Origin of the sequence: Shewanella sp. 6_MG-2023 (assembly GCF_030547195.1) — a bacterium.
In the GTDB taxonomy this organism is placed as follows: domain Bacteria; phylum Pseudomonadota; class Gammaproteobacteria; order Enterobacterales; family Shewanellaceae; genus Shewanella.
Window position 1 is genome coordinate 1 of record NZ_JAUOQU010000019.1, and the last position, 57671, is coordinate 57671.

The following is a 57671-nucleotide window of genomic DNA, read 5'->3' on the forward strand; positions in this document are numbered from 1 at the left end:
ATTATTGAGTTCGAAGACAGAATTGTGAAGCATATTAACTAAATTGCAGTTACACAGAATCTGTTACACCCTCACTAAAATAAGCTTTATCTTTATCGCTTTGATTGGCGGCTAGCATTTGCTAGCCGTAATTTTTTAACCATAATGACGGTATATCAATGAACATGCATTCTATTTCTAAGTGCCTAACTGTACTTAGCTTTATTATTGTTACCATAGTGGTGACTGGCTGCGCAACGTCTTACCCTGAGGTTGAGGACGGTTTTCAAACGGATTGGGACTCGAAAAAATACCATGCTGATTTGTACTTAATCCCTACTGCACCAGAAGCCTTAGCGAGGCGTATTGAGCTAGTGCGTCAAGCCAAAAGCTTTATTGATATGACTTACTTCTCATGGAATAAAGATACGTCGGGATTAATGCTTTTTGCCGAAATTAAGCAAGCTGCCGATCGCGGTGTAAAAGTCAGAGTAACCCTTGATGACTTGTTGGTGTTTAATGAAAAGTGGCTTGCAGAGCTCGCCCACCATCAAAATATCGATATTCGTATTTTTAACCCTTTCGACTCTCGAAAAATGGGTTGGATTGGCCGTGCGATGGACTTTCAAATTCATCAGCAACAGCTGGATAATCGCCTGCACGAAAAGTACTTTAACGTTGATGGTCACAATATGATTTTAGGTGGCAGAAACATTGGCGATGACTACTTTGGCTATAGCACTGAGGCAAACTTTTTTGATTTAGATGTCATTTTTAAAGGTGATGTCATTAAGGCTTTTGAAGCGAATTTTGATGGGCTGTGGGGCACTGATTATTTGATCCCAATCGAAATGCTTGTAGAAGTGAAGCAGGTGGGAGTATTTACCGAGTTTGAAAAAACTTATCGGCAACAAACTGAAAACCGCCAACAAGTGGTGAATGCGATTAATCAGCAAGTGCAGAGCTTAACAGAAGTGGGTTATACCGCAGCTGTTGTGAAACCTGTCTTTGATTCGCTTGAAAAGATGAAAGACAGTAAGCCATATTTTAGAAGTCGAGTTGAAAATCTAATGACTGATCCGGTGAATGATGCCAAGAAAGCCGTAATTTCAACGCCTTACTTAATTCCAACCGATAATAAATTTACCATTATTGAAAAGCTTAGTGCCAATAATGCACAGATCACTTTAATCACAAATTCATCGGCATCAAATGATTCGGGGTTTGTGCCGGCATACTTTGAAAAGCATCGCCCACTGTTATTAGATATGGGGGCGGATTTATATGAATATAAAGATCATGCTAAAAATAGTGATCATTTTTACCATAGTGATACTTATTACCATAATAAGACCTTTATCTTTGATGACTTATATTCCTACATTGGATCATCGAACTTTGATCCACGTTCAGATTTTTTAAATATTGAGTTTGGGGTGTTAATCAAGAGCCCAGAATTCGCCTTGACGTTAGAGCATTACTTACTGGCCAATAAAGAATTGCTTTATTGGCATGTAACTCAACAAGAAGACGGCAGTATTAACTGGCAATCAGGTGATGAAAGCTATGACGCTTCGCCTCATTATGGTGGTTGGCATGCTTTACCGGATTGGCTGATAAGGAAAATGAATGGCGAGTCAGAGCTTTAATTAAAGCCATATTTAGTGGTTAGTACGCTTTCTTTACGTAAGTCATTTAACGCCACAATATAAGAGCATGTTAGCTAAGAGTTTGTTAGGTAATAGATTACTGACTAAGAGATTATTTGCTAACAGATTATTTGCTAACAGATTATTAGCTGAGAGGATTAGTTGAGAGTTTGTTAGCTGAAAGGATTAGCTAGAAATAAACAATAATCCATTGTTTTTATATACGTCCAACCCCTTGCATGATAATGAGTTTGTAGGGTTTCATTGCAGTTTAAGCAACAAATACTCGTTAATGAGCTAAATTTAATCGCGGTTATTTTTAACTAATAATAGCTATAAAAAAGCACCCAAGTTCTTTATAAAAGGCAAGGGTGCTTGATAAACACTAATTAGTTGCTGGAAGCCGTTACTCCACCACCACCAGAGCCACCACCGAAACCTTGAGCACCAGGCGCTGGAGCTGCTCCAAATGTGCCACCACTGGCAGTGAGTGTCTCCTCAAAGACCTCTGCAACAATTGAAGGGTCTATACCATTTGCAATAGCGATAGCCAATGCATCATCAGCGTTCATTCCTGCAGTTTGTGCAGAACTAAGCACTTCTAATATAGTTGCGGTTTTGCCAAAAGTCGCCTGTAAAGCAAAAGCGAGGATATTGGTTTGTTCTGCAGGTGATGATTGCATTTGAGTGAGCGTGTAATAAGCTAAACTCGTCCCTGAATTAGCAGCTGTCTGAACGCCATTGGTAAAATCTGTTTGAGATACAGCATATGCTCCTGCTGACAACGCCGTTGAAGATATTGCAGCAATCAAAATGAGCGTTAATTTGTTAGGGTACATTTATTCTGCCTCATGGTTTGATGGGGGACAAAAGTCACTGAGTTGTAAAGTACAGCTCCATGAACTATCTAATGTCACTGGTATAAGAGTAGTCAAATTTTGAACAGCATACAAACAGTTGCCTTGAAGACCATCCACATGGATATTGGAAAAAATGCCTATCATGGCTGCTGTTTCCAATTGCGCAGCGATGACTTTTAATCCAATACCATGGCATATTTGGGTAACTGTCTGGACAAAAAAGCGTGTGTCAGCTTGATCTATATCATGTACAAAACAAGGATCAATCTTTGTAAAATCAACATTTAAGTTACGTATATAGTGAAATGAATTTAAATTGGCACCAAAATTCTCTATGGTGATACCAATATTTAATGCTTTAGCTGTGTTAATAAATGCGCTTGTAGAGTCTAACGAAAGAATTACACTCGACTCATTAATTTCATACAAAAGTGGTGGAAGATTTTTTTGTGATTTTTGATATAAATTGAATAGCCAATGGGTAAATATCGGGTTTTGTAATGCACTATTACTAATGTTAATAGCGATTCGCGTTTTTTTTATGTGTCTTAATTTGTAAAAAATGAAGCAAGTTACTGCCTGTTCAAGTTCGAGTAATATGCCTAATTTATCAGCCATTGCGTACACTTCAATTGTGGGAAGAGTTTCATCCTCGAGTTTAAAGCGAACAAAGGACTCCACGTAGATAATTGATTGATTATTACCAATGACAGGTTGAAGCATTAAATCAAAAATTTTATCTAAAGGGATGCACTTAAGCGCTAAATCCTCCGTTTTGCAGTGGTTAAGTTCGTTGATAAAATATTCGGTAAATTGCGTTAAAATGTGAGTCCATTCTTCACGAGAGTGATTGTTTTTAGGCTGAAGAGTGCTTAATTTTGTGGTTTTATCTAAATATGAATTTGCAATTAATTGCGTGTCTAACCGTTTGAGAGTATCGACAATCATTTCATGGGGCTCAATGCATGTAACTGCATACTTGGCAAAACCATACTCAAACTCTTCATTATCTTCAGTCGCTAAAATATCAGTTAAGTTCTTATCGACCAATTTTATAGCATCTTCTGTCATTGGTGATATCAAAGCAAATTCAGAACCTGAAATTCTATAAAGTTGTGCATCATGCATTGATTTAAGGTGTTTGCATATGACATCAGCTCCCAATTGAATATAGGCATCACCATGAGCATAGCCTTGCTTATCATTAACACTTTTTAATGATGACATTGATATTAAAGCTAAGTAAGACCGATTACCATGCTGTTCAAATTGAGACTGAATAGATTCGAATTTTTTTAATAATGAACGTCTATTGGGTAGTTCGGTTAGGGGGTCAATATAGGCTTGCTTAGCTAAGCTTTCGGCAAGAGTAGTCTGTTCATTAAAAGCCCGTTGAATATTTTCAACCATCCGGTTAACAACATTTACGACAACTTTAAGCTCTGTAGTGAAAGGGGTAATTGAGTTAGTTGTGAAGTGTTTTTTTGCCGCAAAATTGGCTTGTTGCTCTATGGCTTTTAGTGGTGTTAAAACTGCTTTTAAAATGAAATACGCAATTAGTAGGGCAATTAACAGTTGGACTAGTGTCGTGCTAAGTGAAGTTAATGCGTATTGCCATAAACTATTATAGGAAGTACCGACGTGTGATTGTACCTCTAAGGTTCCAGCTACACGCCAACCATCGTTAACTTCGCTGCTCATTGTCGGTGGATTTAACGGAAAAAGTGCAATAAACCAAGATGGAACTGATAAGGATACTGAAGGGTTCGTGCGCTGAAATTGTACTGCGTGGTCATTATCTGAAAATTGTATTACTTGGTAATAGCCCGAGTCAAAAATAGCATTAGTCATTGTTTCAGCAACAACAAGCCCTTTTTCATGCATGTAAGGTGAAATTGAAAGCCCTAAACTATGCGCAGCTCCCTGAGCATGAGAAGCAAGTTGATTGTTTAGGTAACCTTTCATACTGGAGATATTGTTATACAAACCAAAACCAAAATTGAGAATAGACAAGCAACTGATAAGTAGAAATAACTGTAATTTTAACGACATTCCATTCTTAACCATTTATTCGCTCCAAAACCATATGACCATAATTACTCACCATTTTCTATTCTAGTTATTAAATCGGTCCAATTTGCTGTACGGCTACTAGTTGGCCTGGTAGAACCTAACCCTTGGGCTTTTGTTAACCATAAGCCTTGACTGTTAAATGAGTAAATTGGTTTTAAATCAGTCCGTTGATTTGATTTTTTAATGCTTGTTGTCAAATTATCTAATACTAAGGGCATGGCCTTAGGGTTATCAAAATAAATAAGTACCATGTGTGGTTGGTCAATTAATAACGCTCTAACATACATTAAGCGCATTTTTTCTTCGCTGACTCCCATTGCTTTTAAAGTAAAGTACTTAAAAATTGCAAAGTCTTCGCAATCGCCACCTTTAGTGCCCAATGACTCTATCGGTGTCCCCCAGTAATCATTTTTATTCCAATGTTCGATATCGCTGACAAAATTAATATGTCGATTGGCAAATTGATTAACCAAGTGCAAGCGTTCACTGTCAGAAAACTCAGCTCCCTTTTCAATAATTGATTGCCACTTATGAAAGTCATCGATTCTGTTAAGTCCATATTTTAGTTCAATTTGAGTAAAAAACGCGCCAGAAAAAATATTGTGGTTCATTGTTGAAAAGCAAACAGCAGAAAACACTATTGGTATTAACAGCCAATAGCGTTGCCAATTCAAATCAACACGCAATGAATTAATTTTCTCACCCAACCTATCCATAGAGATGCTAAAACTGTAGCAAAAATGTGCAATAAGGGATCTGTAAATTTCATCATAGCGAAGTTGGCCTTAATGATCGTCAATATAATGACGTATTTAATTAGGTGCCTCATGCAGTGTTCTAAGTTTAAGCTCCGAGATTTCTAGGGACTAAACTATTGCAAAATTGTTACATTGTTTGTTAGTACTTACTAACTTGCTTTGTTTTTGGCACGGATCTTGATTGAATTATGTACAGCTATTTAGGGCGATTTAATGGCCTTATTTTATAATTATTACTTAACACGCTTAATTTTGATTTTTAGTTATTGTATTTAATCGTTTTTTGTTGTTGCTAGCTTTAGTTCCCCTAAGTGGTTGGTGTTTATTAAAGTTAACATTGCACCAAAATACAGCAGCCTCAGGCATAGATGGATGCGTTCTAAGCTCTGAGGATCCACCAAGTGCAAGGGTGACCTATACTAAAGTACTACTCTTGGCTCGCAGTAATAGTACTTAGTTTGATACCGAGGTGAGTAATTAGGCTACTTTAGGTTGATTTTTGAATTGAGGTTATAGGGTTTCAAAAAACTGACAGGGGTTTCATGTATGCTTCAATGTAACATCATTGTTAAGTGGGCTTGATGAAGCCGATTAACTTAGATGGCGTAGACTTTAATGAAGATCAATTTTGATTTTCATACTTTGTACCGAGATTCATGTGAGTGTCTATACTTTCATTTGTTGCTAAGTTTTCTGGTTGGATTTGAAAGTTGAAGCGTCCTAACAACCAATCAAATTTGTAAATTATTAGCTAAATTATTCATAACTTTTATAGCAATCTGGAAGCTAAAATTCAGTGCGGTAGCGTGGCTAAAGCCATCTAGAGATATGTGGAATTATAATTTTTTGCTCTTGAATTTACCGATAAAATTTACCACAAAACATTAACTTATATGTTAAAAAGGGTGTTTTTTTAAATGAAAATAGCAATTGCTGGTACAGGTTATGTTGGCTTATCGAACGCTATGTTACTTGCTCAACACAATGAGGTTGTTGCTGTAGATATTATTGAGTCCAAAATTAACCTCCTCAATGACAAGGTGTCGCCAATTACCGATACTGAAATTGAAGATTTTCTTGCAAATAAATCGTTAAACTTTACAGCGACCTTAGATAAAGTCAGCGCCTACCAAGGTGCTGATTTTGTGATTATAGCCACTCCTACGGATTATGATCCTCAAACAAATTATTTTAATACTTCTTCTGTAGAAATGGTTATTGAACAAGTGACTTCGATTAACCCTAGCGCTGTGATGATCTTAAAATCTACTGTGCCAGTTGGATATACCGAACGGATAAAGGCAAAGTTAAATTGCGATAACATTATTTTCTCACCGGAATTTTTACGTGAGGGAAAAGCACTGTACGACAATCTATATCCTTCAAGAATAATTGTGGGAGAGAAGAGTAAACGCGCTGAAATATTTGCTGAGTTAATGGTTCAAGGGGCATTAAAGCAAGATATCAAAGTCTTGTTTACCGAGTCGACAGAGGCTGAGGCGGTCAAACTATTCTCAAATACGTATTTAGCCTTAAGAGTGGCTTATTTTAATGAGTTAGACACCTATGCAGAATCCCTTGACCTAGATACCAAGCAGATAATCGATGGAGTAGGTTTAGACCCTCGTATTGGCAATCATTATAATAACCCCTCTTTTGGTTATGGCGGCTACTGTTTACCAAAAGATACTAAACAACTGCGAGCTAACTATGCTGATGTGCCAAATAATCTGATAACAGCAATTGTTGACTCTAATACCACTCGAAAAGACTTTATTGCTAATTCTATTCTAAAGCGAAACCCTAACACTGTAGGTATTTATCGATTAATCATGAAGTCAGGATCAGATAACTTCAGGGCCTCAAGTATTCAAGGCGTGATGAAGCGCCTTAAAAGTAAAGGCATAGAGGTGATTATTTATGAACCTGTTATGGAGCAAGATACGTTTTTTAACTCACCAGTGTACCGAGATTTAGCAGCATTTAAAGCTAGTGCGGATGTGATTGTATCTAATCGAATTACAGCCGATTTAAATGATGTATTAGAAAAAGTCTATACCCGAGATTTGTTTGGCAATGACTATTAGTAGCTTTGGAACTTTGTGAATATTTGAAACGAAAGAGCAACTAACCTCGGTACTGTTAAAGGACTAAAAGTGATTCATGCCTGAAATTTCAAATGGGAAAAAATTAGCTAGTTCAATGCTCTATAGCGTAACAGGTCGATACTTAGTGTATTTAGTGCAGTTACTATCAATGATGATACTAGCGCGAATATTTACACCTGAAACTTTTGGTATATTTGCTGTTATTCAAGTATTTGCTGTATTTTTTGCCCTATTAAGCGAGATGGGTTTTGGGCCTGCTTTAATTAATGAATCCAAAATATCAACGCAGATGCGCGATGGTATTTACAGTTTTACTTGGGTTTTGGGTGCTGCGGTTTCTGTAATTTTCTTTATCATATCTCCACTTATTGCTTGGTTTTATGGTGATGACATATATCAATATTTAGTTATTCCGGTTGGCATTAGTATTGTGTTTAACACCTCGGTTATAGTGCCGATGTCTGCACTAAACCGAGAGAAAAAATTTATTACCATAGCGCGATGTGAAGCAATAGCAGAGATCATTTCCGTTGTGTTTTTACTGCTCACTTTAGACTATTTTGAACCTATATGGGCGCTAGCGATAAAGCCTTTGGTCGTCTCAATTTTTCGATATATTTTGATACTGTTTGCCGCTAAGAATACAGAAGAAGGTATTCCGCACTTTGGCCGAGAATTAGGCCATGTTAAAAAAATATTGGCTTTTTCAAAGGATCAAGCCGGCTTTAATTTTTTAAACTACTTTTCAAAAAATTTAGATAATATCTTAGTGGGTAAGTACTTAGGTGCAACAAGCCTAGGGATATACGATAAAGCCTATCGATTGATGAGATACCCACTGTTAATATTAACATTTGCAATGGCGCCGGCAATACAACCTGTTATGAAGGAGCTTAGAGAAAACCCTCCTGAATTTGAACGGTTACATATAAAGTTTACTAAATATATGTCATTGCTTGGTGCTTTAGTCGGAATATTAATATGTATCTTTGCCGATGAAATCGTGTTCATTTTACTTGGTGATAAATGGGGGGATGTATCTATATTGCTTAGAATTCTTTCTATTTCAATTCCAACTCAAGTAGTTATTAGTTCAAGTGGTGGTTTCTATCAAGCTGCGGGTAGAGCAGATTTATTATTGAAATGCGGCTTTTACCATGCCATCACCAGCGTAAGTGCCATTGTTATCGGGGTATATTTAGGTGGTTTAGAAACGCTTTGTTGGTTAATAGTTATCAGTTTTACAATTAATTTTATTCAATGCTACCTGCTAATGAGTAAACATATTTTTCCTTCAGGCCTGTCAAGTGTATTTGGTACGATATCCTACGGGGTTATCAGCAGTGTAATTATTTTAGCTGCAAATTTTGTATTAGCGACTAATTTTTGATTATTAATATTTGGTGTCAGTCAGTGATTTATTTTAATTTTTCTCCGTTTTACTTTACATGTTCAATATGCATTTTATTTGAATGGGTTCTTAATGGTTTATTTAGCACTATTAAAGATAGGTAAAGGGCTTAGCAAATGAGTTATAAATATACAGTCATTATCCCTCACTATAACAATATCAATGGTTTGAATAAATTGTTATCAACAATACCTTCCAAAAACTATGTGGAAGTTATAATTGTAGATGATAATAGTCATTCGAAAGTGACTGGCTATATAGATGAGTTTATGGTTAAGCATTATGAAAACTTGACTGTGCTGACTAATGAATCAGGTTATAAAGGTGCTGGCGCGGCAAGAAATATTGGGATAAAGCATGCTAAAGGAGAATTTATCATATTTGCTGATTCCGATGATTATTTTGTAGATAATGCTTTTGATACTATCTGTTCTGGTCTTAAAAAAGATTGTGACATTTGCTACTTTAAACCAACCAGTTTTTGTTTGGTTGAAAAAGAAAAGTCAGACAGGCATGTTCGATATGCTAAATTGATTGATAACTATTTACAGTCTGAATGTGAAGATATCCGCTATAAATTTTATGTCCCCTGGAGCAAGGTGTTTAGACGTAAATTCTTAGTTGAGAATAATGTTCGCTTTGATGAGGTTTTAGCATCTAATGATGTGATGTTCTCTTTAGTGTCAGGGAGTAAAGCGAATAAAATTAGTGTGTTGGATGAAGTTTTTTATTGTGTGACCAGAGGTGTTGGTACCTTAACTGTTAACCGTTCAAAAGAGGTTGTTTCTTCTAGAGTTGAGGTGGCTTTGAGAGAGTCATCCTACATAATAAATGAAAAAATAAATACCGAAAATCATTCAGTTATCTCAGTATTTAAATTGGCAGGAGATAAAATAGATCCCCCTTTGGCTTTGTCGACCTTGTTTGCGTTTTCGAAAGGTCATTTACCTTTTTTTCCCCAGTCATATAAGAATTATATTAAGAATCCAAGATTGATTTTAAACAGGGTTTTATCTAAACCCGCTGTAGATTCTTCAAAGAGTAGCAAGTATAAAAAATATTCATTTTATTGCTCATTGTCTATTTTGTTTTTATATGAATGTGAAATGATAATTTTTAGTTGATAGCATTATTTTAATGAACAATATTTATCTTTTAAATGGATTTATAGGAAATTTGTTTTCGTAAGATGCTTTAACATAAGGATTTAATTATGTTGGCTAGTCGAAAGCTTGAAATTGACACGTTACGGGGGTTGGCATGTATATTGTTAGTTAGTTATCACGTAATTGGATCTTCATCTACGCAAGGAATGAGAATAGACTCAGGCGTATTACGTGATATTAATGATGTGTTTATTTATATTCGTATGCCGCTTTTCTCATTTTTATCAGGACTCATATATGGTATGAGACCCTTAAAAAGCAATTTTATTCCTTTTTTAAAAAAGAAAACGGCAAGATTGCTATACCCTATGCTAACGGTTGGAACTTTGTTTGCTTTGTTACAGTTTTATGTGCCAGGGACTAATCGAGAAACGATAAACTTTTGGCTTATGCATATTATTCCTGTCGACCATTATTGGTTTTTAGAGGCGATTTTTTTAGTTTTTTGTTTAGTTACTTTGTTTGAGTTTTTTAATCTGCTCAATAGTTATCTAACGTCTGTTTTTATTTTGGTTCTTTCTATCGTTATTTACCTTTTAGGCGTTGATGTTAACTATTTATCTTTAGATGGTTTTTTTTACTTATTACCATTCTTTTTATTTGGCATGATGAACTCAAGGTTCCCCTCTGCTGTGCAAAAAATGTTAACTGTTAGTTTAGCGATACTGGTGTCTTACGGGTTATCGTTATACTTTGACTTCGATGACAGAGCATTAAGAATTGGCATTGGATTTAGCTTTTGTTTTACTCTGTTTTTATTGAAAATAAAGATGAAATGGCTTTCGTACATTGGAGTTTATTCTTTTTCTATTTATTTGTTCCATGTGTTCTTTACGGCATCAAGCCGGATTTTTTTAAATTATTTTGATGTATTAAATACGAGTTTAGTTTTTATGGTTGGGCTTACAGCAGGCATCGCAGGCTCTATTGTTATTGATAAACTATTAAGTAGTAATAGTTGGATGACTCATTACGTGTTAGGTAGGTAGTATGTTGGATAAAGACAATGATGTTAACAAGTTGACCGTGGTGATCCCTACTTATGGCAGAGCTGAAAAGATTTTAAAATCAATACATTCTTGTCAGCATCCAGATATATCAATTGTGGTGATAGATGATAATGGACTAGATACACCTAACCAGGTTTCAACTAAAGCACTAATAGATAACGTAGCCCCTGAGTTTAATGGCCGCTTATTATATTATGCTTTAAATGATAATTCAGGCGCTTGTATAGCACGTAATAAAGGGATTGAATTAACCAAAAGCTCAATCGTCACTTTTTTAGATGATGACGATATGCTGCTTGTTGAAGCAACCTTAGCTAAACTTCAATTTTTTAATGAGCACAGCGAGTACGATATTTGTTGCAGTGATATGTACTCTAAGTTTAATGGGAAAAAATATCAGTTAGATTTCTGCCACTTCAAGGGAACCACTCCGATTGAATTACTCGAAGATGGTAACTGTTATACTCCTATGGTTATGGGCAGAAAAAAAGCATTGATGCAAATTGGTGGCTTTGATAATTGTAAAAAATACCAAGACCATGTGCTAATCCTTAAAATACATTTAAGCAAGCTAAGTGTGCTGTTTTTTAAGCAGCCAACATTTATCCATGTGGATCATGATGAGTATCGAATTTCAAATACACCGTGTTCTTATCAGACGGTTAAGCTTAGATTTGAATATGAAGAAAAGTTACTCAACAGTCTTAATTTAGACGATGCTGAGTATCAGAGATTGAAAGCGATTATATTATATAGGAAAAAATATCTTTGTTTTTATTATATAGTGATGCCAAGACTCAACTCCTTTAAAAAAAGGTTTATTGGTACCAAAAGATTTTTGTATTCGATAGAGCAAGATGGTAATGCTATTTTTATTAATGGTAAATCATTTTTTTATGCACTAAAAACCGTAACAGGCTTACCTTTATTGATAAAAAGAATGGCTTATAAAATAAAACATAGTAATTAACAAGGAGTACTTGTGGATAGTCACTTATCATATAGCGATGATGATAGTATTCTAAATGTTAAGTTTTCATTTGTTTTTGCTGTTTTAATATTGTTTTCTATATTTACTCCTTTTTTATCGTTTCTTTGTTGTGCTTTTTTGATTGTTTATACTCACAACTATAAATTGGTAAAGCTACTACCTATATCGCTTGTGTTTTTCTTTATTTTAATCAATTTTAATCGAGAGTTTTTCGTAAAGGGTAACGACCTAGAATGGTATTATACTTACTTTACTAATTTTTCAGATTATGAATTAGGTTTTTTTAATGCTTTTGAAGATGATCTGGCTAGCGTGTCATTGAAAGCAAGTGAGCCCCTGTATCATTTCTTTGTTTATATCTCGAGTAAAGCGACCAATGGATATTATCCAGCTTATATTCTCTGGGTACACTGTGTGATTTATCTGATTCCAACCTTTGTGATTATCGAGATCTGTAAGCGCGAAAAAGTAAATGTCTTGATATGTTGCTCTTTGGTTTTGTTTCAAATGTTGGTGTTTTATGATTTTGGTAATGCATATAATTTAATCAGACAACAGGTGGCCAGTTCGTTTCTTGTGCTGACTTTTTATTTTATGTATATAAAAAAGCCATGGTTTTGTTTGTTTTTCTCTATTGTTTCAGTGTTTACTCATAATTCAACGGTTTTGATGGCCGCACTAATATTATTGTTTTGTTTGTACAATATTAACTACATATCATACAAGCTATTACTAACGGCAACGGTGTTGTTATCTATTTTTTATGTTGCTGTATACTTTAACCTTAGTGGTCACTATGAAGATCTCGAAGATAAATCAAGAGGTCTAGTTGTTAAACTGATTGATTTTAGTATTTTTATTTTTAGTGGGATAATTGTATTTTTTTATGACTCAAAATATAGGAATGTTTACCGTTTTTTAGTGGTGTTATTCATTGCTCTGATGTTTTGTCATATTAGTTCTTTTTTACCTCTAAGATTTTTAACCTTTTATGATTCTTTTAAGTGGCTTAACTATTTTATCATCTTTAATTATTTCAGCACTAAGCTCTCATATTACAAAAATGCTAATTTAAGTATTTTTACTTCTTGTTTGATCTTAGGCTTTACCTATTTCAACCTGAAGCTTACTTATACAGCATATATATATAATGGTAGTTTTCTAGATTTTGTTATTGATTCACCCATTTATTATTTAGGTATTGATTTATGAAAGTGTTACTTATAACTACTTGCGTTTATAATGAAACTAACTACTCAGACTTTAAACGCCTAGTTAATAGCTTGCACTCGCAAAGTAGTGAGGCCGTCTTCTTTCATGCTGTTTTATTTCAAAACTACACTCAGACTGAAATGATTCAACCCGCTAATAATGATAATTATTGTGCCGAACACTTTTACATTAAAGATATCATTTCACTATCTAAAGCAAGAAATTTTATTATCGAGAGAGTTTTCGATCTTCTTAGTGATTATGATTACATTTCCTTTCCCGATGATGATTGCTGGTATCCTACGAGTTTTTGGCTCAATTTTGAAGGGTTAGTAAGTACCAATGATTGCGACCTTTTTTATACCAAGTTTTGTTCCAGCCCGATAGATGCTGTTGGTGGTATTGAAAAGCATTCTGCTTATAAATTGGTTCAAAACGCGTCTTCAAACACCACTATTTATAAAAGTCAGATTGTCGCTGAATTGAGATGTTTTAATGAGAGTTTCGGTGTTGGCAGTGAAAATAATGGTGGTGAAGATACTGATTTTGCCATTAGAGCAATGTTGTTATCTAAATATATATGGTTTAGCAACTCAAACCTAATTGGCCATCGCGATCCCATTGCTGAGTTCAGATATCGATACTTCAAAGGCTCTTTCGGCGTGTTAAAGAATCATTGCTTTAGCTCACTTGCATTGATGCTGATTACAGCAAGAAAAACCTGTGTAGGGTTAGTCTTTCTTTTTTCTAACAAAATTAAAGTTACTGACTTTTTCATAAGGTGAATAAAATGGATTTTACAAAAAAGAATAATTTTTTGGGTGTGAATTTTAATGACTTTACAGCCGATAATCTGGTTCATCATATTGTTAATTATAATGGTGAATATTCAATGCTAGTTACGCCTAATGTAGACCATGTCATCAGGTACAACTCTGATTCAAGCTTTAAAACTATATATGATAAAGCTGATATTACTGTCAATGATAGCCGAATTTTAAATCTCTTATCTAAGCTGGCTAGGGTTGATATCGGAGATGTTATTCCAGGTAGTGATTTAACCAAACGAATCATAGAGACTTTGCCAGAAAAAGATTTTGATATAACAGTTATTGGTTGCTCAGATGAAACTATATCCTTTGTAAAAGCTAAATATAAGTTACGCTCAGTTAATCATTATAATCCTCCGATGGGGTTTATTGATGATGATATTGAAGTAGGTAAGTGTGTTGATTTTGTATTAGCCAATCCTGCTAAATTAATATTTCTTTGCGTGGGCTCACCAAGACAGGAAATTCTATGCCAAAAACTTAAACAGGCAGGTGCTTCAGGTCTGGCTTTGTGTGTTGGTGCTTCCTTTTTATTTTTAAGTGGTGAGGAAAAAAGAGCGCCTGTGATATTTCAAAAACTATCACTAGAATGGTTTTTTAGATTAATGCAATCACCAAGAAGGTTATTTGGTCGGTATGTTATTAATGGCGTTAAAATTTTTCCGATATTCATAAAGTACATTCATCAAAAGCATTAATTAATCCTTATTAAAGTGATTGGTAACGCTCATCGCTCCTTTTTTAACGTTAAATTCCCTATTGGTCACTGTAAAAATAATTTTTATCGAGGTTGAATATGATTTTACCCGTAATTATGGCAGGTGGTTCAGGCTCTCGTTTGTGGCCATTGTCTCGCCAGCAATTTCCTAAGCAGTTTCTTACTTTGTTAGATAATCATTCAATGTTGCAAACAACAGCGAACCGACTAGATGGAATTATTCATTCAGCGCCCTTAGTTATTTGTAATGAAGAACATCGTTTTTCTGTTGCTGAGCAGTTTCGTTTAGGCAATATAGATAACAGCGGAATTATATTAGAACCCGAAGGGCGAAATACCGCCCCCGCAATTGCACTTGCTGCTATGTATGCGGTTCGCAATGGGCAAGACCCTTTATTATTAGTGCTAGCCGCAGATCATGTCATTAAGAATGAGACCGCATTTTGTGAGGCTGTCACCAAAGCGGTAACCCTAGCAGAACATAACCAATTAGTGACGTTTGGCATTGTGCCGACAGCGCCAGAAACAGGTTACGGCTATATTCAACGGGGTGAGTTACTCGCTGATGAGCTTGGGTTTGAGGTTTCTCAGTTTGTTGAGAAGCCGAATTTAGCAACTGCGAAAGATTATATTGCCACTGGGCATTATTATTGGAATAGCGGCATGTTTTTGTTTAAAGCCAGTGTTTATTTACAAGAACTTAAATTATATAGCCCTGATATTTTTGCCGCTTGTGAAGCCGCAATGGTCAACACTACTCATGATGTAGACTTTATTCGTGTCGATGAAGCGGCTTTTATTACAAGTCCCGAAGACTCAATTGATTATGCTGTTATGGAAAAGACCAAGCATGCAGTGGTTGTGCCTATGGATTGCGGTTGGAGCGATGTCGGCAGCTGGTCTGCATTATGGGATTTTGAAGATAAAGATCCCCATGGAAACGTCTTTAAAGGCGATGTTATTGGTATAGATACCAACAATAGTTATGTTAATGCCACTGAAAAACTGGTGGCAACTATCGGCTTAGATGATGTGGTTATTGTTGAAACTAAGGATGCGATTTTAGTTTCAAAACAAGCTGATGTTCAACAAGTTAAACATATTGTAGAACAACTGAAAACTCATGAACGCAGCGAGTGGCAACACCACCGCGAAGTTTATCGCCCTTGGGGGAAATATGACTCCATCGATCATGGCGGACGTTTTCAAGTCAAGCGAATTACTGTCAAGCCTGGGGCAAAGTTATCAGTGCAAATGCACTACCACCGAGCAGAGCATTGGATTGTGGTATCGGGAACTGCGAAAGTAACCAATGGCGAACAAGACATTTTATTAACTGAGAATCAATCTACTTATATCCCTGTTGGTGTTATCCATGCCTTAGAAAACCCAGGTAAAGTGCCTCTAGAATTAATTGAAGTGCAATCGGGATCCTATCTCAGCGAGGACGATATTGTCCGCTTTGAAGACAGATATGGCCGTGTAGCAACAAAAGGCGTATCAAATGCTTAATTCAAAACAAGTGATAGCTTCAAGTCATATCGGTTTTGGAACCAGCGGTGCCAGAGGTTTGGTATGTGATTTCACTGTTGATGTCTGCGCAGCTTTCACAGTGTCTTTTTTAAACACCATGCAAGACTCTTTTAATGTTCGCACAATCGCAATAGCGATAGATAATCGTCCAAGCAGTTTTACGATGGCACAAGCCTGTGCTGCAGCTCTAGAGCTGTGTGATGTAAAGGTTGTTTATTATGGTGTTATCCCAACGCCAGCATTAGCCTGTATTTCGATGATCCAAGAGGTTCCTTGTATCATGGTGACAGGAAGCCACATTCCCTTTGACCGAAATGGATTAAAGTTTTATCGGCCTGATGGTGAGATTACTAAAGCCGATGAAATAGCGATTTTAAATAGTGAATATTATTATCCTTGCGTAGAGCAACTACCCTTGCTTACCGTGGATAATGCTGCTGAAAATCATTACATAGATCGTTATGTGAGTTTATTTGATTCGCCATGGTTAACTGGTAAGCGCATTGGCATTTATCAACATTCAAGTGCTGGGCGCGATTTATATCCACTCATTTTTGAAAAGCTGGGTGCCGAGGTTATATCCATTGGTCGCAGTGATACCTTTGTGCCTATTGATACTGAAGCAGTTAGTGACGCAGATTGTCAAAAAGCGATCGAGTGGACGCACGAGTATCAGCTTGATGCGTTATTTTCCACTGATGGTGATGGTGACAGACCATTGCTCGCTGATGAGCAAGGTAACTGGCTGCGTGGTGACATTCTGGGGTTACTTTCCGCCAAGGCGTTAGATATCGATGGATTAGTTGTACCCGTTAGCTGTAATACCGCCATAGAACTAAGCCACTATTTTGATCTAGTCGTAAGAACTAAAATTGGCTCCCCCCATGTGATAGCCGCGTTTTCTGAGGTAGAAAGGCAAAGTAGTCGTATTGCTGGATTTGAAGCTAATGGGGGCTTCTTGCTGGGGTCTACTATCGAGGTTAATGGACATAGTTTGACTGCACTACCTACTCGCGATGCTGTATTGCCTGTTTTGATGGTACTTCATAGTGCTTTGAGTAAGACTGATTCTAACTCTATTGCAGGATTAGTAGCACAATTACCCCAACGCTTTACCCATAGCGACCGTTTGACAGATTTTAATACTGAACGCAGTAAACAAATTATTAAATTAGGTTTACAGCAGCCAGAGTATTTACTTGAGCAATTAAACCTATCTAAAAATAAATTATTAGAAGTTAATTCTACAGATGGACTACGCTTAAGTTTTACTAATGGCAATATTGTTCATTTACGACCATCGGGTAATGCTCCGGAATTTAGATGTTACGCCGAAAGTGATTCTATATCCAAAGCTAAACAATTAGTTGAACATACTTTGTATCAGTTATTGAACATCAATTTAAATGCATCGTTAGTTAATTAGGTGAGCTAAATGGAAAGTCCATCAACACTTCAATTTGTCGGTACCCGTTCTAGTTTCTTATTGCGTATCTTTGATATTGCCATTATTGCCGCCGCATTAATGATCATGATGCATAGCTATAATATTACTTTCAATAAGGACTACTTATTAGTGCTGATTGGGGTGCTGTTTTTTTATAGCTATATTGGTGAGTCTTTAGGGCTTTATCGCTCATGGCGTTCAGGGCGGTTTTCTACCATGTGTAGGATCGTCTCTTTGGATGTAACACTTGCCTTTGTGCTTATGACCCTATTGTTGTTTGTATTTAAATATAGTGAAGTTTACTCACGAGTAACGGTGGGAGGCTGGTATGTATTAAGTCTTTTATCGTTAGTGACTTGGCGATTGTGTGTTCGTGAGATTAAACGTTTTCGCCGTAAAAAGGGCTATAGCGTCCAAAAAATTGCAATTGTTGGCTTAACGGAGGCTGGGCAGCGTTTATATGAACAAATACAGAAACATGATGAGTTAGGTTTTGAGTGTGTTGGTTTTTACGATGATCGAGACCCTGAACGTATTGAAAACTTAGACTTATCTTGCCTAAAAGGCACTATTAACGATGCTGTCGATGTTGCACGTAAAGGTGAAATTCAGAAATTATATGTTTGCTTACCTATGATTGCGGAGCAGCGAACTGCCGATATTATTTTAGCGCTAGGCGACAGCACAGTTGATGTGCTCATTACCCCTGATTTTTTATTGAAAAACTTAATGCATGCACGCATAGGCAGTGTTGGCGAGGTTGATACCTTAAGTGTGTTTGAGTCACCCGTTAACGGGATGATGCGCTTTTATAAACGTAGTTTTGACCTTGCTTTTAGCGTTATGGCATTAATTGTTTTAAGTCCTGTCTTATTGGTTATTGCTTTCGCGGTTAAATTAAACTCCCAAGGTCCTATTATTTTTAAGCAAGATAGATATGGACTTGATGGGCGAAAAATTAAAGTGTGGAAATTTCGCTCAATGACAGTGACTGAAAACAGTAATGTGGTTATTCAAGCGAAGAAAGGAGATGCACGAATAACCAATGTTGGCGCATTTTTACGTAAAACCTCGCTAGATGAATTACCACAATTTTTTAATGTACTCATGGGGGATATGTCGGTGGTTGGCCCAAGACCACATGCGATTGCCCATAATGAAGAATATAGACATTTAGTTTCCTATTACATGCTTCGTCATAAAGTATTACCTGGTATTACGGGCTGGGCACAGATAAATGGCTGGCGTGGTGAAACCGATACCCTTGATAAAATGGAAAAAAGAATCGAATTCGACTTGGCTTATATAAGAAATTGGTCTATTTGGTTAGATGTGAAAATTGTCTTTATGACATGCTTTAAAGGTTTTGTCGGTAAACATGTTTACTAAAAATCACAATCAAAGGAATAGGTGATAACAATGAGAACAAAGCTAAATATATTTACACTATTAGTCATCTCAGCTGGGATAGCAAATGTGAGTGCTGAAGAAAAAGCTGGGGTAATTACCACTGAGTCCGGTGTTGATTTTATTCCAGCATTAAATGCAGGCTTAAAATATGACGATAATATTGCCAGTAGAAGTACAAATGAAGAAGAAAGTTGGATATTAACCGTAGCCCCTGCGGTGCAGGCAAAGATGCTCGATGGGAATAACATTTATACTATTGATGCCGGTATTGAGTACGGTGATTATTTCGATAGTAGCGACGATAACTACCTTGATGCACTATTAAAAGCTCGCGCTCAGGTAGAGTTAAATCAAAGCAATCGTTTCAATCTTGAAGCTAAGTATTTTTACGGTCACGAAGATCGTGGTACTGGTGTGTTCGATTTTGGCTTTGATGATGGACTGCCAACAGAACCTGCTACCTATGATATTTTTCAAGGTGGTGGTTATTATGAGTATGGCGCTAAATCAACGCCGGCAAGAGTTAGGATTAATGGTTTATATGATTCTAAGGAATATACAAACTTTAAAGAATTAACCCAGTTCCGTAATAAAGATAACGTTAAATTAGGGGCTACCGTTTTTTATGATACTCGAGCAGCCACTAGTATTTTTCTTGATTACCAATATATTCAAACCGCTTATGACGTCATGGATCCTGGCGGAGATAGAGACAGTGATACCCAAAATTTACAGTTAGGTATTGAGTGGGAAGCAACCAGTACCACTGAGGGTTCTATTAGGATCGGCTATCAGAAAAAAGCATTTGATAATCAAGAGCGGGAAGATTTTAGCGGTGTAGCTTGGGATGCCAAGTTAACTTGGAAACCATTGACCTATAGTCAGTTTGACTTCTATACCGGTCGCAGTAGTGAGGACCCTGATACATTTGGTGATTATGTTCGTGAGACCACTTACGGGGTTAAATGGAACCATGATTGGAGCGACTTGTTTGGTACCACTCTCGGGTACGATCGAATACAAGACGATTACACAGGCTTTGAGCGTGAAGATACCACCAATGTTTATCGCGTTTCGTTCAATTTTGAAGTGTTGCGCTGGATGACGCTAAGAGCAGGTGCAGATATTGCTGACAATACATCAATACAAGAACGCTTTGATTACGATCGTAATATCTATTTTATCACTGCCGAAATGACCTTGTAATTATTGGTGCAATCATGAGATTTCTATTTTTAAGTCTAGTTTTAGCTCTTGTATCCATGATGCTGACATCGACTGCAGAGGCGGTCGAGTCTGATGATAGTTACCTATTAGGGGCTGGTGATACCATTATTATTCAAGTGTATGGTGAGGACGCCTTAACCTTGGAAACTCAACTCACCAATAGTGGCACCATTAATTTTCCTTTTTTAGGCCCAATTAAACTTAACGGTTTGACCATAAAACAAGTGGAGCAAATTGTTTATAAGGGTCTTAAAGGGGATTATTTTGTTGAGCCTAGTGTCTATGTCGGAATGGTGGAATATCGACCTTTTTATATTCACGGCGAGGTTAAAAAACCGGGTGGCTATCCATATCAGCCAGGAATGACAGTTAACCAAGCCATCGCACTAGCCGGTGGGCTGACTGAGCGGGCTTCAGAAGACAAAATCAATATTTCCCGAGAAGGCGCAAAGGTAAACTCCAAGCGTGGCAACATTAACAGTAAGATTTTTGCTGGTGATACTATTACCATTGAACAGAGGTTCTTTTAAATGACTCAGCAGGAAAGGCGAGCCAACCCATTGCCTCAAATTCAAATGGATCAGCTAATTGATTTCAAAAAGCTAATAAAACCTGTTATGCGTTTTAAATGGCGCATATTAACCTTTGCGATGTTGATTACTGCTTTGGTTATTTTTGTCGTATTGAAAATGACGCCAATATACAGTGCAAAGTCTACCTTATTGATCGAATCAGAACAGGCTAATGCTATTAAAATAGATGAAGTTTATGGTATTAATTCAGGGCAGCAAGAATATTATTTAACTCAATTTGAAATTATAAAATCACGCTCAATTGCAGAGCGAGTATTTAACGAATTAGATTTAATAAATCACCCTGCATTTGTCTCAGAACCAAGTTTGCTTAGTCAACTAGCCTATTTACTCGATTTTATTCCAAAAGAATATATTCCCGAAGAGTACCTACCTGATGACTTATTGCCTGAAGGGAGTGCTACAGAAAATGTTGACCAAGAAATTGTTAAGCAACAATTAATCGATACCTTTGCCGAAGATATCAGTATTTCACCGGTTAGAAAAACGCAATTGGTCCATATTCGTTATGAAAGCTCAGATCCCGCCTTGGCCGCATTAGTGGCTAATGTGGTGGGAGATACCTATATTTTAAGTCAATTGGAAGCAAAGGTTGGCATGACACAAAAGGCCAATACTTGGTTAGGTGGAAGGCTAGAAGAGCTAAGATTAAAGCTAGATGAATCTGAAACACGCTTAGAATCTTTTAAGCGGGCGAATGGTCTGGTTGATGTTGAAGGGGTCACAGCGTTAGATGCTAAAGAGCTCGAACGATTAAGTGATGAAATTGCCATGGCACGCTCACGCAAAGCGCAGGCAGAGAGTTTTATTACCGTGGTCAGGCGCTACGGTGCTACTGATATCAGCCGTTTAGAAAGCTTACCTGAAGTAACCTCCCATCCCTCGATTCAAAATGTTAAGCGTGAAGTGGTGATTGTTGAAAGAAAAGTTTCTGAGCTTGAGCAAATTTATGGGCCAAAGCATCCAAAAATGATCGCGGCAAAAGCTGAGCTTAAATCAGTACAGAGTAATTTACATAGCCAAATAGCAAGATTAGTGAGAGGTATTGAAGAAGAAGCGCAAACAGCAGGACGTAAGCTGAAGGGGTTAGAAGCGCAGTTTAATAAATCAAAAGGCTCTTTTCAAAACCTGAGCACTATAGATACTGATTTCCGTCGCATGCTGCGTGAAGTTGATACTAATCAACAATTGTTTGATAGCTTTCTTGCTCGTCAAAAAGAAACCGAAGTGACCGGCAGTTTTGACTCGCCTATCGCCCGCTTTACTGACAGAGCGATTGTGCCAATCTATCCTACTAAACCCAATAAAAAGCTGATTGTAATATTGACCTTTTTTGCCAGCTTAGGCTTTGGGGTGGTCATGGTGTTAGTGCTTGATGGATTAAATGACACCATCAAAAATAGCGATGATGTAGAAAAAATATTATCGCAACGGGCACTTGGTTATATACCTAAAGCCAAGAAAAGAGCCAGCTATAAAGAGATTAATTTCGCCTTTTATGACAGTAACCAGCCTTTACATGCTGAAGCTGTGCGGACAATTAGAACCTCGATGTCTTTAATGGCGATGGGGACAGATTTCTCCACGATTGAGGTCACATCGTCGACGCCTAATGAAGGTAAAACCAGCGTGTCAATGAACTTAGGCTTTGCATTTTCTACTATGGAAAAAGTGCTGATAATCGATGCGGATTTACGTAAATCAAGTATGGGTGAGCGTTTTGGCTTGCCTTCTTACCAACCAGGGCTTGCAAATTTCTTATCTGGTACCGAAAGTCTCCCTCACTGTATCGTTGCCGATGTTAAACCGAACGTTGACTTTATGCCCGCAGGAGCCGTGCCACTTAACCCGCAGGAGCTTCTGTCTTCTAGCCAGTTTCCTAAATTGTTAACCTTACTTAAAACCCAATACACTAAAATCATTATTGATACACCTCCAATACATGCCGTCAGTGACGCATTGATTATTACTTCGTTATGTGATGCAACGGTATTAGTGGTAAAAGCCGATCATACCCGTAATGAAGTGATTAAATTAAGCTTAGCAAAATTAAATCAAGCGAGAAGTAAAGTCTTTGGTGTCGTTCTAAACCAGTTTAATACGAAAGATGCACAGCATTACCAAGGTGACTATGGCTACTATAAAGCTTACGGCGCAGATCAGACTCCTAAAGATAAACCTGTGCAGTTTGCAGATTATGCCGCCAAAGATAAGCCTAAGCCGTTTTCTGACTTGGACAATATAAAAGTATGATTGATTTACATTGCCATGTATTAGCCAATATCGACGATGGAGCTAAATCCGTTGATGAAGCACTGAGTTTAATGGCTTTGGCACAGGAGCAAGGGGTAACCCGCATGGTGGCAACCCCGCATATCCATCTAGGCATATATGACAATGATATCAACTCAATATCTGCAGCTTATAAGGCGCTTTCACAAGCCCTAGTTAGCTCTAACATTGCTATTGAATTGCGCGCGGCAGCGGAAGTGCGGATTTCACCAGAAATCGTCTTGTTTGTTGAGCAACATAAATTGCCTTTTATTGGTCATTATCAGCAAAAAGATGTCCTACTATTAGAGTTACCCAGTAGCCATATCCCAGCGGGAACAGATAGGTTAATTAGCTGGTTATTGAGTAAAAATGTATTACCGATGATTGCTCACCCTGAACGTAATAGAGAGCTGCAAAACCACCCCCATAGAATTAAGCCCTTTGTCCAAGCTGGCTGTTTATTTCAGTTAACAGCAGCGTCGCTAATTGGCGATTTTGGCTCGGCGCCGCAGCAATTGAGTGAGCAATTTTTAAAAGAGCGTTTTTATTCCATCATCGCTTCAGATTGCCATTCCTTAAAACGTCGCCCACCTAAAATTGCCCAAGCAAAGCAATTGGTTAGTAGCTTAGTTGATGAAGAGTACGCTTTTGCATTAACGACAGAGATGCCCAGAACTATTTCTAATTCGCTATTTCAATAATCATAAGGTGATGACATAAAATGTTGAAGTTTAAAATGATAAAAAACTTCACTTGGTCAAGGCAAAGGCTGATATATGTATTTTTACTCCTTTTGCTAGCGGCGATATTGCCGGTTATTGTGCAAAAAGGCATGGCCAGTGCGTATCATTTTAAATCCCGATTCTATATTGATCATTGGCAGAAAAATAACCCTCCTACCCAGCTTCAATACTCAGCGGCATTATTGGCCGCTGATAATGCTTATAACCTTGATAGTAAAAACCCTCACTATTTATTGACCTTGGCAAAAGTCATGGAGTGGGGCGTATATGCAAATTTTGCCGCTGCCAATAACGCACTATTTAACCAGTTATATACCAATGCCATTTCCCAAAGGCCGACATGGCCTAATGCTTATAGTGATTACGCATATAATTTAGCCTTCATTCAGCATGATGTGTCACAAGTATGGCCTTTATTAGATAAGGCTGTACTGTACGGTCCTTATACCCCTGAAGTATTGCATCAAATTCTAGCCATCGGTTTTGCATATTGGCCTCAGTTAACCCTAGTACAAAAGAAAAACGTTTTTGAAACGGCGCGGATTTCAGCTATGGCTAGCTGGGACGTGCGCACTGATTTGAAGCGCTTAGCCACGCAATATGACATGACGCCAATAGTATGTACCTACTTTAAATTTATCACCCCAGAGTTTACTCCCAAAGATAAAAACTGGGTTGAAAAGGAACTGTGTCGTTAATGGATACTCTTGCCAAACCAACGAAGGTTTTCAGCGGACGCTTTGATCATTTTATGATATTGGTTCTGTGTGTGGTGATTATTTGGATGCCAATCCCTTTAGGCAGTAATCGTATTTGGGCGTTGGCGATCCTTGAATTTACAACAATATCACTGGGGATAGTACATCTTGGCTATTGCCTGAAGCATGATAGTGCATTTTTTCGCTACCAGTGGCAAAAGCAATTATTGCTCCCCCCAGGGCTGTTATTGATATATTTATTTTTACAGTATCTTAATTGGCTTCCAGGTATTGATAGTGTCGACCCTTACCAGACTCAACAACAACTCCTTAAGACTCTGTGTTATTCAATTTTTATTTTCTTATTAAGCCAATATTGTCAGCATTCTAAAACCTTAAGGTGGCTGTTTATAGCAATTATCTTATCAGGGTGTTTGCAGGCTTTTTATGGGGTGATTCTGAATCTACTGCAGTTAGATGCCTCGCCCATTTTAGGTTTTAGTGATGGCGAAAAGGCCCGTGGATCCTTTGTGTATCAAAATCATTTTGCTAATTATTTAGCCTTATGTTTAAGCATTGCGTTTGGTTGGCTGTTATCAGAGCTTAAAACCACTAAGCACGATCAAGATAAGCGCGCCATGCTTATCGGGATGATATCAACACTATTAAGTCGAAAATTAATTTTACGTTTAGCAATCGTGTTGATGGTTATAGGACTAATAATGAGCCGTTCGCGGATGGGCAATGCGGGCTTTTTTGCTGCTTTAGGCCTGATGTCGGTTATTGCATTATTTATTTACCGCCGCCCGCCGACATTGTTTAAACCCTTAGTTATCAGTATTTTTATTTTAGATTTGATTATTGTTGGTTCGATTTTTGGGATTGAAAAAGTTAAGCAGCGCTTAGCTGAGACCAGCTTTGCTTCAGAAACCCGCGATAATGTGGTTATTGATAGCTTACCTATCATTCAAGATAATCTTTTTACAGGTACAGGAGGAGGCAGCTTTTATACGGTTTTTCCGCAATACCAACCCCAGTTTTACTCTGGTTTTTATGATCATGCCCATAATGAATATGTGCAATTTGTAATTGAGTATGGTGTTGTTATGACGGTGATATTAGGCGCTTGGGTGTTGTATTCGTTTTGGCTTGCTTGTCGAACAATGTATCTACGCAATAACAAGCTTTATAAGGGTATCGCATTTGGTTGTGCTATGGCTATCGTATATATGCTCTTGCATATCTCGGTTGATTTCCATCTACAAGCACCAGCCAATACGTTACTGTTTTTAACCATAATAACCCTGTGTTGGTCGGTTCGTTATTTACCTTCTGAGCCTCAGCGAAAGGCTCGAAAATCATTTTAGTTTTACTTTTACTATACAATTTAGCGCTAGTTAAATAAGGATATTTTATGAAAGTTGTCATTCCCGTTGCAGGTTTAGGCACGCGTATGTTGCCAGCTACCAAAGCCATACCTAAAGAAATGTTACCCATTGTTGATAAACCCTTAATTCAATATATTGTTGATGAATGTGTCAGTGCGGGAATTAAAGAAATTGTATTGGTGACTCATGCCAGTAAAAATGCAATTGAAAACCACTTTGATAAATCTTACGAGTTAGAGTCAACCTTAGAAAAACGGGTTAAACGTCAGTTATTACATGAAGTGCAGTCTATTTGCCCTAAAAATGTCACCATTATGCATGTGCGTCAGGGTGAGGCTAAGGGCTTAGGCCATGCGATATTATGTGCAAAACCCTGTATTGGAAATAATCCATTTGCAGTGGTGTTGCCCGATGTCATTTTAGATGCCTACTCAGCGGATCAGCGAACTGAAAACTTAGCTTCTATGCTGGTGCGTTATCAGGAGTCCCAAGCCAGTCAAATTATGGTGGCCCCTGTACCTGATGAGCAAGTGAATAAGTACGGCATTGCAGATTGCGCTGGTGAAACTGTGATGGCTGGAGAGTCAGTCAAAGTGTATAACATGGTTGAGAAACCTGATATCGGCAAAGCTCCATCTAATTTAGCCGTTGTTGGTCGTTATGTTTTATCTGAAAAAATTTGGGACTTGTTAGCCAAAACACCACCGGGTGCTGGTGATGAAATTCAATTAACAGATGCCATTGATATGCTCATTAAATCTGATGCGGTGGAAGCCTTTAATATGACAGGTAAATCCCATGATTGTGGTGATAAGCTTGGTTATATGAAAGCGTTTGTTGAATATGGAATGCGAGATGCTAAATACGGCAGTGATTTTAGCCGAGAGATTAAGCAGTTAATAACCGAATACGACTAATGTTAGTTAATGAAATTGTGATTTATATACTGTTATATGCGGTACTACCGAGCCAGCCCTAGCGTCTTTGCTTGAAAAGGCTGACAAACTAAAACCTAATCTTCGATACTGTTGCGGCAATAACGCTAAAATGGTGTTTGAGGTTAGGTTTTTTTGTACCTAAAATTTATGTTAATAATATATAAAACAGAGTTTTATGTTGTGTGGTCGAGGTATGGGTAAAGAGCCCAATCAAAGCCATTATATTGTTGGATAGTCCTCCGCTAAACCGCTAAACCGCTAAACCGCTAAACCGCTAAGCTTGCTGATACTTCATAATCATTTAGTCGGTGAGTTAAGCTAACTTTACTTGGCGCTCAATTCTGAACGCGAAGGCATAGTTCGCCATTTCCTATCTAATTCGTCTATTTTTTAGCTTTTTAATTTATTTTAATAAGTCTAGCAATCTTAGAAATCAACTACCCCTAAGTGAGTATGGCTTAAGGTTATAGTTATCAAGGGGTTTTTATTGGTATTTGATGGTTTGACTTTATTTTGTCTTTTACGAAGGGTTAGAACCATCAAAATGTATTAATCGGATTGTATGTTTATCCCTATGGTGTTTTCCAAGGAAGCGAAAGACACAAGGTATCACTGGTCAAACGGTCGGATTGAAAGGTTCAATCTGGATTCAGCAGTGTTAATTCTAGCAAATATGCCAGTCAGTTCGCTCCACCTAATTCTTAATATGTAAACTTAACCTGTAAGGCAGCAATGATTATGAATATCATCCAAAATCTTTTTGCTATTTCGCCCTATATTGCGTTGTTTATTACTCTGGCACTTGGTTATCTGATCGGCAAAATTACCATAGGACGTTTTGTTCTTGGTGGTGTCGCAGGTACCTTGTTGATGGGAGTATTAATTGGCCAATTTGGTGTGCAAATAGACCCTGGAGTCAAAACCATCTTCTTCGCATTATTTATTTATGCGGTAGGTTATCAAGGTGGGCCTCAATTCTTTGGCGCGCTTAACTTCAAAACTATCAACATTTTACTTTCCGCTGTCGTGATGACGGTAACCGGTTTAATTACGGTATTAGTGGCAGCTAAGTTATTTAGCTTAGACAGTGGTACTGCAGCAGGTCTTGCTGCCGGTGGCTTAACGCAATCAGCCATTATTGGCACCGCAGGTGATGCTATCGCCAAGCTAGGCGGTGTGACTGAAGAAGCTAAAAGTTTAATGCAGACCAATGTTGCTGTGGGCTACGCGGTAACTTATATCTTTGGTTCATTAGGGCCTATATTAATGGTGTCATGGTTAATTCCGACCTTTATGAAATGGGATATCCGTGAAGAAGCGTTAAAGTTAGCTGACGAAATGTCTGATGGTAAACCTGAATTAGCCCCTGGTGAATTCAATGCCATGACTGATTTAGTCTCCCGTGCCTATAAGCTTTCGCCTGAAAGTAAATTGATAGGTCGCGATATTCAAGCCGTTAATGCTGATTTGTTAGATGTCGCCATTGAAATGATTTCACGAGATGGACACAGCGTTGAAATCGATAAATCAGTGCGATTACAAGCTGGCGATATATTAGTGGTAACAGGTCGTCGTCAAGCGATTGCTGGACATGTTGAATCCGCTCACAGTGAAGAAGTGGCATTACCTGAAGGCACTGTTCTGATTGAAGAGAACCGTCAGCTGGTGGCGAACGATAATCAATTAATCGGCAAGTCTCTCGCGCAAATAAAAGCCGAAACTAACCTTGATACTTACCGTGGTATTTATGTCACTGATGTTATTCGTGGTGGTCATTCACAACACATTACCGCTGATTTTGTTGTCAAAAAAGATGACATTATTCAGTTAACCGGTTCTGCAAAAGATATCAACCGTATCGAGAAAAACATTGGCAAACGTTTAGTTTCAGTGTTCTCAACTGACTATGTGTTATTCGGTTTAGGTATGGTTGCGGGCCTATTGATTGGTCTGATTAACTTTAAAATTGCTGGCATCCCAGTGACCATTGGTTCAGGTGCAGGTTGTTTGATTTCAGGTTTATTTGTGGGCTGGTTACGTAGTCGTAAACCAAATATGGGATCACTGCCACTGGGCGCTTCAAACTTCTTACGTGACTTTGGTTTAGCGGTATTTGTTGGGGTTGTCGGTTTACAAGCTGGACCTCAGGCAATCGATATGGTTAAAGAAAACGGTTTAACCTTATTGTTCCTAGGTGTGGCGGTAACCATCATTCCACAAATTATCTCTTTCTTTATCTCTTACTACGTATTGAAGATTAAAAACCCTATTGAAGCGCTCGCTTGTGTTGCAGGTGGTCGCAGTGCTAACCCAGGCTTTGCAGCTCTACTTGAAAAAGCAGGTAATGCAACACCGGTATTTGCTTTCACGGTCACTTACGCCATTGCCAATGTATTACTCACCCTTTGGGGTCCAATCATTGTCGGCATTATTTCAACCCAATAATGACCCTAGATAGTCGATGAGAGTGACGTCTCCTCTTATCGACTATCACCCCAAATTCACCCTTTTAAATTGATAAATAGGTAAAATATTATGACTACATCAAATACTCAAACTGTACCAACAATCGATTTCACTAAATTTGCCAACTTAAGCCCATTTGAATTAAAAGATAAATTGATTGAAGTGGCTAAAACCGTTCCAGATCGTATTTTATTGGATGCGGGCCGCGGTAACCCCAACTTCTTGGCCACCTTACCTCGTAAAGCATTCTTACGTTTAGGCGATTTTGCTATCGAAGAATCAGAGCGCAGCTACTCATACTTAAACGAAGGTTTTGGTGGTATTCCGGATGGTGTTGGCGTTGTTGAACGTTTTGACACTTTCGCAAAAGAAAACCTAAACAGAGATGGCGTTAAGTTTTTACAAAAAGCAATTAGCTATGCTAATGACCGTTTAGGTATTGATAAGCAAGCTTTTTTACACGAATTTGTAAACGCGTTTTTAGCCTGTAACTACCCAGTGCCTTCACGTATGTTAACCAACATTGAAAAAGTGGTTAAGCAGTACATAGGTGAAGAAATGTATGGCCCAATGCCAATGACAACCGACTTCGACCTGTTTGCTACTGAAGGTGGCACTGCGTCTATGACTTATACTTTTGCGACAATGTTCAACAATGGTTTACTTAAAAAAGGCGACAAAGTGGCGTTAGTGACGCCTATCTTTACCCCTTATTTAGAGATTCCAGAGCTTGCTGAATATGAGTTAGAAATTGTTGAATTACGCTTAGACGAAAATACATGGCAGTTACCCCAATCTGAAATTGAAAAATTAGCTGATACCGGTATTAAGCTATTGTGTGTGGTTAACCCTGCCAATCCTGCATCGGTTAAGTTTTCAAACGATACGTTAGACCGTTTAACTGACTTTGTTAACACACAGCGCAAAGATTTGTTTATCATCACTGATGACGTATATGGCACATTTGCAGACAACTTTATTTCGCTATTTGCCAAACTGCCATACAACACCTTATGTGTGTATTCATTCTCAAAATACTTTGGTGCAACAGGCTGGCGTTTAGGTACTATCGGTATTCATTATGAAAACGTATTTGATGATGCAATGCGTGCGTTACCAGAAACGCATCAATTACAGTTAGATAACCGTTATAAAACACTGACACCTGAACCAAGAGACATTAAGTTTATTGACCGTATCGTTGCCGATAGTCGTGCTGTAGCCCTAAACCACACAGCAGGTTTAGCATTACCACAACAGGTGCAAATGGCATTATTTTCATTAAGTTGTTTAATGGACTTGGAAGATAATTACAAAGCAGCCTGTAAACGTATTATTCGTGAACGTTACATCACATTGTATAAAAACATGGGTGTTGAAATTGAAGAAAACGAAGACCATGTTGATTACTACACCCTACTAGAGTTAGATGCTTTAGGTGGTAAACTTTATGGCGAAGACTTTGTAAAGTGGTTTAAAGATAACAATAAAGGTCAAGACTTCCTCTTTGTGTTAGCGTACAAAACAGGGGTAATTTTATTACCAGGTAAAGGATTTGATGTTGTTCATGCTTCAGTGCGTGTATCACTAGCTAACCTAACTCACTACGATTATGAGTTAATTGGTCGTGCGACAAGAGTCGTACTTGATGGCTACTATGCAGAGTATCAAGCAAGCTAGTTAATCAATACCGCAGTTAATCAGTCAAATATTGACTGATGATTGAGAGGTGAAAATGCCAATCCTTTGATTGGCATTTTTTTTGGGTTTTAGGCTCGTTGGCCATCATTCAGGTGTTATCGGCTTTTATGCCTGCGCTTTGCTATGATTAATTAACAAGCGATGGAACATATTTCACAATATTAATATTAATATTAATATTGATGTAAAGTTTTATGTTTAAAATCAAACATCATATGATGAAAGCTGAAGTGGCGTGCAGAATATACGCGCTTAATGATGGGTAACGACTTAAAGGACTAAACATGAAGGCTATCAAACTAAAGACTATCGTGTTGGGATTATTGGGGGTGATATTGACACCAGCAATAAGTTTTGCGGCCAATGACAGCACGGTAAAAGAAGGCTCTGCAAATGACAGTGCGGCCAACGAGCCAAGTTCACTCGTGCCCAATCTAAAAGAAAATAAAGCCCCTTTAACGGTTAATAAAGGCAATTTTGTTGCCGCACCCATTCCGTTTTCAAACCCCACTATTGATTCTGGTTTAGCAGGCCTTGTTGGCTACTTTTATCCACAAACTGACGAGCAAAAGTCGGTTCAGCCTCCTTCGGTTACAGGTATTGCTGGCTTTTACTCTAGTAACGATAGTTGGGGGGCCGCCGTTGGTCATGCCAGTTATTGGGATAATAATAACTGGCATTTAAAAGGTGGCGTCGCCTATGCCGATTTAAAGCTGCCGTTAGTGTCAACCGAGTTGCTTGGTTTACCTATCGACGTTGATTGGGATATTTCTGGCTACGGTGCACTGCTTGAATTGGAGCGACGCATTAGTGGTAATTGGTTTGTCGGAGTTAATGGCGTATTCATTGATTTTGAACAAGACTTTAATGTTAACATTAGCTCCATCGATTTCGATTTACGAAATGAAATTGTCTCCGCAGGACTTGGTGCTGGGATTATTTATGATTCTCGTGATGTGCCTACTAACCCTTATGATGGTTATTACTTTAAGCTCAACGGCACTTTTTTTGATGATGCCATTGGCAGTGATACCAACTTTGAATCTTATTCATTAGAGTTTGATGGTTATTTTCCTGTGCATGAGTCGATAACCGTGGCTTATAAATTAAAAGGCTGTTTGAAAGAGGGTAACGTGCCGCTATGGGCAGCTTGTCGTTTAGGGTTACGTGGTTTTTCATCCACTGAATATATGGCCTTAGGTGCCATTGAAACAGAAGCTGAAGCCCGTTGGCGTTTTCATAAGCGCTGGGGATTAGTGGGTTTTATTGGCGCAGGTAAATTGGATGATGTGAATCATGCGGATAAATCTGATGATATCATTCCTTCATACGGTATTGGCGTGCGCTTTATGCTACAACCAGCAGAGCGAATCAATTTACGCTTAGATTATGCTCGCTCATCCAATAATAATGATGCGCTTTATCTTTCTGTCGGGGAAGCATTTTAATATCGTTATTTTAGTCTATGACTTACATTAGATGTTGTTTATATTGGTTGTCGTTAACTGATATTCTTTAAATGTAGATAGTTAATTATTCTTAAAACATAAATAAAAGAGAGTGTTATGAAAGGTGTCATTTCGATCCAGTCGCATGTTGTTTACGGGCATGCAGGAAATAGTTCAGCAGTATTTCCTATGCAGCGTATGGGTTTAGAAGTTTGGCCTATTCATACAGTGCAGTTTTCAAATCATACTCAGTACCAACAGGGCTGGACTGGGCGGGCTTTTTCTGCCGATGATATTAATGAGCTGGTGGCGGGTATTGGTAACATAGGTAAGCTTGCAGATTGTCAGGCGGTGCTATCAGGTTACCAAGGTAGTGCTGAGCAGTGCCAAGCAGTGATCCAAACCATTCAAACGGTTAAAGAGATCAATCCTCAGGCTATTTATGTGTGTGATCCTGTAATGGGTGACCCTGAAAAGGGCTGTATTTTGGCTGATGGTATTACTGAGCAATTAATTAAACAAGTTATGCCTCTGGCTGATGTGATTGTACCTAATCAATTTGAGCTGAGTCAGTTCACTCAAATGGATATTACCAATCTTGAGCAAGCTAAAGCAGCTTGCCAAAAAGCATTGTCTTTAGGGCCTGATATTGTGTTGGTTAAGCATTTACACAGCATCGCTGATGAGACATTCACCATGATGCTGGCAACCCAAGAGGGTTGTTATATCAGTCAGCGTCCACAACTTGAGTTCGTAAAACAGCCAGTTGGTGTTGGTGATTTAATTTCGGCGTTATTTACCGCAAGTTTAGTGCAAGGCTTATCTGCTGTTGAGGCATTTGAACATGCAACAGATGCTTGTTATGGCGTGTTAAAAGAGACCGCCCATCAGCGCCAGTGGGAGCTACAAACTATTGCAGCCCAGCAAGAGCTGGTCACACCTTCAGAGCACTTTAAAGCGATTAAAGTTTAGTGGTTTAGGTTTATAGGTTGAGCTTTAATGATTTGGCTTTAATAAATAAGTATCGCAATGTTTAGTTATAAGGCCTTTGACCTAACTGAATAAATCAGAGCTAAATAAAAACCACGCTAATTAGATTAAGCGTGGTTTTTTGTTTAAATGGCATAGCTATTATCTGAATTAAGAGTTTTAAGACGCTTAATTTACGGTTGTTTATTCAGTACCTCATCAATATCAGCTGCACTGTGGCGATTAGGCAGTTGCTCCCATTCTTCGCCCCATGAGCGATTGACGATACGACCACGCTTTACTGCTTGGCGCTGGGCAATAATATTGGCCCAACGAACTAAGTTCGGATAGCTTGCGACATCTAAAAACTCTGCAGCATCATAAAGATGGCCCAGCACCAAACTGCCGTACCATGGCCAAATTGCCATATCGGCAATGGTGTATTCATCACCGGCAATAAAGGCATGTTTCGCTAATTGCTTATCAAGCACATCAAGTTGACGTTTGGTTTCCATAGCGAAGTGATTAATCGGGTATTCAAATTTTTCTGGGGCATATGCATAAAAGTGACCAAAGCCGCCCCCTAGATAAGGCGCTGCTCCTTGAAGCCAAAATAACCAATTTAGCGTTTCTGTGCGCAGAGCAAAGTCTTTTGGTATGAAGTGACCGAACTTATCTGCTAAATAAACTAAAATCGCGCCAGACTCAAATACTCGCACTGCTTTAGCACCTGAGTTATCGGATAATGCTGGAATTTTAGAGTTTGGATTGATATCAACAAAGCCTGATGAGAACTGCTCACCTTCGCCAATATTAATCAAGTAAGCATCGTATTCTGCCTCTTTTACCCCTTTGGCTAGTAGCTCTTCTAGCATGATGGTGACTTTCTGGCCATTTGGTGTGGCTAATGAATGCAGCTGAATTGGGTTGCTGCCAATAGCTAATTCTTTTTGGTGACGAGCGCCTGAGTCTGGTCGGTTAATACTTGCCCATTGACCACCGTTTTCTTGATTCATGGTCCAGACTTTTGGTGGTACATATTCGTTGCTCATGATGTTTCCTTATCTGTGTCACTATTCTGTTTTAAAAGCATGTGTTTTAAAAGCGTGCGTTGTTATATGCGCGGGTATAAATCAGATATTGGGACTAATACGAAATTAACAATGATAAAGCTCATAACCATTGGTTATTGTTCAGCTGCGAATATCATATGGATTGACTGTTACTTTAAAGTGGGTTCATTACATAACTTAAAGATAAAAAATGCCAGTCAATTGAACTGGCATTTTGGGTTTTTAATCAAGTTTGATTAACTCTGATTATTGCTTAACTACCAAATACGCACACGTTGATCTTCTGGTAGGTACAGCTTGTCACCAGGTTTAACATCAAAGGCTTTGTACCATGCATCATGGTTACGTGGCGCTAATGCGCGGTAACGCCCTGGCGCGTGAGTACCTGCACGAAGCTGACTTAACATACTTTGCTCAGTACGTTTTTCTTTCCACACTTGCGCCCATGCTAAAAAGAAGCGTTGATCGCCTGTAAGGCCATCAATAATCGGCGCTTCTTTGCCGTTTAAACTCAGTTGATAAGCGTTATACGCCATGGCTAAGCCGCCAACATCACCGATATTTTCACCAAGGCTATTACGGCCATTAACGAAGTTTTCTGGGATTGGCTCATATAAACTGTATTGCGCTGCTAGCTGGTCAGCTTTAGCATCAAATGCCGCTCTATCTGAGTCGGTCCACCAATTACGCTGAATACCGTTGGCGTCCGATTTTGAGCCCTGGTCATCAAAACCATGGCCCATTTCGTGGCCAATAACGGCGCCAATGCCGCCGTAGTTCACTGCGGCATCTGCGTTAGGGTCAAAGAATGGTGGCTGTAAAATTGCGGCTGGGAATACAATCTCGTTGAATGAACTATTGTAATAGGCATTGACAAATTGTGGCGTCATGCCCCAACGGTTACGGTCGGTTTTTTGTAGCTCTTTAGCGACGCTGTCAGCATGAAAATATTGACGTAGGTTGTGGATGTTCGCCACTAAATCTTTGCTTGTCAGTGATAAACCATCAAACTGTTGCCATACATCTGGGTAACCAATCTTTGGTTTAAATGCGGCAAGTTTAGCGTGTGCATTGACTTTAGTTTCAGCACCCATCCAATCTAGGCCATCAATACGTTGACCGAGAGAAGTACGTAAGTTCTCAACTAATTCCGCCATTTGCTGTTTTGATGATTCAGGGAAATAACGTGCCACATACACTTTACCAATCGCAAAACCTAATGATTGCGTGCCCGACATTTCAGCGACTGCGCGTTTCCAGCGTGGTTTAGGCTCTTCTTGCCCGCTTAACTCTTTACCGTAAAAAGCAAAGCTGGTGTTGTAGATGTCTTCAGATAATAATTCTGCATTATTACTGATGGTGTGGAACTTAAGGTAATCCTGCCAAACATTAAGTGGCTGCTGATTAATTAAGGCAATCATTGCTTTAACTGGCTCAGGCTGTGAGATATTTAATTGTGGAACTTGATAGCCCGTTTGTTCGATAAATAAATCCCAATTAAAGCCTGGGTATTGCGCTGCTAAATCAGCACGTTTAACTTGGTTGAGGGTCAGGTCGCGGTTACGGCGCTTTTCTCTTGGCCATTGACCTTCAGCAATTTTTGTTTCTAATGCCAGTATGGCTTCAGCGCGAGCGCTGCCATCTTTGATACCAGTGAAAGCCAGCATGGCTGTAATGTGCTCAACATAGGCTTTGCGGATGTTAACGAAACGTTCACTGTCTTCTAGATAATAAGAACGGTCGGGTAAACCTAGACCACCTGCGCCAATAGACATTTCATATTGATCTGGATTGATGCGATTAAACCACATGCCACCATAAATTGGCGATGCAGCATCGGTTAACCAAGTTTGACCGAAGACTTTGGTTAAGTCGTCGGTGTTGTTAATGTTGTTGATGCTATCAAGGGTTGCTTGAATTGGGCTGACACCCAGCTTATTAATGGTGTTAGTGTCCATGTAAGCATTATAAAAATCAGCGATAAGTTGCTCTTCAGCATTTAAGTCATTGCGGCTGGTGATATCATCAATGATTTCTTTAACTTGGGTTTCACTGCGCTCAGCTAATGCTGTAAATGCGCCATAACGAGTTTTATCTGCTGGCATGTCAAAGTTGTCATACCAAGTACCACTGGCATACATAAAGAAGTCATCACCGGGTTTAACTGCTTCATTGCGGGCGCTTAAATCAACCCCAAAGCTACCAAGCTCAGCTGCGCCTTTGGCTTGGGCAGTGACTTCTGCTGCTTCATTAGTGACTTTGACATCAGATGTACCGCATGCGCTTAAAAAACTGGAGGCGAGGGCGAGGGCGATTAAGGACTTTTTCATTATTATCTTCTTCCTTGTTGGTAATTAAAGTATTTATAGAGCGTTTTTTAGATAAAAATTAGCTAACAATATTGTTAAGCCAAGGGGAAATGTCAACCTTGTAATTGTTAGCAAGTTTGAGCAAAGCATTGTTGGGCGTTAAGTTATTCGGCTAGAAGTAGTAACACCATGCTTTAAAGCTTGTTTGGGCGGTGAGTTTTAACCGCAGTTAACGGGCGCATATTAATCTGCGCGTAGTTTGTGTATAACTAGTTTATACAATTCAGTTTCAGCTTTTTAGGCTAATTATGTCCAGCAACCCAATTGCTAATAAACAATCAATTATCATCATTTTAAGCTTGCTGTTAGCAACGGTTTCAGCGGTGATCTATATTACCAAGGCTCACCAAAGCCATAGCCCCGAAACTTGGACATCATTTGTTTATAAAAATGGTTATGAGTCAGCCAGTTATTTGATGCAAGATGGTTTTAATGATTATGCTTCATGCAAAATTTACTCCCAAGATATGTCTGTCACTTATCAGAATGCCCCTTGGCAATGTGGGTCTAAATGCCGCTTTGATTCAATGAGGCAAGGTTTTGAATGCGAGTCGATGATTAACGATTAATCAGTAGTTGCCGCTAACCTCTTAGATTGAAATCAAGTTATTTGCCACGTATCATGCGCTTTTTCATCATATTGAATATTATGCGCCACTTAAAAACCTGTCATCACTCTGACACACCTATCGAGTTTGTTGCTGCTAATCAACCACATATGCTGACGCGAATTGCTGCTAGAGCAATTGTATTAAAAGGTAATAATATTTTGATGTTATATACCGAGCGTTATCACGATTACAGCTTGCCAGGTGGCGGTGTTGATGCCCATGAAGATATTGAGCAAGGGTTGATCCGCGAGTTACAAGAAGAAACCGGTGCGAAATCTATTAGCAATATTACCGCATTTGGGGTTTATGAAGAGTATCGCCCTTGGGAGCGTGATGGCTATAAAGTGATAAACATGCTGAGCTACTGTTTTAGCTGTGAGATAGATAGTGAGCTGGGTGAGACCCGATTTGAAGCCCACGAAATTAGCAACGGCATGCAGCCTGTATGGATTGATATTGATGAAGCGATTCAGCACAACCTTAATACCATTGCCAATAGCGCTAAAAAAGGTTTATCCATTGAACGTGAAACCTTTTTACTTAAGCTAATTAAAGCTGAGCTTATCAATAGCTAGCTTTGAGCTAAGAGGATACTTGGGGTCGTAGAGTTAGTGTTGAGCTAATAATGGTTACTCAACATATTCCTTTAACGCCCAGCAAATAACGTAGGGGCGTCGTCATTGCGGCGAGTATGGTTATAACTGCTTAGTGCTTAATTGCTAAGCTCTTTAATAAATAGCTACCTTGCTACTTTTTGAGATGTGAACGTTCTTTTGAATTTCCAAGTATGGACGGCTATCACAAAAATGGCTTTTGCTTGCAGGTTTATTAATTAGTAATTAAGCAACAGTTTTGAAATACAGTTTTCATAGAGACTGACTAAATTATTGAAATAGCTGTTTTATTAGTGGCTTAAGCTTTATTGATAGGGGCGATTTGATGTCACGCGAATGATTATTTCTTTTGGTTGGTAATATATCTACAGTTTAATGATTTGAGTAACGCAACCCCGACCTTGGTATAACTCTGGATAGCTTGACCAATGTTAGTAACTACCTGACACTCTATGCTAACCAAATACCCTACCAAGTATGGATAATAAAAAATGCTAATTTTCTTTATTTGTATTGCGATGTTAGTCCTCGCTTATAAATTCTACAGCCCTTTTGTTGAGCGCCAAGCGGGCATTGACCCAAATGCAAAAACACCTCAAACACGTTTTGACGATGGGGTTGATTACGTCAAAGTTCATCCCGTTAGAGCGTACCTTATTCAATTTTTAAACGTTGCTGGTGTCGGGCCAATCTTTGGTCCTATCCTGGGGGCATTATACGGTCCAATCGCCTTAGTGTGGATTGTATTGGGTAATATTATTGGCGGCGCGGTGCATGATTACTTCTCTGGAGTTATGAGCATCAAAGAAGACGGTAAAAGCTTACCTGAAATCGCCGGTCACTATTTTAATGTGTACTTTAAAGGGGTGATGTTGGTATTCACTGCGATGTTATTGTTCTTCGTTGGTGTGGTGTTCATTATGAGTCCTGCGGGACTGTTAAGTAACTTAGAGTTATTTGAAGGTACCATCTTGGCTAACAATACCTTTTGGGTATTGGTTATTTTAGGCTATTACTTCTTAGCGACACTGTTACCCATTGATAAAATTATCACTAAATTGTACCCATTATTTGGTCTACTCATGATTGTGATGACAGTATCAATTGCAGTGGCACTGCTTATCAGTGCGCCGCAATTGCCCGAGGTTGCAGATATTTTTGCTTATTTTGACCATAGCCATTACAACAATGATTTACTGGAGCCAAATCCTGATGGTTTACCAGTATGGCCGTTATTATTTGTCACCATAACTTGTGGTGCCATTAGTGGTTTCCATTCTACTCAAGCCCCTATTATGGCTCGCTGTTTAACCAATGAAAAATATGTTCGCCCAGTTTATTATGGCGCAATGATGTCTGAAGGTATTGTTGCTTGCGTATGGGCAACAGCAGGTATTGCGGCTTTCCCTGGTGGATATGTTGAGCTTAAGAGTATTCTTGATGCGGGTGGGCCTGGCCTTGTAGTGAACCAAGTTGCGAGCACTTATCTTGGCGTTGCTGGTGGTATTATGGCGATTATTGCTGTAGCAATTTTCCCGATAACCTCAGGGGATACCGCGTTCCGTTCATTACGTTTGACCATCATTGATGCGTTTAAAATCCCGCAAAGTATGCGTAACCGTTTGCTATTAGCCATTCCAATTCTGGTGATTGCATACTTTATGACTAAGATTGATTTCTCATTAATCTGGCGCTATTTTGCCTTCTCCAACATGTTACTTTCAACCAGTGTACTGTGGTTGGCAACTAAGTACTTATTTAACCGTGGTACTTTCCATTGGATTGTGAGTTTACCTGCAATCGTCGGTACTTCTATCACAGTCTCTTATATTATGACTGCGGGTGTTGGCCTTGGTTTACCACAAGAGTTAAGCCAGCCAGTGGGTATCGCTGTTGGGATTATATGTTTAGTAGGGCTGATTATTGCCCACAGTAAACGTAAAGTCGCGCACGCTTAATAGGCTCTGATATCGGCTAATTCTGCAATGATTTAAACGATAGATGATAACAATTAGGTGATCGCAGTTAAGCAATCACATAAAAGATGTTATTTAAGCCCCAAAAACCGATGTATGCATCGGTTTTTTTATGCCTAAATTGGGTCGTACAGCAAGTTAAAAAGCCAGCTTAGAAGTCAGTTGATGATCAGTAATAGCGATTAGCCATTCTATTCACTGAGTGTGGTCAATTTGACGTATCCCAAAAAATGAAGGGCAAGGTAGATGCTGCTATCATGCCCTTTATTAAGGCTAGCTGCGGTTAGGTTTATTCATCTTTATTGATAATCGGATTACACACACCTGTGCCCGTTAATGCAATATGGTTGAGGTTGTTTTTAATCACTTTAGAACCAACATTGAATGAGGTTTCAGGTCGACTGATGAGGTAACCTTGCACACAATGAATGCCCAGTTTTTTGATTAATTCAAATTGAGAGGCCACTTCAACGCCTTCAGCAACCACTTTTAAATCAAGGGTTTTCCCCAAGTTACTAATCGAATCTAAAATCTTTTCGTATTTAGGGTTAATAGTAGCTTGGTCAATAAACAGCTTATCAATTTTGATCACATCAACGGGTAAATTAGCCAATGTTGAAAGGGAGCTAAAGCCAGTGCCAAAATCATCGATGGCAATTAATACCCCTTGGCGGCGTAGTTTTTGTAAATCATTAATAATAGTGTCAGATGCATGGATTAAACATGATTCTGTTATTTCCAATAATAATGCTCTAGCTGGTAAGCCTGTTTTCGCTAAGGTGTCCATAATCCAGTCGTATAACGGCACATGCTTTAATTGCACCCCTGAGATATTCACTGAAATTCGGACTTTATTCATGCCGGCATTGTGCCAAGCTGACATTTGGCGACAGGCTTCAAATAAAATCCAGTTACCCAGTTCAATGATCAAGTTTGAGTCTTCTGCGATTGGGATAAATTCAGTTGGGGTGATTGGGCCTTCAATAGGGTGATTCCAACGGACTAAGCATTCGAAGTAATCGATACTGCAGTCATCAACGCTGACAATCGGTTGAAATGATAAGCTGAAATTTTGGCTGGCAATGGCTAAACGCATTTCTTCGAGTAGGTAGTGATAGCGGCGAATTTTATTACCCATTTCTGGCGAATAGACACGAAAAATACCGCGACCATCGGCTTTGGCGCGGTACATGGCCACATCGGCCATTTGTAATAGTGTATTGGGGTTTGATGCGCTGTCAGGGTAGCTAGCAATGCCAATGCTAGCACCAATTTTTATGATTTTATTACCAAGTACGAAATCTCGTTCAACTTCTTGTAGCACGTTTTTAGCGACTTCCACTGCACGGTTGTCATCGTCAATGTGATCAATAAAAATAGAGAATTCATCACCGCCTAAGCGGGATAGATTTAGCTCTAAATTTACCCCAGAGCCGATATAGCTAAGGTCATGGTTTCTGATCACTGTGGATAATCGATTGGCAACTTGAATGAGCACTTCATCGCCAAAGCTGTGGCCAAAGGAGTCATTAACCTGTTTAAATCCATCTAAGTCTATGAATAGTAAGGCTTGTTTGGTGCCATCTTTTTGGGCGCGTTGTAACTGTTTTTCTAAGTGTTCAAGGTAGGCATGGCGATCGACAAGACCGGTGAGCTTGTCTTGAAATATAGTTAACTGGGTATCAATATTTTGTTGTTTTACATGCCTATTTAACTCATTTAATGCCACGCTAATGTGTGACAGAGTATTGTTAGTGTGATTGTTTGGCTGCTTTATTTTGAAGGTCGCTAACAATTTATCGGTTTCATTACTGATAAATTCAAGTGATGCACTGTTCTTCTTATCAGAACTGGCTTTGATATAAAAAGGGATAAAGCAGGCAAATAGAAACATGAGTAGTAATGGCACATTACTGAACATCATCATAGCGCCAAACACGTCTGTGACCTTGACTACGGTGAGTTCATTGTCATCCCGAGCCAGTACCGCAAAGTAATGCTGCCCAGATTTCACGATATCATTTTCTAAAAACAGCCACTTTTCCCAATTGGAATTAGTATCTATGACATTGGCAGGTGCAATCTTAATTACGTTGTGGTGAAAATTTTCAGTATGAATAGCATCGATACCCTGGCTAAAACTTAACACCAGTAATACGTTCATCATCATCAAAAAGCTAATTAACATGAATACGAACTTTGAAATTTTAGTCATAAAGAGTCTTAGTAAAGTGTGCCGATTGAAAATCGTATGATGTTCGCATTTTGTTTACGGTAGTTGGCAATTTTGTTTCAATGATGTAGCGGCTGAATTATAAGCTCATTAATACGGGGATACAAGATTTTTTGGGTTATCGAATTGTTAAAAAATGCAATAAATATAATGTGTTACGAATGTAACAAAGCTTTTTCTGTGGACGAGGGGAGCGTTTTAACCAGATTTGTAACTGGCTTTAAATTGGCTTTTTTTACAGTGCAATAAGGTGAAGTAATAATATGAATTAGCATTATATTCGGCACTATAGCCAATTGGCTTTGACCCGTCAGTTATTTGCCCAACATAGATGGCACAAAAGTATTAAGGTAATAGCACTGCTTCGGTTAACTTTATCGCGTCACTGTTACAAAAATCCCACCGCCCATTAATGGCGATAGGATTTATTAATCGGCGAGGCATGGTCTAGGTAGTTACACCTTGTCTAGCTCAGTTGTAATTGCCAGTTACCATTTCTTATAAGGTAAAAATTTACCATTCATGGTCACTAATACGCGATCGCCTTTGGGATCTTCAATTTTATCAATGTTTAAACTAAAATCGATTGCGCTCATTATCCCGTCACCAAATTTTTCATGGATCACAGCTTTCATCGGCATACCATACACCTGCATGATCTCGTAAAAGCGATACACTAATGGATCGGTAGGCACTGTCGGGCCTAAGCCTTTAAGTTGGGAGTTGGTTAGTGGCATCATTTGCTCTGCTTCGATACCTAAGGCTTGTGCAATTTGAATTGCTTCAGCTTCAGATGCACAGGCTTGGCCGTAGCATAATGCCGCCACCCAGACCTCATCTCGGCCCACCATCTGACCTATATCATTGAAGGTGAGTTTTTGTGCTTTTTTGGCAGCTAAAATCGTTTTACTTAGGGTGTTGATTTCCATAGTGCAGCTCCAGTTTAAGTGACATAGTTAAGGTAAAGTTAATTAGCACATCAGCGAAATATTAATAGCAAGATGATGAGACTTAAGATTGCACAAATCCCTTGCCAGAACTTAACAGGCTCGCGCTCGATAAGTGGGGCACGGGTTTTATTTAAAAAAGCTTGAGTGGGATGACGCAAGTCGTATAAGTATTCTGATAATTCACTGTAGCGTTTATAAGGATTAGGATGGAGCGCTTTTTTTAACGCATCATCAATCCAGGCCGGGATGTCGCGCTCATCATCCAGTACTGATTGATATACCAAGCGGTTTTGCGCCGCTTTGGTCCTTGCTTGGGACATCTTACCGTCGAAGGGTAATTTGCCGCTGAGCATTTGATAGGTGATCACCGCCAGTGAAAAGTTATCAGCCATATGGGTGATAACTTCACCTACAAAGTATTCGGGGGCGGTATACTGCACTGTGCCGAGAATATCGGCATGTACGATTGGGGATGATATTTCAGCAAGACCAGCTACTTTGGTGGCGCCAAAATCTATGATTTTTACCATGCCATTAATGTCAATCATGATGTTTTCAGGGCGTAAATCTTGATGGATCATTTCTTGCCGATGAAAAGCCCGCAAGCCTTTAGCTATTTGCTCGACAATATCACGCACGGTTTCAATAGCGGGTTGTGGATTATCTAACATCCACTGGCTCAGGGTAATGCCTTCGATGTATTCCATGGCTACATAGAGATAATTACGCTGTTTAGTGGGCGGACAAGGCTTAAGGATATGGGCATTATTTAGCCTTCTGGCAATCCACTCTTCCATTAAAAATCGTTCAAGATAAGCAGGATCACCTTGTAAATCTATTGATGGTGTTTTAATGACAACTTTTTCTAGGTTGTCGATATCCATGGCCAAGTACACATGGCTGCGACTGCTATGGTGCAAAGCCCTGAGGATTTGATAGCCGTCAAAATTCATTCTGGCATCAAGAATAGGTGGAAAAGGTTGTTCGGTGAGTTTTTGTAAAGCTTCATCAGCGCTTTGCAGCGGCAAGTCATCAATGCGGATAATTTGAATGGTTAAATTGTCTTGGCTGCCATTGGCCAGTGCAACCTCTGCAATGACTTGGGCGGCAATATCTAAGGCTTGATGATGTAATTTTATTAATGAGTTAATTTCGTCTTCGGAAATAAATTCATAAATGCCATCGGTTGTTAAGATAAAAGTATCACCGAGTTCTAGTGCCTTAGCATCATAATCGATTTCTAAGAAGGGGCTGATACCTAGGCCGCGATTAAGGTAGCTTTTATGAGCGTTTATCCACAGGCGGTGATCTTCAGTAAGCTGAGTTATTTCATTATCCCGCAACCGATAAATGCGGCTATCACCAATATGAAATATATGGGCAGTGGTCGATTTGAAGACCATCGCGCTTAAAGTGCATACATAACCACGATCGTTATCAAATCGATGTTCACTTTTTTGGGATTGGGAATAGAGCCAAGAGTTTGTGGCGGTTAGCACCTGAGCGGCGGACTTTTTAACCGACCAAGATTCTGGCGTGCAACTATAGTCATCTAAAAAGCCCCTTACGCTAGCTTCACTGGCAATTTGGCTCACATCACTACTACTGATCCCATCAGCAATGGCAATAGCAATGCCCTTAGAGGTCAATAGTGGTTGCTTTGGGATCGTGGCGCCATGAAAATCTTGATTGATTTCCTTAATGCCTTTGTTGGAATATTGGCCTATTGAAACGGTGAGCTTTCGAGTCATATATTTTCTTATTAAGCTAAAAGTAATGGCTCATCAGCGCCAATCATAAATACTTGCTTTTAAGTGCAACTAACATTCCAAAACGTGGCCAGTGCGCAATGTTAACTCAGTCAAAAGGCTAACAAGTTATAGCGTTGCAGCATTACTATTGCCTAGCGGTAACTAAGTTAAACCAATGAAAGTCTGTGATGGCGCTCAGTTGGTCGTTTGCTTTGTTACGTAATGGTGCAGTGCGAATAATTAACGCACTTAAATAGATCGAAATAGCGGCTGTGACTGGCTTATTGGCTTTGGGGTTAAAACATTATCCATTAGCAATAGTTAATTTAACGGGCTGTGTTTTATATAACGGTTTATATCTTTAAAATCAGTATAATTATACTTAAGCTAATTAACTGTGGAACACGCTGTGCTTACAAAAATACTGGTAACCTTGTTAGTGATCGTCGCTTGTGTGCTGTACATACGCAGCGGTCGTGGCACAAAGAAAAAGCCGGCTTTAGTGTCAATGGGCAGTGATTCTTCACCGCTATTTTCAAAGTTGATTATTTATCCGATGATCGCCGTTTCGATGCTAGTAACTGCAGCCTTTTGGGGCTGGTCATGGTATGACGATAATAAAATTGTGCAAGTGACCATTTCATCGCCTGTTGAAGCGATGTCGGCAACTTATTATGTGCGCAAAAAAGACATTGAAGCGCAGCGTATTACCACTGTGGATGGCATTCAAATTCGCTTATCTAACCAAGAGCGTATAACGGTAGCGGCACCTACTACGAAGTGATTTTCAGCTCGACTCGATGAACAAGTTATTTATTTTTTCGTTTGCCATTGCAAACAAAACCTCATAAAGCATTTGAGTAGTGGGATTTGGTATTTGTCTTTATGTACTAGCAATCAGAAACAAATGGGCGGCATTACTGCCGCTGCAATACCTTATTGATATCAAAGCTGAACACTTGATTGCCATTGCAAACAAAACCTCATAAAGCGTTTGAGTAGTGGATTTTGGTATTTGTCTTTATGTACTAGCAATCAGAAACAAATGGGCGGCATTACTGCCGCAGCAATACCTTATTGATATCAAAGCTGAACACTTGATTGCCATTGCAAACAAAACGTCATAAATCTTTTGAGTAGTGGGCTTTGGTATTTGTCTTTATGCACCAGCAGCCAAAAGCTGCGCGGCATTTCAATTGGTTGTTTGAGTAAACTAACTCGACCACTTTCTATAGCATATTGCGCGGCTAAGGTGGATAAGCAACCTAAGCCCAGCCCTGCTGAGACACTGCTAATTAATGCCTCTGTGGTATTAAGCTCAAAGGCCAGTTGCCAGTGTTTAAGTTGTGGTGCCAGCGTATTGATAAAGCATTCTCGCGATCCGGAACCTGACTCTCTTAACACCCAATCATGATTGTCTAAATCGTTAATAGTTACCTTTTCAAGCTTAGCTAGAGGGTGCTCAGAAGCACTAATAACACACATGTTATCGGCACTGAAGGGCACAGAGAGGAGATCTGGGTGGTAATTATCTCGTTCAATTAAGGCGACATCTAGTTCAAAATCAAGCAGTTTTTGGCAAATAGTGGCGGAGTTTGAAATGAATAAACTTTGGCTGAAGTGTTGCTGTTGCTGGCGAAACTGGCTCAGTAAATAAGGGCTAACATGGTTGCCTATGGTGTCACTACTACCAAGCCTGAGTTTACCGCTATTGGCGTGCTCATCATCAAAGAGGGTATTGATTTGCTGGGCGCGATCCAGTAATTCATCGGCCAAAGGCAGCAGTTTTTGACCTTCTTGATTAAGGATAAGTCGATTATTTACGCGATCAAATAGTGGCTGTCCTAAGTGTTTTTCAAGCTCTGCTAGCGCCATGCTTACCGCCGCTTTTGATAAGTATAGTTTTTCAGCTGCTGCAGTTAAGGTGTTGTGCTGAGTAATAGCGTTAAATACATTGAGCTGCCGCAAAGATATCAGTATCGCCATGGTGTTATCATCCCCGCTTTTCATGGTTATCATTAGCGCTGACTTAGGTTTAACGCCAGTTTGCTTTTATTGTCAGTTGTTTTGTTGATGGCCTAATTATACGTTCAATTAAACTTAACGCATGTTTTAAATAATTGGATATATCTGAACAATTAGCAAGAGTAATATCAACTCAAGCTAAAAAGTTGAAACTCTTTTATTGCAATCTCTTTGATTGCTAACAAAGGGGTTTATCCGAGAGTTAAGTTGAGGCCACCATGATAAACATCGCTAAAGCTAAATTAATGACCGCTCCAACCCCTATGGCAGGCTTAGCATTGGCGATTGCTAGCTTAGGTTGGTGCTGGGAGAATCTCGCCGATTTTCAGGGTTATGGTCAATGGGGCAGCGCTGCTATTGCGAGCCTATTATTACTGGTGTTAACGCTGAAGTTTTTATTGCTGTCTCATACCTTAAAGGCAGATTTAGCGCACCCTGTGGTTGGCAGTGTAGTACCGACCTTTGCCATGGCCACCATGGTAGTATCTAACTCAGTTGGGCATTTTTACCCTCAAGTCGGTGATGCTTTATGGTTATTTGCAGTAGGGCTTCATATCGTATTTTTGATTAGCTTTTTATATCACCGCGCTAAAGCATTTGAGCTACATCATATGGTGCCAAGTTGGTTTGTGCCGCCGGTGGGGATTATCGTGGCCGATGTGTCTTTTTCAGGTAACCCGCAATTGACATTAATCGCCCATATCGCCTTGGTATTTGGCATGCTTGCCTATGCCTTGATGCTGCCGGTGATGATTTATCGTTTGATATTTACCCATGAAGTGCCTGATGCGGCTAAACCGACCATGGCAATTTTAGCGGCGCCAGCAAGCTTATCACTAGCGGGTTATTTAACGGTAACGGCTACGCCATCACCCATTATCATTGCCTTACTATTTGGCATTGCAGTGCTGATGACCAGTATTATTTATTTAGCCTTCTTTAAGTTACTAACCCTCCCTTTTAGCCCTGGCTATGCCGCGTTTACTTTCCCTATGGTCATAGGCGCGACAGCATTATTTAAAATGATCAGCTGGATGCAAAGCATTAATATGGCTGAGCAATACATTCAGCAAGTGCGGATACTGGCTATTATAGAATTATCGATAGCCACCGTGGTAGTGGTGTATGTGGCCGCGTGCTATTTACACTTTTACCAACCCCGAAGGGCAAAATCCGCGCAAGTTTAGCGCGGCTTAATGGTTAATGTGTGCTCAATAGTTTGTGGCAATAATGGCGTAGCTTGATTATTAACATATTGCTGATAGCCACTACGATAATAAGGCGATAACGGGTGGCCAGATTGCCCACCAGGAATGCTCATGATGGCATCTTGCTCATTGCCCGGTTGTACAATAAATCGCTCTGAGGCGCCAAATGAGGCACCTTGCACCGCTGGCATAAAGCTGTCGCCATAACCTTGTGCAGCAGGCATATCTAACCAATGGCTCAGTAAGGGCATCTGTTTTGAAAATGGGTGCTTAATGTCGAGCTTATTTACCTCACCCCAGCGTAAATCAGCTAGCTGATTATCTTGACTGTGCTGTTTAAGTAAGGCGTTTTTAGCCTGTTTGTAGGCGCTGATGGCAAATTCATCCCAACTTTGGAATTGCTTAGGTAGCCAGCTTTTAGGCTGCTGATTGATCAGTTGCCACATAGGCGTTTCTAAATAGCGCTTAATCACAGCTAAGCTGCTGCCTTGGCTTGTTAGATTAGTTTCAATCGGCGCAAAGCTTTGATCTATCATGGCGGCGCGAAAATGTTTTACTAAGCTATAGCCCACCGAGTCTGCACAGGCACAATCGCCCCATTGATTGATGAACTTAACATCTTCAGCGAACCGTTTGGGTTGTTGGCTTAGCAGATTAAGTAGGTATTGCTGCCAAGGCTGTAAAAATCGTGCTTGATTATCTAGCTGCAAATTAAAAAAATCAGTTTCAGTAAATTGCTCTTGCTCATGTAATCTGTCCCGAATTTGCGTAGCGCGGGCCCCAAGAGCATAGCCGCCATCACCGAATTGGGCTAAATCTTGGGTGGAGAGCACCCGTGAATTAGCGGTCCAAATACGATGGCTGAGTGGGTTAATGACACTTGGGACATTGGGTTGGGGTTGCTGCCAAGCTTGGGTTTGCACTTCAGTTGCTGTTTGAGCGACATTGGCAGGATTACTACGACTTGGTAGCGCGCCAGCTATCTTCCAGCCCGCGTTACCTTGGCTGTCTGCTAACAACATATTTTGTGCTGGAATACCGATACTGCTGGCTAATGCCATGGCTTGATCGACTGTGGTTGTTTGCTCTAGTTCAATTAAGCCCATATTAATCGCATAGTCTTGATGGGCGACCCATGATAGTGCGTAGTTTTTATCATTAACGGTTTTTACCGGGCCATATTCACTGACTTGTACTGTATGCATCACTTCTGAGCTGGGCAGTTTAATCGGCTCATATTCAAGCGCTATTTCAGTGTTGGCGTCAATTTCAACCCAGTCAGCGGTGTCCACATAACTGTTGGTAAATCCCCAAGCGAGCTTGCCATTAGAGCCCACAACAATGGCTGGCGCGCCGGGTAATGAGACGCCAGTTATTTGCGCCGATGGATTGGTATTATTTGGGACATTATTGGTTTTAGCATCGCTAATGCTGGGGTAATTTAATTGCGCTCGATACCAGATAATAGGTACGGCAAACGATAAGTGCATATCATCAGATAACATTGCCCGGCCAGACTTGGTAAGCTCTCCGGTCACTGCCCAGTTATTGCTGCCGACCTCTAATGGGGCGGTGATTGTGCTGCTGTTTGCTTGAGCCAAAAGCTGGGGCTCAAGTGTTGGGATATCGCCGTCAAAGTAGGGGATTTGGCTATCATCAAGAGCTGCCTGATGGTGGCTTGTTTGGGTTAAAAATGCCAGCATATCGGGGCCAAAGGTCAGTTTTATTTGGGTTAAGGCCATATCTCGCTTAATGGTATTGCCTTGTAAATCAAGATACATACTAAATATGACCAATAAGCTGTCGGTTTCATGCCATGGTTGAGGACTTGATTGGGTGAGTAGGTATTCAAATGAGGACAGAGTTTGCGCCTTCAGTGCGGCATTTACCCCTTTAGTGTAAACCCTAAGGGTTTGCTTTTCTTTTGTGGTTAAGCCATCAAATATCATTTGTGCCCGTTTGCGTAGCTGATGAAAGCGGCGGTTTTTATCGCGCTCAAGTGCCTTTTCACCAAATATTTCAGCCAGTTCACCTGCGGCATTGCGTCGTAATAAGTCCATTTGAAAAAAGCGGTCTTGGCTGTGGGCATAGCCAAGGGCATAAGAGGCATCAAGGCGGTTGCTGGCGCTGATAATCGCCGTGCCGAGTTCATCACGTTCAATGGTGACAGGCGCTGTTATATCTTGGCTATTAAAGCTTGTATTTAAGCTGGGCATACTTAGGCGCAATACACTATAAATGGCTAATAACACCAGCATGATCAGTACGACTAGGCTGGTGAGCGTGTATTTGGTGACGTTAGATTGCAACACCTTGGTAAAGCTAATAGACATGGTTATGACCCTAAAGAATATTCGAGTCTATGATAACCAAGGTTACTAGTTTGTTAACAGCATTTTATTACTTATAGCAAAATAACTTAACGTTATAAAATAGCGTTTATAAATTAGGGTTAGTTAATCATTGCTGATTAATTTTGGCTTTAAATTTAGCGCGAGTTTCTTGATTGGCTTTACTGTACCAATAATCGAGCATTTCAGTGATTTCTGCCTGATCTTGAGCAATTGTCTTAGGTGTCATCGCTGTCGGAGCTAATGCTGGCGCAGCCGCGACAGTGGCAGGTGCTGCTGTGGTCGTTGACGCAGGAGTTATCGTTGCTGTCGAGGTTATTGTTGGTGCAGCAGTTAACGCTGGCTTAGTCGCGAGATTGGCGTTGTCGACACTTAGCGGCGTAAAGCTCATGGCGGCAGGTTTATTGCTAAGGTTGTACTGGCTGAGCTCAAGCTCAAAATCGCGGCCTAATTGCAGCCCATCTTTTAGGAGTAAATCTTGTATAAACTCCACAGGTAGACCTTGGCTATTGGTAAGGGTTAATTGGGGCGATTTATTAAAGCTATTGGCGGCATTTCGATTGCGTATGCTTGGCAGTTTAAGGCGATAGGTATCATTACTGGCGCTAAACTTTACGATCACCGCTTCAGATTTAAATTGCGTTTGCATGCCGCTATCACGGTAATTAACCTGATAGCGAAATAGCAGCTGATTGTCACCTTCAACCAAAGTCACTTCATCAGTATCCAATTGTTGGCCATTCAATAGCAATACATCAACACTACTAGGAATATCTAATACGCTAGCGGCAAAGCTTGCAGGGCTGGTGATGACGACGAAGAGTCCGATGATAAGTGGATGTAATTTCATGGTGTTCTCATTATGGCTAGAAGTGGGTATGGTCACTATTGGCATTGAATGATGCTGAGCGAGCAGTGACTATTTGTTCAAAACAATGCTTAATCGTTCCATTAAGTTATAGCAAAGCTCGCCTGAGTTACAACTTAGGCATAACTAACTTTTAGGAATTCGATAATCAAAAAACTTGCGATGTTCAGGGCCTGCTAAGTTGGTATTCACTTTATTAGGGTGCTTATATTCGCCCCAGCTTGCCACATGGGTGCCAACATTAAGCTGTGGAAACTCAGCAGTGGGGCTGTCATGTATACCAATGAAGTTGAGTAAAGTTTGCAGGCTATTGTTATCGCTAAGTTTTATCGATAGAAAGTCATCTCGATGCTTAAAGTAATGGTAAACAGCTTGTTGATGCGCAAGGTAGCAAGCTTTTAAACGCGCTTCATCTAGCAGATTATCAGCGTCTAACGGGCCAAAAGTTTGTTTGAAACAGCGCTTAAGGATCGGATGGAAGGTGCCGGTTTTATCGGCAAGGTTTGGCCTCATTTTTGTGAGCAGCATTTGTATTGACGCAACCCAAGTGTCGATAGGTCGGTCGATGTAGACAAATTTGGCATCGGGAAATAACTGATCTAACTGTGGGTAATCACAAAAACAGGGCACATCTGAAACCACATCGGCCACTTCAAAAGCGCGTTTGGTTAAACCGATATGGGCGACTTTTAATCCCTGTTCAAGTAAGGCAGCACTCACGCTGGTGGTGCCAGTTCTGGGCAAACCAATGATAAACACTTTGGACATGATTGCTCTCGATTAATACTCAAGAAACAATGATGTTAGGCTTGGGTATGGTGAGTTAAATGTGCGCCGAAAACGCAATAAACTAAGGTGGCTCCTTAGGTGCGGTACAAAATTTTTATCACATGCCAACCGAACTTGGTTTTAACTAAATGGGGGGTAATAAGCTCACCAGTAAAACAGACTCTATCGAATTGTGGCACCATTTGACCTTTTTTAAATTCACCTAAGTTACCGCCACTTTTTCCTGAAGGGCACGATGAGTGTTTTCTTGCTAGCACATCAAATTTAGCGCCATTATCAAGTTGCTTGATTAAGTCTTCTGCTTGGGTTTTGTGTTTAACTAATATGTGCAGTGCTGCAGCGGTTCTGGCCATGGGGACTCTCCAATCAATAATGGCCAGATTATACCTTGTTTAATGGCAAAATTTGAATCGAATTTAATCGCCCGAGTTTGACTCTGATTTTTAGTTGAATTGATGGTATAACAGCTAGCTTAGTCCCTTTAAAACAGATGAGTGATACATGCCTCAACGACTCAGCAGCCCGTTAGTGGATCAGCCATTAGCCCGTAAGCAAGTGCAATTGTTTTACGTTTACGACCCTATGTGCAGTTGGTGCTGGGGATATCGCCCCACTTGGCTGGCATTAGCTGAGCAAATCAAGCTGCAGTTGCCTCAGGTGCAACTGACATACCTGTTAGGCGGCTTAGCCCCAGACTCCGATGTGCCAATGCCACTAGAAATGCAGCAATTTTTAGCTAACACCTGGCAAAAAATAGCGACGCAGCTAGGAACCCAATTTAATTTTGATTTTTGGCGTCAATGCAAGCCAAGGCGTTCGACTTATCCCGCCTGTCGGGCTTGCCTTGTGGCAAGGCACTATGGTTTAGAGCAGCAAATGCTGTTTGCCATTCAACAAGGCTATTATTTGCAGGCGCAAAACCCCTCAGATGACAGCACACTCATTGCATTCGCAAGCCAACTGGGTATTGATGAAGCAGACTTTAGGGCGAAATTAACCTCCAGTGCCACGCAGCAGCAATTACTGTCTGAGCTTAATGTTGCTCAGTCTTTACCTAATGAGGGTTTTCCGTCACTGGTATTGGCGATTGATCAGCAAAGCTATTGTGTTCCATTGGATTATAAAGACGTTAATGTCAGTCTAAAAGCGATTAACAAGCTGTTAGCTGAGTAACTATCAGTTATTTTTGGTTAATGACAGGCACAAAAAAACCAGTTGCAAGGCAACTGGTTTTTATTGCTCTTTATAGAGCGCTTACACTTGATTAACTAGTTTGACCAAATCTGGATTATGGACAATCTACATCAAGACTAAGTTAGTTATTCTACTGTGTGACAATCAGCACAATCAGTAATAGTTAGATCTGATGTGTGTAAATCAGTATCTAATTCGTGATGGTCAGTAAAACCATGACAATCATCACAAGTTGCGATGGTTGCTTCCATTTCTGTATGCTCTTCAACATTAATAGTATTGTGACAATCAACACAATCAACAGCAAAAGCAGAACCTGCAAACATAAGTGCAGCAATCATAGCTAAATATTTCATAGTAACTCCATCATCAGTTAAGGGGCTTTATCGCCCATGTTAAGTACCAAATATTATGGTCTTAACAAACCGCGCTTACTCAATGAACCAATATCTTAATGAAAATAAATCCGTTACTTTAAAACTAAGAACACTGAAAATTGGATAGCACATTTTAATTTGTCTTTGTAAAACAACTTAAGTTGCGTTACTTAAAGACCATCTTATCGATTTATGCTAATTGAAACTCAAAATTGGCTGCAAAGCTACCGTTTTACATTTTCTAGCGGAGTTAATTTTCAAGGTTGTGATCTGCTTAATAAAATTATAGAAATTTAAAGTGTGTTAACCCTATCCGAGTTCAGAATTAACAGGGGGAAATTTTTGGAGAAAGCGGCTTAATCATTTAGGCGCGACAGATCTTAATCCATTTATCTGGTAGTGGATTAAGTAATGGCTGGAGCTGCGAAACATCATGATAAAGCCAGTTGTTAATCTCGGTAGACGGAATAAACAATGGCATGCGGTGGTGATACTGAGCGCATTTATCATTAGGGTTAATGGTAAGTGTAACCAGTTGATTTTCTTCAGGGTACAGTATGCCAGCCATAAACAATGGCTTATTAGCTGCGTGACTGAAGCGATACTTTTGTTTTTTAGTCTGGCGTTCATCGCGCCACTCAAACCAAGCACTACAAGGGATGATACAGCGCTGTTGTCTAAATGCCTTGGCAAACGTTGCTTTGTCGGCCGCGGTTTCTCCTTGGGCATTAATAATGATTTTTTTAGACCAATTAGGTTTTATCCCCCAAAGGCTATTTATGACAGTTAAAGGCGGAATATTTGCCGAGTGACTTATTGTTGCAATTGCAGTGCTACTAGGGTCTGCGGCATTTATTGATGGGGTTGTTTCAGGGCAAGTACGAGTGATGCAGGTAACAGTATCTGTTGGGCGTAAATCAAGGTTTGTTTGTATCGACAGTGGCATATCAAACAAGTCATCAAGTGTTTGCTTCATGCCATCAAATAGCATTTCAATTCTGCCACACATCATTTCGGCCCCTTTTTAATTCCATTCACTTAAAGTAGCATTTTTTCCCATGAGTTTGACTAATGATTTGTGTCGAGTAGCTTTGAAAATTTGCTTAAATAGCATTCTCGACTTTAAAAATTCAAACGAGCGTATAAATTTTTTAAAAATTTTTTGCTTCAGCGCACACGTGTAAGTTTATGAAATGCTGGTATTATTTTTTAAATGTTACTTTGTTGTTGTAATTATTGGGTTTATTTTTAATTAGAATGTTTGATCTAATTTAATTTTTGTGACGTAATGCACACTATTAGTCTGGTCTGATGAGTGTAAAACTATGAGCTTAAGAACAACATTTAAAAAAGTATTGCCAAGTATTTCGACGACAGAACAAGAAGCGTTAGATGCCGGAGATGTTTGGTTAGAAGGGTCTATTTATCAGGGCATTCCTGATTTTGCCGCCTTACGTGACATTCCTGGGGCAACGCTGTCAGCTGATGAGCAAGCTTTCCTCGATGGCCCGGTGCAAACATTAATCGAAATGGTTGATGATTTTGAGATTCAAAATGGTAAACACTTACCAGACAATATTCTTACTTACTTAAAAGAGAACAAATTCTTCTCTTTAATTATTCCTAAGTCTTACGGTGGACTTGAGTTTAGCCCTTATGCTAACTCAACTATCGTAGCGACCATTGCTGCTAAAAGTTCTGCGGTTGCTGTTACGGTCATGGTGCCTAACTCTTTAGGTCCTGGCGAGTTATTAATGCACTACGGTTTAGATAGCCAACGTGACTTTTGGTTGCCTCGTTTAGCTAACGGCCAAGAAATTCCATGTTTTGCGTTAACAAGCCCTGAAGCGGGTTCTGATGCTGGTGGTATTCCTGATATTGGTACCGTCACCATGGGTGAGTATCAAGGCGAGCAAGTACTGGGTTTATCAGTAACTTGGGATAAGCGTTATATCACCTTAGCGCCAATCGCTACGGTACTCGGTTTAGCGTTTAAAGTTGAAGATCCACAAGGTTTATTAGGCGGCAAAGAACAGCTTGGTATTACTTGTGCGCTTATTCCTAAGGCGCACCCTGGTGTGCAATTAGGTAACCGTCATGATCCTATGGGCTGTCGTTTTTATAACGGTACTACCCGTGGTGAGAATGTGTTTATTCCAATGGACTTTATTATTGGTGGTCAAAGCAACATAGGTCGCGGCTGGCAAATGCTGGTTAGCTGTTTAGGTGCTGGCCGTGGTATTTCGCTGCCGGCTTTAGGTGTTTCAGTTAGCCAATGTTCATTTAAGTCTTCTGCTGAATATGCCGCTGTGCGTGAACAGTTTGGTTTATCAATTGGTAAGTTTGAAGGTATTCAAGAAAAGCTTGCAGATATTGCCGGTAAAACTTACTTGCAAGAGGCGATGCGAGTGCTAACCACTGAAGGATTAGGTTTAGGCTTAAAACCTTCTGTAGTAACAGCTATTGCTAAGTATCACATGACAGAGCTTGGACGTGATGTTCTTGATTCTGCTATGGATATTCAAGCTGGTAAAGCGATTCAACGTGGACCACAAAATACCTTAGCATCAGGTTATGTGGCGCAACCTATTGCAATTACCGTTGAAGGTGCCAACATTCTAACCCGTAACTTGATGATTTTTGGTCAAGGGGTGATGCGTTGTCATCCTCACTTACAAAGTATGGTTGAATCAATTCATAGTGATGCAAGTGATGCTGATAAAACCTTTAACCGTATTTTCAGACAAACCGTAGGTTACAGTGTTGGTAATAGTTTACGCGCATTCAAATTAGGCGTATTGCCATTTACTGCTCCAGCTTCATCTGCATTGCCTGAAGTTATTGGTTACGAAAAATCAGTACACAAGCTTGCATCTAAACTGGCTGTTTATGCTGACTTCTCGTTGCTTGTATTAGGCGGCAAGCTTAAACAGGCTGAAATGATCTCAGCACGTTTAGGTGATGTAATGAGTTACCTTTATGCGGCGATGGCATCGATTCGTTTTTACGAGCAAAAAGTGTCAGCAGATGAGCGCACGCAAGCTAAGCCATACTTTGATTACGCAACTCGTTGGGCGCTATGTAAAGCTGAAGAAGCACTACTAGGCTTCCTAGAGAACTTCCCATCTAAGCCGACTCGTCAGTTCATGCGTTTAATCACCATGACTTACTCAGCTAAAATGCCAAAAGTGAATGATGATTTGGTCAGAGAGCTTGCCCATCAAGCCCAGCTTGATACCACATTTAAAAAGCAGTTAACTCATTTAATTAAGCCTGTTGCTGGTGATGGTAACTACATTAATGAGCAAGCTTACTTAGCTAAAATGGCATGTTTACCTATGCTAGCTAAAGTGAAAAAGGCCCTTAAACAGCGTGTATTTAAAGCTGGGGTTCGTTTCTCGTTAACACTGGATGCCGCGCTTGAAGCTAAGGTTATTACAGCCGATGAGCATAAGCAGCTGCAAGATTACAACTTAAAGCGTGAACGTGCGATCCGAGTTGATGAGTTTGATTTTGATATGAACATAATTACCGATAAAGCGGATTTAAAAATCGCTAACTAATATCGCTAAAATCAGCCTTGTTTAGGATGTTAAAAGCCGCTTTTAAGCGGCTTTTTTGCGTTTAGGGCTTATGTTGGCAAGATTAATGTTTGATTAATTGTCGATTAAATTGTAACCGG

General features: G+C 39.5%; 45 protein-coding genes. 30 read left to right on the forward strand and 15 right to left on the reverse strand.

The features are described 5' to 3' along the window. Positions 1–158: 158 nt before the first annotated feature. Positions 159–1628 carry a phospholipase D family protein gene (locus Q4533_RS12140; protein ID WP_303410630.1) on the forward strand — a complete coding sequence of 490 codons (1470 nt, stop codon included), beginning with the start codon at positions 159–161 and terminating at the stop codon, positions 1626–1628. 389 nt (positions 1629–2017) lie between these two features. Here the strand turns inward: Q4533_RS12140 and Q4533_RS12145 are convergent, their stop codons facing one another. The 3 genes from Q4533_RS12145 to Q4533_RS12155 are packed head-to-tail and all read right to left on the reverse strand — an operon-like array spanning position 2018 to position 5172. Then, on the reverse strand, positions 2018–2467 hold the full coding sequence (locus tag Q4533_RS12145) for a hypothetical protein (protein ID WP_303502818.1): 450 nt from the start codon (positions 2465–2467) through the stop codon (positions 2018–2020). After that, complete coding sequence (locus tag Q4533_RS12150; RefSeq protein WP_303502819.1) at positions 2468–4555, reverse strand: LapD/MoxY N-terminal periplasmic domain-containing protein; 2088 nt, start codon at positions 4553–4555, stop codon at positions 2468–2470. A gap of 29 nt (positions 4556–4584) precedes the next feature. Beyond that, on the reverse strand, positions 4585–5172 hold the full coding sequence (locus Q4533_RS12155; RefSeq protein ID WP_303502820.1) for a transglutaminase-like cysteine peptidase: 588 nt from the start codon (positions 5170–5172) through the stop codon (positions 4585–4587). A gap of 1064 nt (positions 5173–6236) precedes the next feature. Here Q4533_RS12155 and Q4533_RS12160 point away from each other — a divergent pair. From Q4533_RS12160 to pdxY, 22 genes are all read left to right on the forward strand, one after another. Continuing rightward, positions 6237–7406 carry a nucleotide sugar dehydrogenase gene (locus tag Q4533_RS12160; protein WP_102439094.1) on the forward strand — a complete coding sequence of 390 codons (1170 nt, stop codon included), beginning with the start codon at positions 6237–6239 and terminating at the stop codon, positions 7404–7406. Between the two features lie 76 nt (positions 7407–7482). Further along, on the forward strand, positions 7483–8817 hold the full coding sequence (locus Q4533_RS12165; RefSeq protein WP_303502821.1) for a lipopolysaccharide biosynthesis protein: 1335 nt from the start codon (positions 7483–7485) through the stop codon (positions 8815–8817). Between the two features lie 137 nt (positions 8818–8954). Next, positions 8955–9962 carry a glycosyltransferase family A protein gene (locus tag Q4533_RS12170; RefSeq protein WP_303502822.1) on the forward strand — a complete coding sequence of 336 codons (1008 nt, stop codon included), beginning with the start codon at positions 8955–8957 and terminating at the stop codon, positions 9960–9962. 89 nt (positions 9963–10051) lie between these two features. Further along, the gene (locus tag Q4533_RS12175; protein WP_102477059.1) at positions 10052–10993 is read left to right on the forward strand and encodes an acyltransferase; all 942 of its coding nucleotides are present in this window, start codon (positions 10052–10054) and stop codon (positions 10991–10993) included. A gap of 1 nt (position 10994) precedes the next feature. Further along, positions 10995–11984 (forward strand): glycosyltransferase family 2 protein, encoded by a 990-nt coding sequence (locus tag Q4533_RS12180; RefSeq protein WP_303502823.1) that lies wholly within the window; start codon positions 10995–10997, stop codon positions 11982–11984. Positions 11985–11996: 12 nt separating this feature from the next. After that, on the forward strand, positions 11997–13217 hold the full coding sequence (locus Q4533_RS12185) for an EpsG family protein (RefSeq protein ID WP_102439084.1): 1221 nt from the start codon (positions 11997–11999) through the stop codon (positions 13215–13217). Continuing rightward, a complete protein-coding gene (locus Q4533_RS12190; RefSeq protein ID WP_102439082.1) occupies positions 13214–14002 on the forward strand; it encodes a glycosyltransferase family A protein in 789 nt (262 codons plus the stop codon). The genes Q4533_RS12185 and Q4533_RS12190 overlap by 4 nt, the downstream gene beginning before the upstream one ends. Before the next feature lie 5 nt (positions 14003–14007). Beyond that, positions 14008–14745 (forward strand): WecB/TagA/CpsF family glycosyltransferase, encoded by a 738-nt coding sequence (locus tag Q4533_RS12195; RefSeq protein ID WP_102439080.1) that lies wholly within the window; start codon positions 14008–14010, stop codon positions 14743–14745. A 98-nt stretch (positions 14746–14843) separates the two neighbouring features. After that, positions 14844–16277, forward strand: a complete 1434-nt coding sequence (locus Q4533_RS12200) for a mannose-1-phosphate guanylyltransferase/mannose-6-phosphate isomerase (protein ID WP_303502824.1) — start codon at positions 14844–14846, stop codon at positions 16275–16277. Then, positions 16270–17724 (forward strand): phosphomannomutase, encoded by a 1455-nt coding sequence (locus tag Q4533_RS12205; protein ID WP_303502825.1) that lies wholly within the window; start codon positions 16270–16272, stop codon positions 17722–17724. Before Q4533_RS12200 ends, Q4533_RS12205 begins: the two co-directional genes overlap by 8 nt. A 9-nt stretch (positions 17725–17733) precedes the next feature. Further along, positions 17734–19134, forward strand: coding sequence for an undecaprenyl-phosphate glucose phosphotransferase (locus Q4533_RS12210; protein ID WP_303410612.1), 1401 nt, complete (start codon positions 17734–17736; stop codon positions 19132–19134). A 30-nt stretch (positions 19135–19164) separates the two neighbouring features. Continuing rightward, entirely contained in the window at positions 19165–20361 is a 1197-nt protein-coding gene (locus tag Q4533_RS12215) for an outer membrane beta-barrel protein (protein ID WP_303502826.1), read from the forward strand. A 14-nt stretch (positions 20362–20375) separates the two neighbouring features. Continuing rightward, the gene (locus Q4533_RS12220; protein WP_102477065.1) at positions 20376–20912 is read left to right on the forward strand and encodes a polysaccharide biosynthesis/export family protein; all 537 of its coding nucleotides are present in this window, start codon (positions 20376–20378) and stop codon (positions 20910–20912) included. Next, complete coding sequence (locus Q4533_RS12225) at positions 20913–23228, forward strand: polysaccharide biosynthesis tyrosine autokinase (RefSeq protein ID WP_303410609.1); 2316 nt, start codon at positions 20913–20915, stop codon at positions 23226–23228. It begins immediately after the preceding gene. Further along, positions 23225–23950, forward strand: coding sequence for a tyrosine-protein phosphatase (locus Q4533_RS12230; protein ID WP_102439065.1), 726 nt, complete (start codon positions 23225–23227; stop codon positions 23948–23950). The genes Q4533_RS12225 and Q4533_RS12230 overlap by 4 nt, the downstream gene beginning before the upstream one ends. Before the next feature lie 20 nt (positions 23951–23970). Continuing rightward, complete coding sequence (locus Q4533_RS12235) at positions 23971–24690, forward strand: hypothetical protein (RefSeq protein WP_102439063.1); 720 nt, start codon at positions 23971–23973, stop codon at positions 24688–24690. After that, positions 24690–26057 carry an O-antigen ligase gene (locus tag Q4533_RS12240; protein WP_303502827.1) on the forward strand — a complete coding sequence of 456 codons (1368 nt, stop codon included), beginning with the start codon at positions 24690–24692 and terminating at the stop codon, positions 26055–26057. Before Q4533_RS12235 ends, Q4533_RS12240 begins: the two co-directional genes overlap by 1 nt. 47 nt (positions 26058–26104) lie before the next feature. Further along, positions 26105–26995 (forward strand): UTP--glucose-1-phosphate uridylyltransferase GalU, encoded by an 891-nt coding sequence (gene galU / locus Q4533_RS12245; protein WP_303502828.1) that lies wholly within the window; start codon positions 26105–26107, stop codon positions 26993–26995. Between the two features lie 759 nt (positions 26996–27754). Next, positions 27755–29461 carry an aspartate-alanine antiporter gene (gene aspT / locus Q4533_RS12250; protein WP_303502829.1) on the forward strand — a complete coding sequence of 569 codons (1707 nt, stop codon included), beginning with the start codon at positions 27755–27757 and terminating at the stop codon, positions 29459–29461. A 90-nt stretch (positions 29462–29551) separates the two neighbouring features. Continuing rightward, complete coding sequence (locus Q4533_RS12255; RefSeq protein WP_303502830.1) at positions 29552–31162, forward strand: bifunctional aspartate transaminase/aspartate 4-decarboxylase; 1611 nt, start codon at positions 29552–29554, stop codon at positions 31160–31162. Between the two features lie 305 nt (positions 31163–31467). Continuing rightward, entirely contained in the window at positions 31468–32631 is a 1164-nt protein-coding gene (locus Q4533_RS12260) for a BamA/TamA family outer membrane protein (RefSeq protein WP_303502831.1), read from the forward strand. Between the two features lie 117 nt (positions 32632–32748). Continuing rightward, positions 32749–33603 (forward strand): pyridoxal kinase PdxY, encoded by an 855-nt coding sequence (gene pdxY, locus Q4533_RS12265; RefSeq protein WP_102439051.1) that lies wholly within the window; start codon positions 32749–32751, stop codon positions 33601–33603. A 191-nt stretch (positions 33604–33794) separates the two neighbouring features. Here the strand turns inward: pdxY and yghU are convergent, their stop codons facing one another. Beyond that, entirely contained in the window at positions 33795–34652 is an 858-nt protein-coding gene (gene yghU / locus Q4533_RS12270; RefSeq protein ID WP_303502832.1) for a glutathione-dependent disulfide-bond oxidoreductase, read from the reverse strand. Between the two features lie 278 nt (positions 34653–34930). Next, positions 34931–37003, reverse strand: a complete 2073-nt coding sequence (locus tag Q4533_RS12275; RefSeq protein ID WP_102439045.1) for a M13 family metallopeptidase — start codon at positions 37001–37003, stop codon at positions 34931–34933. 287 nt (positions 37004–37290) lie between these two features. Between Q4533_RS12275 and Q4533_RS12280 the strand changes: the two genes are divergently transcribed. The 3 genes from Q4533_RS12280 (at position 37291) to Q4533_RS12290 (ending at position 40225) form a co-directional block, all read left to right on the forward strand. Further along, positions 37291–37611 (forward strand): hypothetical protein, encoded by a 321-nt coding sequence (locus Q4533_RS12280; RefSeq protein WP_102520806.1) that lies wholly within the window; start codon positions 37291–37293, stop codon positions 37609–37611. 80 nt (positions 37612–37691) lie between these two features. Then, on the forward strand, positions 37692–38228 hold the full coding sequence (locus Q4533_RS12285) for an NUDIX hydrolase (protein WP_303502833.1): 537 nt from the start codon (positions 37692–37694) through the stop codon (positions 38226–38228). 530 nt (positions 38229–38758) lie between these two features. Beyond that, positions 38759–40225, forward strand: a complete 1467-nt coding sequence (locus Q4533_RS12290) for a carbon starvation protein A (protein ID WP_102439041.1) — start codon at positions 38759–38761, stop codon at positions 40223–40225. A gap of 307 nt (positions 40226–40532) precedes the next feature. Here Q4533_RS12290 and Q4533_RS12295 read toward each other — a convergent pair whose 3' ends face one another. The 3 genes from Q4533_RS12295 to Q4533_RS12305 form a co-directional block, all read right to left on the reverse strand. Continuing rightward, positions 40533–42458, reverse strand: coding sequence for a bifunctional diguanylate cyclase/phosphodiesterase (locus Q4533_RS12295; protein WP_241901124.1), 1926 nt, complete (start codon positions 42456–42458; stop codon positions 40533–40535). Between the two features lie 506 nt (positions 42459–42964). Further along, positions 42965–43405, reverse strand: a complete 441-nt coding sequence (cynS, locus tag Q4533_RS12300) for a cyanase (protein WP_102439039.1) — start codon at positions 43403–43405, stop codon at positions 42965–42967. Between the two features lie 50 nt (positions 43406–43455). Then, complete coding sequence (locus tag Q4533_RS12305) at positions 43456–45177, reverse strand: bifunctional protein-serine/threonine kinase/phosphatase (RefSeq protein ID WP_102439037.1); 1722 nt, start codon at positions 45175–45177, stop codon at positions 43456–43458. Positions 45178–45586: 409 nt separating this feature from the next. Between Q4533_RS12305 and Q4533_RS12310 the strand changes: the two genes are divergently transcribed. Further along, the gene (locus tag Q4533_RS12310) at positions 45587–45961 is read left to right on the forward strand and encodes a hypothetical protein (protein ID WP_102520808.1); all 375 of its coding nucleotides are present in this window, start codon (positions 45587–45589) and stop codon (positions 45959–45961) included. Positions 45962–46260: 299 nt separating this feature from the next. Here Q4533_RS12310 and Q4533_RS12315 read toward each other — a convergent pair whose 3' ends face one another. Then, positions 46261–47157 carry a LysR substrate-binding domain-containing protein gene (locus Q4533_RS12315; RefSeq protein ID WP_303502849.1) on the reverse strand — a complete coding sequence of 299 codons (897 nt, stop codon included), beginning with the start codon at positions 47155–47157 and terminating at the stop codon, positions 46261–46263. A gap of 263 nt (positions 47158–47420) precedes the next feature. Between Q4533_RS12315 and Q4533_RS12320 the strand changes: the two genes are divergently transcribed. After that, positions 47421–48389: a TDT family transporter gene (locus Q4533_RS12320; RefSeq protein ID WP_102477072.1), complete on the forward strand. Its 969-nt coding sequence runs from the start codon at positions 47421–47423 to the stop codon at positions 48387–48389. Here the strand turns inward: Q4533_RS12320 and Q4533_RS12325 are convergent. From Q4533_RS12325 to Q4533_RS12340, 4 genes are all read right to left on the reverse strand, one after another. Continuing rightward, positions 48386–50743 (reverse strand): penicillin acylase family protein, encoded by a 2358-nt coding sequence (locus tag Q4533_RS12325; protein ID WP_303502834.1) that lies wholly within the window; start codon positions 50741–50743, stop codon positions 48386–48388. The genes Q4533_RS12320 and Q4533_RS12325 overlap by 4 nt on opposite strands. Before the next feature lie 127 nt (positions 50744–50870). Continuing rightward, complete coding sequence (locus tag Q4533_RS12330) at positions 50871–51611, reverse strand: DUF2057 domain-containing protein (RefSeq protein ID WP_303502835.1); 741 nt, start codon at positions 51609–51611, stop codon at positions 50871–50873. 144 nt (positions 51612–51755) lie between these two features. Beyond that, the gene (locus tag Q4533_RS12335) at positions 51756–52397 is read right to left on the reverse strand and encodes a sulfotransferase family protein (RefSeq protein ID WP_102477074.1); all 642 of its coding nucleotides are present in this window, start codon (positions 52395–52397) and stop codon (positions 51756–51758) included. A 95-nt stretch (positions 52398–52492) separates the two neighbouring features. Beyond that, on the reverse strand, positions 52493–52771 hold the full coding sequence (locus Q4533_RS12340) for a peptidylprolyl isomerase (protein ID WP_102439027.1): 279 nt from the start codon (positions 52769–52771) through the stop codon (positions 52493–52495). 148 nt (positions 52772–52919) lie between these two features. Between Q4533_RS12340 and Q4533_RS12345 the strand changes: the two genes are divergently transcribed. Further along, positions 52920–53591: a DsbA family protein gene (locus tag Q4533_RS12345; protein ID WP_102477075.1), complete on the forward strand. Its 672-nt coding sequence runs from the start codon at positions 52920–52922 to the stop codon at positions 53589–53591. Between the two features lie 146 nt (positions 53592–53737). On the opposite strand, the gene Q4533_RS12350 is transcribed toward Q4533_RS12345, so the two are convergent. Together Q4533_RS12350 and Q4533_RS12355 are read right to left on the reverse strand one after the other, a co-directional pair. Next, positions 53738–53968, reverse strand: coding sequence for a hypothetical protein (locus tag Q4533_RS12350; protein ID WP_303502836.1), 231 nt, complete (start codon positions 53966–53968; stop codon positions 53738–53740). Between the two features lie 385 nt (positions 53969–54353). Beyond that, on the reverse strand, positions 54354–55001 hold the full coding sequence (locus Q4533_RS12355; protein WP_303502837.1) for an SOS response-associated peptidase family protein: 648 nt from the start codon (positions 54999–55001) through the stop codon (positions 54354–54356). Positions 55002–55314: 313 nt separating this feature from the next. Here Q4533_RS12355 and Q4533_RS12360 point away from each other — a divergent pair, with 313 nt between their 5' ends. Then, the gene (locus tag Q4533_RS12360) at positions 55315–57552 is read left to right on the forward strand and encodes an acyl-CoA dehydrogenase (protein ID WP_102439019.1); all 2238 of its coding nucleotides are present in this window, start codon (positions 55315–55317) and stop codon (positions 57550–57552) included. The last annotated feature ends 119 nt before the right edge of the window (positions 57553–57671 follow it).

Bases quoted from the DNA above. Each gene is read 5' to 3' on its own strand.
- Q4533_RS12235 (WP_102439063.1), top strand. From the start codon at position 23,971: ATGTTGAAGTTTAAAATGATAAAAAACTTCACTTGGTCAAGGCAAAGG.
- Q4533_RS12215 (WP_303502826.1), top strand. From the start codon at position 19,165: ATGAGAACAAAGCTAAATATATTTACACTATTAGTCATCTCAGCTGGG.
- Q4533_RS12170 (WP_303502822.1), top strand. From the start codon at position 8,955: ATGAGTTATAAATATACAGTCATTATCCCTCACTATAACAATATCAAT.
- Q4533_RS12285 (WP_303502833.1), top strand. From the start codon at position 37,692: ATGCGCCACTTAAAAACCTGTCATCACTCTGACACACCTATCGAGTTT.
- Q4533_RS12260 (WP_303502831.1), top strand. From the start codon at position 31,468: ATGAAGGCTATCAAACTAAAGACTATCGTGTTGGGATTATTGGGGGTG.
- Q4533_RS12305 (WP_102439037.1), bottom strand. From the start codon at position 45,177: ATGACTCGAAAGCTCACCGTTTCAATAGGCCAATATTCCAACAAAGGC.
- aspT (WP_303502829.1), top strand. From the start codon at position 27,755: ATGAATATCATCCAAAATCTTTTTGCTATTTCGCCCTATATTGCGTTG.
- Q4533_RS12190 (WP_102439082.1), top strand. From the start codon at position 13,214: ATGAAAGTGTTACTTATAACTACTTGCGTTTATAATGAAACTAACTAC.
- Q4533_RS12205 (WP_303502825.1), top strand. From the start codon at position 16,270: ATGCTTAATTCAAAACAAGTGATAGCTTCAAGTCATATCGGTTTTGGA.
- Q4533_RS12140 (WP_303410630.1), top strand. From the start codon at position 159: ATGAACATGCATTCTATTTCTAAGTGCCTAACTGTACTTAGCTTTATT.
- Q4533_RS12155 (WP_303502820.1), bottom strand. From the start codon at position 5,172: ATGAACCACAATATTTTTTCTGGCGCGTTTTTTACTCAAATTGAACTA.
- galU (WP_303502828.1), top strand. From the start codon at position 26,105: ATGAAAGTTGTCATTCCCGTTGCAGGTTTAGGCACGCGTATGTTGCCA.
- pdxY (WP_102439051.1), top strand. From the start codon at position 32,749: ATGAAAGGTGTCATTTCGATCCAGTCGCATGTTGTTTACGGGCATGCA.
- Q4533_RS12360 (WP_102439019.1), top strand. From the start codon at position 55,315: ATGAGCTTAAGAACAACATTTAAAAAAGTATTGCCAAGTATTTCGACG.
- Q4533_RS12225 (WP_303410609.1), top strand. From the start codon at position 20,913: ATGACTCAGCAGGAAAGGCGAGCCAACCCATTGCCTCAAATTCAAATG.
- Q4533_RS12145 (WP_303502818.1), bottom strand. From the start codon at position 2,467: ATGTACCCTAACAAATTAACGCTCATTTTGATTGCTGCAATATCTTCA.
- Q4533_RS12200 (WP_303502824.1), top strand. From the start codon at position 14,844: ATGATTTTACCCGTAATTATGGCAGGTGGTTCAGGCTCTCGTTTGTGG.
- Q4533_RS12330 (WP_303502835.1), bottom strand. From the start codon at position 51,611: ATGAAATTACATCCACTTATCATCGGACTCTTCGTCGTCATCACCAGC.
- Q4533_RS12345 (WP_102477075.1), top strand. From the start codon at position 52,920: ATGCCTCAACGACTCAGCAGCCCGTTAGTGGATCAGCCATTAGCCCGT.
- Q4533_RS12165 (WP_303502821.1), top strand. From the start codon at position 7,483: ATGCCTGAAATTTCAAATGGGAAAAAATTAGCTAGTTCAATGCTCTAT.
- Q4533_RS12275 (WP_102439045.1), bottom strand. From the start codon at position 37,003: ATGAAAAAGTCCTTAATCGCCCTCGCCCTCGCCTCCAGTTTTTTAAGC.
- Q4533_RS12350 (WP_303502836.1), bottom strand. From the start codon at position 53,968: ATGAAATATTTAGCTATGATTGCTGCACTTATGTTTGCAGGTTCTGCT.
- Q4533_RS12195 (WP_102439080.1), top strand. From the start codon at position 14,008: ATGGATTTTACAAAAAAGAATAATTTTTTGGGTGTGAATTTTAATGAC.
- Q4533_RS12210 (WP_303410612.1), top strand. From the start codon at position 17,734: ATGGAAAGTCCATCAACACTTCAATTTGTCGGTACCCGTTCTAGTTTC.
- Q4533_RS12295 (WP_241901124.1), bottom strand. From the start codon at position 42,458: ATGACTAAAATTTCAAAGTTCGTATTCATGTTAATTAGCTTTTTGATG.
- Q4533_RS12175 (WP_102477059.1), top strand. From the start codon at position 10,052: ATGTTGGCTAGTCGAAAGCTTGAAATTGACACGTTACGGGGGTTGGCA.
- Q4533_RS12230 (WP_102439065.1), top strand. From the start codon at position 23,225: ATGATTGATTTACATTGCCATGTATTAGCCAATATCGACGATGGAGCT.
- Q4533_RS12320 (WP_102477072.1), top strand. From the start codon at position 47,421: ATGATAAACATCGCTAAAGCTAAATTAATGACCGCTCCAACCCCTATG.
- yghU (WP_303502832.1), bottom strand. From the start codon at position 34,652: ATGAGCAACGAATATGTACCACCAAAAGTCTGGACCATGAATCAAGAA.
- Q4533_RS12255 (WP_303502830.1), top strand. From the start codon at position 29,552: ATGACTACATCAAATACTCAAACTGTACCAACAATCGATTTCACTAAA.
- Q4533_RS12290 (WP_102439041.1), top strand. From the start codon at position 38,759: ATGCTAATTTTCTTTATTTGTATTGCGATGTTAGTCCTCGCTTATAAA.
- Q4533_RS12355 (WP_303502837.1), bottom strand. From the start codon at position 55,001: ATGATGTGTGGCAGAATTGAAATGCTATTTGATGGCATGAAGCAAACA.
- Q4533_RS12340 (WP_102439027.1), bottom strand. From the start codon at position 52,771: ATGGCCAGAACCGCTGCAGCACTGCACATATTAGTTAAACACAAAACC.
- Q4533_RS12220 (WP_102477065.1), top strand. From the start codon at position 20,376: ATGAGATTTCTATTTTTAAGTCTAGTTTTAGCTCTTGTATCCATGATG.
- Q4533_RS12280 (WP_102520806.1), top strand. From the start codon at position 37,291: ATGTCCAGCAACCCAATTGCTAATAAACAATCAATTATCATCATTTTA.
- Q4533_RS12240 (WP_303502827.1), top strand. From the start codon at position 24,690: ATGGATACTCTTGCCAAACCAACGAAGGTTTTCAGCGGACGCTTTGAT.
- Q4533_RS12325 (WP_303502834.1), bottom strand. From the start codon at position 50,743: ATGTCTATTAGCTTTACCAAGGTGTTGCAATCTAACGTCACCAAATAC.
- Q4533_RS12180 (WP_303502823.1), top strand. From the start codon at position 10,995: ATGTTGGATAAAGACAATGATGTTAACAAGTTGACCGTGGTGATCCCT.
- cynS (WP_102439039.1), bottom strand. From the start codon at position 43,405: ATGGAAATCAACACCCTAAGTAAAACGATTTTAGCTGCCAAAAAAGCA.
- Q4533_RS12335 (WP_102477074.1), bottom strand. From the start codon at position 52,397: ATGTCCAAAGTGTTTATCATTGGTTTGCCCAGAACTGGCACCACCAGC.
- Q4533_RS12150 (WP_303502819.1), bottom strand. From the start codon at position 4,555: ATGGTTAAGAATGGAATGTCGTTAAAATTACAGTTATTTCTACTTATC.
- Q4533_RS12160 (WP_102439094.1), top strand. From the start codon at position 6,237: ATGAAAATAGCAATTGCTGGTACAGGTTATGTTGGCTTATCGAACGCT.